Below are 56,248 nucleotides of genomic sequence, written 5' to 3' on the forward strand. Positions count from 1 at the left end.
TGGTGTTCGACAAGAACCCGGAAATCGGCGGTCTGCTGACCTTCGGTATCCCCGAGTTCAAGCTGGAAAAGACCGTGCTGAGCAATCGTCGCGAAGTCTTCAGCGGCATGGGCATCGAGTTCCGCCTCAACACCGAGGTGGGCAAGGACGTGACCATGGAGCAACTGCTCGCCGAATACGATGCGGTGTTCATGGGCATGGGCACCTACACCTACATGAAGGGCGGCTTTGCCGGTGAGGACCTGCCGGGCGTCTATGACGCGCTGGATTTCCTGATCGCCAACGTCAACCGCAACCTGGGCTTTGAAAAGTCGCCGGAAGACTTCGTCGACATGAAAGGCAAGAAGGTGGTGGTGCTGGGTGGTGGCGACACCGCGATGGACTGCAACCGCACCTCGATCCGCCAGGGCGCCAAGTCGGTGACCTGCGCCTATCGTCGTGACGAAGCCAACATGCCCGGCTCGCGCAAAGAGGTGAAGAACGCCAAGGAAGAAGGCGTGAAATTCCTCTACAACCGCCAGCCGATCGCCATTGTCGGTGAAGATCGCGTCGAAGGCGTGAAGGTGGTCGAGACCCGTCTCGGCGAGCCGGACGCCCGTGGCCGCCGCAGCCCCGAGCCGATCCCGGGTTCTGAAGAGATCATCCCGGCCGACGCCGTGGTCATCGCCTTCGGTTTCCGTCCAAGCCCGGCGCCATGGTTCGAGCAGTTCAGCATCCAGACCGACAGCCAGGGCCGTGTCGTGGCCCCGGAACAGGGCCAGTTCAAGCACCAGACCAGCAACCCGAAGATCTTTGCCGGTGGTGATATGGTGCGCGGTTCTGATCTTGTGGTGACGGCGATCTTCGAAGGGCGTAACGCCGCCGAAGGCATCCTCGACTACCTGGGCGTCTGACCCACCTTGCAGGAGCCGGCTGGCCGGCGAACAACGATAACGCGGTGCTGTTGAAGCACCGCGTCGATCGCTTCGCCAGCAAGCTGGCTCCTACGGGATCTGTGCCCGTCCCGTGACAAATTGCCCCCATAGACATAAAGAAACGGCTCTTGCCGTGCCTTTTGTGTCGCGCTCTGAGAAAATGCCCCCACTTTTTTTCCGGATGCCGACATGACTGCCCTGAAGAACGACCGTTTCCTTCGTGCCCTGCTCAAGCAACCCGTAGACGTCACCCCGGTGTGGATGATGCGTCAGGCTGGGCGCTACTTGCCTGAATACCGCGCCAGCCGTGCCAACGCCGGTGACTTCATGAGCCTGTGCATGAACCCGGCGTTCGCTTGCGAAGTCACGCTGCAGCCTCTGGACCGCTATCCACAGCTGGATGCGGCGATCCTCTTCTCCGACATCCTGACCATCCCCGATGCCATGGGCCAAGGCCTGTACTTTGAGACCGGTGAAGGCCCGCGCTTCAAGAAAGTGGTCAGCACCCTGGCCGACATCGAAGCTCTGCCGATCCCCGATCCGCACAAGGACCTGGGCTATGTAATGGATGCGGTCAGCACCATTCGTCGCGAACTCAACGGCCGTGTGCCGTTGATCGGTTTCTCCGGCAGCCCCTGGACCCTGGCCACCTACATGGTCGAAGGCGGCTCCTCCAAGGACTTCCGCAAGTCGAAGGCCATGCTCTACGACAACCCGCAAGCCATGCACCTGCTGCTGGACAAGCTGGCCCAGTCGGTCACCGCGTACCTGAACGGGCAGATCCGTGCCGGCGCGCAGGCGGTGCAGATCTTCGACAGCTGGGGCGGCAGCCTCTCGGCGGCGGCCTACCAGGAGTTCTCCCTGGCCTACATGCGCAAGATCGTCAGTGGCCTGATCCGCGAACACGACGGGCGCAAGGTTCCGGTGATCCTCTTCACCAAGGGCGGCGGCCTGTGGCTGGAAAGCATTGCCGATGCCGGCGCGGACAGCCTGGGCCTGGACTGGACCTGTGACATCGGCGAAGCCCGCCGCCGGGTCGGCAGCAAGGTATCGCTGCAAGGCAACATGGACCCTACCGTGCTCTACGCCAACCCGCAGGCGATCCGCAGCGAAGTTGCGCGCATCCTCGCCAGCTACGGCAAGGGCAGCGGCCACGTGTTCAACCTGGGCCACGGCATCACTCCGGAAGTGAAACCGGAGCACGCCGGAGCCTTCCTTGAAGCGGTGCACGAGTTGTCGGCGCAATACCACGAATAAGCGCCCCCATAAAAAAACGCCCGGCACCTGCCGGGCGTTTTCATTGGCGGACACTTTTGTAGGAGCCAGCTTGCTGGCGAAAGGGCCCTCAAGACCTGCGCCTGCCTGGCGGAGCACTTCGCCGGCAAGCCTGCTCCTACAAAGGGGGGAGTTTGGCGAGTTTCATGGCGATCAACAGGGCTCCGATCAGCAAGGCGCCGATAAACAGGCCGATGCCGTTCCAACCCGCCAGGTGCCAGAACACCCCGCCGGCGGTGCCGGCAATGCTCGAGCCGGCGTAGTAGCTGAACAGGTACAGCGACGACGCCTGGCCCTTGGCCTTGGTGGCGCGACGGCCGATCCAGCTGCTGGCCACCGAGTGGGCACCGAAGAAGCCGAAGGTGAACAGCAGCATGCCGATCAGCACCAGGGACAGCGGGGTCAGCAGAGTCAGGGCAATCCCTGCCAGCATCAGCACGATGGTGCCCCATAGCACCCGGCGCCGGCCCAGCTGGTCGGCCAGGGCGCCGATCTTCGCCGAGCTATAGATGCCCGAGAGGTACACCACCGACAGCATCCCGACCCAGGCCTGGCTCAGTTGATAGGGCCCGGCCAGCAGGCGGTAGCCGATGTAGTTGAACAGGGTGACGAAAGCCCCCATCAGCAGGAAACCTTCGAGGAACAGCCAGGGCAGGCCGGCATCGCGAAAGTGCATGGCAAAGCCGTCCAGCAGGCTGCGCGGGTGCAGCGAACGGGGGCGGAAATTGCGTGATTCGGGAAGGATGCGCCAGAACACCGCGGCAGCGATCAGTGCCAGGCCGCCGATCACCAGCATCGCCGTGTGCCAGCTGACGAAGTCGATCAGCACCCCGGTGATCAGTCGCCCGCTCATGCCGCCGATGGCGTTGCCACCAATGTACAGGCCCATGGCCAGGCCGATGTGCTGGGGGTGGATCTCCTCGCTCAGGTAGGTCATGGCCACTGCTGCCAGCCCGCTCAGGGACAGGCCCACCAGCGCGCGCATCAGCAGCACCCCGTGCCAGCTCGGCATCAGCGCACTGGCGATGGTGCACAAGGCGGCGGCCAGCAAGGCGGCAACCATCACCGGCTTGCGACCGATGCGGTCGGAAACCGGCCCGGTGATCAACAACCCGATGGCCAGCATGCCAGTGGCGACCGAGAGAATCAGGCTGCTCTGGGCGGCATTGATGGAGAAGTCCCGGGACAGCAGCGGCATCATCGGTTGTACGCAATACAGCAGGGCGAAGGTGGCAAAACCGCCGGAGAACAGCGCCAGCACGGTGCGCATGAACATCGGCGTGCCTTTTTCGATATAGGCCTCGTTGAGCTGGGCGACCACCTCGTCCAGGGGCGTGGCAGGGGGTTCGTGGGCGGAGGGGGCAACAGCGGCAACAGCGGATTTCACGGGGGACCTCGGGGGAACGCAGCCGGTCAGGCAATGGAAAAAGCATATAGCTGGCTAATGATTCTTTCCAATATATTGTTCGACCTGTTTGATAGGTTTTAAGACTTAATGAGGCCCTCATGGAACTGCGTCACCTGCGCTACTTCATCGCTGTCGCCGAAGAACTGCATTTTGGTCGTGCAGCCCAGGTGCTGGGCATCTCCCAACCGCCCCTGAGCCAGCAGATCCAGGCGCTGGAGCAGGAGGTGGGCGCGCGCCTGTTCGAACGCACCAATCGTCGGGTCGAGCTCAGCGAGGCCGGGCGCCTGTTCCTGGAAGAGGCGCGGCTGGTACTGGCCCAGGTGGACAAGGCCGCGGACGTGGCGCGGCGTGCGCAGTTGGGCGAGCTGGGGGAACTGAAGATCGGCTTCACCTCGTCGGCGCCCTTCAATTCGACCATTCCCCAGGCGATCTTCGCCTTTCGCCAGCGCTTTCCCGCGGTACACCTCAAGCTCAAGGAAATGAGCAGCACCCAGGTGGCCGAGGCCCTGGTGGACCAGGCGATCCAGGTCGGCATCATGCGGCCCTTGCCCCTGCCGGATTCGCTGTCGGTGGTGGAGTTGCTGCGCGAGCCGCTGGTGGCGGTGCTCAGTTCCAAGCACCCGCTGGCCAGTGGCAGTGAAGAGGGGCTGCACCTGGCGGAGCTGGCCTGTGAGCCCTTTGTGTTTTTCCCCCGCAGCTATGGCAGCGGCCTGTATGCGCAGTTGCTGAGCCTGTCCCGGGATGCCGGCTTTACCCCGCATTTCGCTCAGGAGGCGGCGGAAGCCATGACCATCATCGGCCTGGTGGCGGCGGGGTTGGGGGTGTCGGTGCTGCCGGCCTCCTACCAGCGCATGCGCATCGACGGCGTGGTCTATCGCCGCCTGCTGGACCCGGCGGCGATGTCGGCGGTGTGGCTGGTGCAGCGCAAGGATCAGGCTTCGCCCATGGCCAAGGCCTTTGTCGAGCTACTGACGCGCAAGACCGGGGCTACGCCCTGAGGGGCTGTTGGGCCGCACCGGGGCCTGCAGGTTCACCAGGTCGCCGCGCAGGGCCACTCCGGCCATCAGTACCCCGGCATGGCATTCGTAGGTGTTGAGGTCCTTGCGCACGTGGTGCTTGTAGTAGCTGACGATATTGATCACCGCGTTGGCGCCGACCCGCTTGGCCGCGGCTTGCAGGGTGATCAGGGCCGACTGCAGGGCCCATTCGCAGGCGGCGATATCGCTCTTGTTGAAAGCGTTGGTCTTCTTGTTGGTGGTGACTTCGGTGAGCCGCACCTGGAGCACCGGCGCAAGCGGGTTGCCGGCCAGATGGAAGCTCACGCTGCCATCCAGGCGCCCGGCGCGCTCGGCGTCGGCCACGACTTTCTCGAAGGGCATGTACATCAGGTTGGTGGCCTGGCTGGCGGGGCTCAGGGCCGTTAGCAGGGCCAGGGCAATCAGTGCTTTCACTTGCATGGTCGGCTCCTTGACGGACGTGAAAGGGGCGCCACTGTCACGCCGGCCGATGCCCGATCGCGCCACTTGGCTCCCGCAGGCGGCGGTGACCCGGCCTGCTGTTGCGAGTGTAGACGGCGATTGGCGCGCTTCCGGAAAAATCCCGGAAACGAAAAGGGCGCCCCAGGCGCCCTTTTCGTTGTCAGCCGCAGCTCACTGGACCTTGGACAGGTCTGCGCGCAGCGCTACGCCAGCCATGATGGCGCCGGCATGGCACTCATAGGTGGTGGCGTCCTTGCGCTCGTGGCTCTTGTAGAAGCTGGCAATGTCGGTCACGGCGTTGGCGCCGACTTTCTTCGCCGCTTCATGCAGGGTGATCAGTGCCGACTGCAAGGCCCACTCGCAGGCCACCTGGTCGGCCTTGCCGAAGGCATTGGTCTTCTTGTTGGTCACGGCGCCGGGGCTCAGCACGCTGACCTTGCCGGCCGGCTTGTTGCCCGCCAGGTAGAACTTCACGCTGCCGTCGATCTTGCCGGTGCTGATGGCCTCGGCCACGACCTTGTCGAAGGGCAGGTACAAGGTGGTATCGCGGGCCTGGCTGACGCCGGGCAGGGTGCACAGCAGCAGGGTGGCGGTGGCCGCCAGTGTCTTCAAACGCATCGCATTCTCCATGACATCTAAGGGGGTGAAGCAGCCCTGTGACCAGGGTCACAGGGAAGGGCTCATTGTGCGGCCGGGAAGCTCTTGGCCGCGGCATCCGAAAGCTGTTGCGCGGCCCGCTCGTTCTGGTTGTCCCGCAGTTCGCGCAGGATTCCCTTGTCCAGCAGGCGCACCCAGCGGATGTAGTTCTTGTGGATCTTGCCGTCCTTGTAGTCCATGTCGCGGCTGTCGCGGTAGACGATCTTGTAGTAGCTGGCGGAGTACTGGATATCGATCTCCGCGTGGAACTGTTGACGCACGGTGATCTCGGCCTGGATCAGCTCCGGGCTGATGCGCTGCACGGTCCACTTGCGGGCTACGAGGTTCTTCAGGATCGCCTGCTTGACCTGCTCCTGGTCGGCCTGGATGGTGGCCGGGAGCACCCGGTTGGGGGTGTACATGCGCTTGCTGGTACAGGCGGTGACGCTCAGCAGGGCAAGGACGATGAGGGTGGCGCGAAACAGGGAAGACATTCCATTTCTCCAGTGAGGTGGGGCATCAGGACCAGCGGCGGAAGATCAACGAGGTGTTGACGCCGCCAAAGGCAAAGTTGTTGTTCATCACGTATTCGTGGCTCATGGCGCGAAAGCCTCCCTGCAGGTAGTCCAGCTCGCCGCAGCGGGGGTCGACCTGATCCAGGTTGCAGGTGTGCACATAGAGGTCGCGGTTGAGCATCTCGATGCTGAACCAGGATTCCAGCGCGCCGCAGGCGCCCAGGGTGTGGCCGAGGAAACTCTTCTGCGAACTGATGGGCATGCGGCTGCCGAACAGGCTGCTGGTGGCCAGGGTCTCGGCGATGTCGCCCTGCTCGGTGGCGGTGCCATGGCCGTTGACGTAGCCGATGGCCTCCGGGGCCAGGGCCCCATCCTCCAGCGCCAGCTCCATGGCCCGGCGCATGGTGCTCTGTTCGGGGCGGGTGGTGTGCTGGCCGTCGGCGTTGCTGCCGAAGCCGACGATTTCCGCGTGGATGTGCGCGCCACGGGCCAGGGCGTGCTCCAGCTCCTCAAGCACCAGCATGCCGCCACCTTCGCCGATCACCAGGCCGTCACGGCCGCTGTCGTAGGGGCGCGGGCTGGTGTGCGGCGCATCGTTCTTCAGGCTGGTGGCATACAGCGCGTCGAACACCATGGCTTCGGTGGGGCACAGTTCCTCGGCGCCGCCGGCGAGCATCAGCGGCAGGCGGCCGAACCTGATCGCCTCATAGGCGTAGCCGATGCCCTGGCTACCGCTGGTGCAGGCGCTGGAGGTAGGGATCAGGCGCCCGGTCAGGCCGAAGAAGATGCTGATATTGGCGGCGGTGGTGTGGGGCATCATGCGCACGTAGGAGTTGGCGTTGAGCCCTTCGGCCACCGAGTTGAGCAGCATGTTGCCGAAGGCCTTGATCTCGTCGGTGCTGCCGGTGGAAGAACCACAGGCCACGCCCATGCGCCCGTCCTTGATCGACGGGTCGCCCAGCAGCCCGGCGTCGGCCAGGGCCTGCTCGGCGGCGCCCACGGCCAGGCGCGAAACCCGGCCCATGCTGCGCAGTTGCTTGCGGGTCCAGTGCCCGGGCACCTGGAAGTCATCGATGGGGCCGGCCAGGCGGGTGTTGAGTTCGCTGAACCTGTCCCACTCGTCCATGCGCCGGATGCCGCTGCGGTTGGCGGCAAAGCGCTCGGCGATGCTGGCCCAGTCGCTGCCCAGGGAGGTGATGCCGGCCATGCCGGTGACGACCACACGTTTCATCAGCACAGGCCCCCGTTCACCGACAGCACCTGGCGAGTGATGTAGGACGCTTCGGCGGACATCAGGAAATTCACCGCGCCGGCCACCTCTTCCGGGGTGCCCATGCGCTGCGCGGGAATCATTTTCAGCAGTTCTTCCACCGGCACGTTTTCATCCAGCATGGCGGTGTCGATCAGCCCCGGGGCCACGCAGTTGACGGTGATCTTGCGCTTGCCCAGCTCGATGGCCAGGGCCTTGGCGGCGCCGATCACGCCGGCCTTGGAGGCGCTGTAGTTGACCTGGCCACGGTTGCCGATCAGCCCCGAGACCGAGGTGATGCAGACGATGCGCCCGGCTGCACGGCGGCGGATCATGGGCATCATCACCGGGTGCAGGACATTGTAGAAACCGTCGAGGTTGGTGCGCAGCACCTGGTCCCAGTCCTCTTCGCTGAGGGCCGGGAAGGCGCCGTCGCGGGTCAGGCCGGCGTTGAGCACCACGCCATAATAGGCGCCATGGGCTTCGACATCGGCCTCCAGGGCAGCCCGGCAGGCCTCCCGGTCCGATACATCGAATTGCAGGACGCGGGCGCTGCGGCCCAGGGCCTGGACTTCGCCCCTGACGGCTTCTGCTTCGGTGCGGCCGCTGCGGCAGTGCAGCACCAGGTCATACCCGGCCCGGGCCAGACGCAGGGCGATGGCACGGCCGATGCCACGGCTGGAGCCGGTGACCAGTACGGAGTCAGTCATGACGGTGTTCCTGTAGAAGAGGCAGGTGTTTCATGCAGGTAGTCGGCGGCCTGGGGCGGACGGAACACGTTCAGGCGCGCGCTGGCGGTGATGCCGGGGCCACTGAGGTGGCACTCGAACACGCCCATGCCGTTGTCGTCTTCCAGAGAGCGCAGGGCATGGATTTCCAGGGTGCTGCCGAGGGGGAAGTGCTCGACATTGCATTCGAATTTGCGGGTGCCCAGAAGAAAGCCCAGCTCCACCGGCAAGCCTTGCTGGCGGGCGCGGCAACCGGCGTAGGCGGCCACGCTCTGGGCCATCAGCTCGACGCCGACCCAGGCCGGCAGGCTGCCGTCGGGGCGGTTGAACAGGCCACCGGGGCGAACTTCGAGGCGGGTACGGATCTGTTCTTCATCAAAGGCCAGGACCTGATCGATGAGGATCATGTCCCCGGCGTGGGGCAGCAACTCGGCGAGCGGCCAGTCAATCATGGGGCGTCTCCGATAATCAGGCTGACGTTGTTGCCGCCGAAGGCGAAGGAGTTGCTCATCAGGCGGCGCGGTGCGTGGGGGGCCAGGCGATCGTCCGGGGTGACCCAGCGCAGTGGCGGCAAGGCCGGGTCGGCCTGGGCATCCCAGACATGGGGCGGCAGCGCCAGGCCTGGGTTGTCGGTACTCAGGGCCAGCCAGCAGAACGCCGCCTCCAGGGCCCCGGCGGCCCCCAGGGTATGGCCGCTCATGGGTTTGGTCGAAGAGCAGGGCACGCCTTCGGGGAACAGCTGGGCCACGGCCAGGCTTTCCATGGCGTCGTTGTGCTGGGTGGCGGTGCCGTGCAGGTTCAGGTAGTCGATCTGCTGCGGCTGCAGGCCGGCGCCGCGCAAGGCCAGGCTCATGGCCTGCAGGGCGCCGCGGCCATCGGGGGCCGGGGCGGAAATATGGTAGGCGTCGGAGCTGGCGCCACCGCCCAGTAGGGCAACAGGAGCGTCGCCGGCAGGCTCCCGGCTCATGAGGAACAGCACCGCCGCTTCACCGATGTTGATCCCGTCGCGGTTGCGGGAAAACGGGTTGCAGCGTTGCCCGGAGACCGCCTCCAGGGCTGTGAAACCATTGAGGGTCAGCTTGCACAGGCTGTCGACCCCGCCGCACAGCACGGCGTCGCACAGGCCCAGGTCGAGCAGGCGCCGAGCACTGATCAGGGCCCGGGCGCTGGAGGTACAGGCGGTGGAAATCACATAGGCCGGGCCGCAGAGTTGCAGCCATTGGGCAAGGAAGTTCGCCGGGGCGCTGAGCTCCTGCTGACGGTAGTCGTAGCCCGCCGGGAATTGCCGGTCCTGCAGGTAACGGGCGATGCCCCGGCTGGCCTCGTCGATGCCCGACGTGCTGGTGCCCAGGACGATGCCGATGCGGCCATGGCCGTAGCGCTGGATGGCCTGCTGGATGTCGCCTTCGATCTGCCGGGTGGCCTCCAGCAGCAGCTGGTTGTTGCGGCTGTTCTGGGCTTCGAGGCCCGCCGGCATGCCCGCCAGCGGGCTGCGCACTGCCGCCACCGGCAAGGTGCGCTCGGGCACCCAGTGGCTTTCGTCGCGCATGCCCGAGCAGTCGCCGGCAAACAGGCTGCGGGCGACTTCCTGGCGATTGCGGCCCAGGGCGCAGATCACCCCGAGGGCGTTGAGGTAAGCCGTCATGGCGTGGCCTCGGTGCTCAGAGCCGTGATGTGGTAGTGCGGGCCTTGGGGCAGGTTCAACTCGAAATCCAGAAGTTGTTGATAGTCAATCCGCCAGCGTGGGCCGAGGGTACGTTGGGCGCCTTGCTGGTGGGCGCCCGGGTAGTTGGCGGCCAGTTCCGCCTCGGGTGTGAGGGCGAACAGCAGGGCCGCGAACAGCTCCCGGGCCTCCGGGTTGGGTGGCAGCAGGCCGTCGGCCTGCCAGTGTCCGCCCACCAGGCGCTGACGGGCCTGGGGAATGCCCAGCGGGTCCATCAGCGACCAGCGCAGGTCCGGGCCTTCGGCCTGGATCACCAGCAGCCAGTCCTGGCGCTGGTCCTGAAGCTGGCGCTGTACGTGGAGCTGCAACGGCAGCACCAGCGAGGGCGTGCGCTCGGGCAGCGGAGCCTGACTGACGCAAGCGCTCAGCAACAGGACACAACCGAGCAGCAGGGCACGGATCATTCGGACGGACCTTCCTCGGCAACAGGGGGAGCGAGCGGCTTGCGGGCCACCACATTGACCAGGGTTTCCTCGCGCTGGCCCACCGGCGGCGGCTGGCGCAGGCCGAAGCGCTCCAGCAGGCCGAAGTCCTTGGCGCGACTCCACCACAGGTAGGGATAAGACACGTTCTGCGGGCCGAATTCAAAGCCCTGCTGACGAATCATCTGCAGGTACTGGGCGGCGCTTTTCTGCACATGCATCGGATGGCGGAACAGCCAGCGGATCACCCAGGTGTCGATATAGGCCTCGGTGGATTCGGCAAACAGCAGGTAACCCCCGGGCTTGAGCACCCGGTAGAACTCGGCCAGGGCTTTTTCCTGTTCCACCAGGTGGTGGAAGGTCTGGTGGCAGAACAGCAGGTCGACGCTGGCGTCGGCCAGTTCCAGGGTCGCGCAGTCGCTGCCGATCAACTCCACCTGCATCTGCTGGCGCCGGGCTTCCTCGGCGCTGAGCTTGAGGCTGTGGGGGTCGGCGTCCAGGCCGATCAGGCGCTGCGGGGCGAACACCTGGCGCAGGTACTGGAACGACTTGCCCTGGCCGCAACCGGCGTCCAGCAACACCGGATGCCGGGGCAGCTCGCCATCGAACAGCGAGCGCAGGTCATTGATCGCCACCCGCAGCACATGGTGCTGCCAGGTGTGGCTGCGCAGGAACCAGAAGCCGAAGCGGGTTTCCTCGACGTAGCTATCACTCAGGTACTGGCTGGTTTGCTCACTCATGCGCGGTCCCTCGCACAGACTTCCGAGAGGGCCTTGAGCCGGCGCTTGGGCTCGCTGACGAAAGGGTTGCGTTCATCCCAGGCATAACCGGCGAGGATCGAGCTGATCATGCGGCGGATTTCCGGGGAACTGCCCGGATGGTAGATCACGTCCTGGAAAGTACCGGCGTACCAGCCCTCGACGTAGCAGCGGAAGGTGTCCACGCCGCGTTTCAGCGGTTCGGCGAACTCCGTCGCCCAGTCGACGCCCTGGCCCTGCAACTGCCGGTGCAACACGGCGGCGGCCATGCTCGCGGAACGCATGGCGATGGTCACCCCGGAAGAGAACACCGGGTCGAGGAATTCCGCGGCGTTGCCCAGCAGGGCGAAGCCCGGGCCATGCAGGGTGCTGACGTTGGCCGAGTAGCCGCCGATGGTCCGTGCCGGGGTGTCCCACTCGGCGTATTGCAGCACCTTGGCCAGGCTCGGGGTTTCGCTGATGAAGCCCCGCAGGCAGGCGTCCAGGTCGCCATCGCGCCCGGCGAAATGCTCTTGGGCGGCCACCACCCCTACCGAGCAGCGGCCGTTGCTGAAGGGGATGCTCCAGAACCAGATGTCGCGGTGCTCGGGGTGGGTGGTGATGAGGATCTTGTTGCGGTCGAAGTGCTCGCAGTCGATGCGGTCTTCGACATGAGTGAACACCGCTCGGCGTACCGGAAAGTTCGACGGCGCTTCCAGTTCCAGCAGGCGCGGCAGGACCCGGCCGTAACCGCTGGCGTCGAGGATGAAGTCGGCTTCGATGCGGTACTGGCTGCCGTCTTCACGGCGGCAGTCGAGCTGTGGCAAGGGCCGCTCCACCTCCACCGCGACAATCTCTTCGCCGTAGCGGATCTCCACCCCTTGCAGGGCGGCCTGGTCGGCCAGCAGCTTGTCGAAGTCGGCGCGCTGCACCTGGAAGGTGGTGGGCTTGCCATTGCTGAAGGTGTCGCCGAAATCGAAGGTACTGTAGTGCTCGCCCCAGGCGAAGGCCGCGCCGTTCTTGAGCTGGAAGCCGGCGGCTTGCACCGCCTCCAGCATCCCGGCTTCCTCGACGAAATCCAGGCAGTGGGACAGCAGGCTTTCACCGATGGAGAAACGCGGGAAATGTTGCCGCTCGACGATCAGCACGTCGTGGCCCTGGCGCTTGAGTAGCGCGGCCGCGATGGCCCCCGAGGGGCCGGCACCGATCACCACGACTTGGCGACGTTCCATTTCAACTGTTGGCACTGGGGCTCCTTGCCGGTTTGGCGATGTTCAGGTTCAAGGGGGCAGCGTGGGGCGCCGCCTGGGGAGTTCGGTGCATTCCGGCCAGGGCCGGCAGCAGGGTGGCGATCAGGCCCATGAGCATCAGCGCGAAGTACAGCGCCGGGCTGATCAACTGTTGTTGCAGCAGCAGGTTGAGAAAGACGATCTCGCTCAAGCCGCGAATGTTCAGCAGCAGGCTTTCCCGCCAGCGGCTGGCGCCGGTAAAGGAAGCGCCGGCCCAGCCCAGGCCCAGCCAGTTGCCCAGCAGCTTGCTGGCAATCGGCAACAGCAGCAGGGCCGTCAGTTGCACCCAGCCGAGGCTGCCCATGGCGCTGTGCACATCGATCTGCACGATGCCGAAGGTCAGGATCAGCGGGATGGCGATGTAGGTCTGCAAGCGGTTCATCCAGGCAGCCTGTAACGGCAGCACCAGCGCCAGCTTGAGGGCGGCCATGCACAGCAGGTAGCCGATGCCGAAGATCAGCGCATTGAGCCGGTAGTGCTCGGCCACCACCAGCAGGCCGAAAAAGCCCAGGCTGTAGAGCAGCGGCTGGCGCAGGCCCAGGCCGCGCAGCACCAGGGGCAGGCAGGCACCGGCCAGGGGTAGCAGCAGGCTGCTCAGGTGCAGGCTGCCCTGGGCTAGGGCGAACAGGCTCCAGCAGGTCAGGTCGATGAGGATCGCGGTCTGCACCAGGCGCCGGGTGGCGGCGGGCGGGTACTGGATGTGCCGCAGGTACAGGTAGAGCACCGGGATCGCGGTGATGGCGAACAGCAGGCCGACCGCCAGGGAGCTGATCCAGGGTTGCGCCGGCAGTAGCCAGAAGGCGGTGGCCAGGCCGCAGGCGAAGGGAATGCCAAAGCTCGGCACGGCGATCTTCAGGCTCTGGCGGTCCAGGCGCAGGTCGATCACGTCACTGAGGATATGCCCCAGCAGCAAGGCAAAGCTCAGGCTGTACAGATGCTTGAGCCACTGCGGCGAAACCAGCTGCGCACCACTTAGCTGCCAGTGCGGTTCGATCCACAGCAGCATCAGCAGCGGCAGGCCGAAGGTCGCCAGCAGCAGCTGGCTGACAATCGGGATCAGGCCCAGGCGCCGGCCGATGTGGGTGGCCAGGGCAAACAGCGCCAGGGCCAGTAGCCAGAACAGCAGGGTCAGCATGCTGCACGCTCTGCGTCGGGTGCCGGGTGCGGCCGGTGGCTGGCCCAGGGCGCGAGGATGAAGCTGAAGGCCAGCCCCAGGCTGACCGCCAGACCGAAGTTGCTCACCGCCGGGGTGCTGGAAATGGCCAGCAGGCCGAACGACAGCCAGGTGGTCAGGGCCGCCAGCAGCGTGCCCAGCAGGCTCACCGCGGCGCCGCCGATCTGCTCGCGCATGAGGATCGCGTAGTCGACGCTGATGGCCGTCACCAGCAGTAGGCCGAACAGGCTGAACAGGGTCAGGGGCTGGCCCAGCCAGCCGAGGCTGGCCAGGCTGCACAGGGCTGCCAGCAGGGGCAGGGCCACCAGGCGCAGGGCACCCCCGAAACCGAAGGGCAGGATCAGCAGCAGGACGATCAGCACGCAGGAGGCCAGCTTGAGTTCGGCGGCGCTGACCTGGGTGGCGGCGAATACCCGGTTCAGCTCACCCAGGCGGTCCACCAGTTGCACCCCTGGCAGATCATCGGCCTGGATTCGCAGCAGGGCGGCGTCGTTCAGCCCCTGCAGGCTGACCATGGCGGCCACGCCGTTGGCGTTGGCTCCCAGCCACAGCGGGCGATAGGGCTCGGCCAGCGGCCCGGAAAGCGCGGCGTCGAGGTCTTCCACCGGCAATTGCTGCAGCTGTTCCAGCTCCGCTTGCAGGGCGGCCAGGGGCACCCCCAGGTCCAGCAGCGGCTGCCAGAAACGCGGCAGCTGCTTGAGGGCTTCGCGCACCTGCTGTTGTTCGGTCGGTTGGCTGAGCAACTGGTTCAGAGACAGGTAGCCCTTGAGCTTGCCCAGGTTCACCAGCTGTTGCAGGCGCAGGTCCAGGGCCTCCAGGCGCTCCAGCAGTTGCTGCTGATCGGTGGCGCGCACCAGGAAGAACTGGCTGGTGGGCTGATAGCCGGTGATCTGCGCAATGGCCTGGGCTTCCTGCAGCAACTGCGGCGGTGCACCGACCCATTGGCGGATGTCGTTCTTGCTCTCGAGCTGCCACAGGCCGGCGGCGCAGAACAGCGCCAGCAATACCAGCAGCACCGGGCTGGGCACTCGCTTGAGCAAGGCCGCGCGGGCCTGCAGCAGGGCTTGGGCCACTTGCAGCGGCCATTGCGCCGGGCGCAGTTGCACCCCCTTGAGCAGTGCTGGCAGCAGGCACACCGCCGCCAGGTAGGCGCCCACCAGGCCGGCGGCGGAGAAGACGGCAATCTGGGTCAGGGCCGGGAACGGGGTCCAGGCCAGGGCCAGGTAGCCGATGCAACTGGTGGCCAGGCTCAGGCTCAGCCCCGGCAGGGTCAGGCGCAGGGCCGGCCAGCTGCGCCAGGGTTTCAGGCTCCAGCTCTTGGACAGGTAGTGCAGGGGGTAGTCGACGGCCACGCCGATCAGGCTCGACCCCAGCACCAGGGTCATGACGTGCATGCGGCCAAACAGCGCCACGCAGGCCACGGCGCCAAACAGCATGCCCACCAGCACCGGGACGAAGGCCAGCAGGGCGCGCCAGCGGCGGAAGGCCAGCAGCAACAGCAAAAGGATGCCCAGGGTGGCGCCGCCGCCGACCCAGGTGATTTCCCGGGTGGCCTGTTGCTGGCCGTTGGCGGCGTACAGCAAACCGCTGGCGGCCAACAGTTGTACCTGTTGCTGGCTGGCCTGCTCACGGCTGTGGCGCAGCAGGTCAGCCACTTGCAGAGGCAGTTGCATGTCGAAGGCGTTGCCGCCGGTGCGGGCCCGCAGCAATACCCAGTGCTGGCCGTCGGCCTCGGCCACCAGGGCGCCGCTGCCGATGTCCAGCTGCACCGCGCCATGTCGCGGCTGGCTGTTCTGGATGCGTCCGGTCAGGCCCAGCCAGTCATCCTGGCTGGGCACCAGGGTAAAGCCGCCGAACGGGTCGAACAGGCTCTGCACCCGTTGCTGGATAAACGCCTGGGGCTGCTGGGCCAGTTGCTCGCGATCCTTGGCCCCGAGCATCGCCAGGCGGCCCTGCAACAGTTGCTGGCGCAGCGCCGGCAGGTCGGCCTGGAGGTTCCACTGGACCTTCTCGAACAACCCGCTGGCCTGCCATTGCTCGGCCAGTTGCCGGGCCATGGCCACTGCCTGCTGACGTTCGGCATGCCCCACCAGCACCAGGATTTCCCGGTTCAGCGGTTCCTGCATGCGTTGCTCGGCCTGTTGCTCCAGGGCATCCGGGGCGGTGCCGGGTACCAGTTCCATGAGGTTGGCCGACAGCGGTGCGCCATGGCGCCATTGCCAGGCACCGAGGGCCAGGACCAGGGTCAGCAGAATCAGGAAAAACCGCGGCAGCCAGCGTTCACTCGGCAAAGTCATGTTGCTCCGTTTCACTGAGCGGCTGGGCGCTGCTGCTGTCCTGCATGATCAGCAAAGTGCGGTCGCCCTGGGCTTCCAGCAGTTCGATGCGTTGCACCAGCTCGCCGCCGTCGATGTTGATCTGGTTGAAGATTTGTTTGAGCAGCAGGGAGCGGGGGATCAGTTGCAACTGCCAGTTCTGCGCGCTGCCTTGCAGCTTGAGTTCGAAGTCCCGCTGCAGGCCGCTGCTGTCGCCTTGCAGCACAGCGAGAAACAGGCGGTTCTGCTCGGCCCCGGCACTCTTGCCGGGAAGCATCTGCCAGCCGCCGCCATCGCGCCGGGCGATGCCCTGGGCAGTGATGCGGTAGTCCTGTTGCAACGGGGTCTGCAGCAGCCACAGCAGGCCATGGTTTTTCGCCAGCACGAAGTGACCCTTGCTGGTCAATGGCTGGGGCAGGGCCCGCAGGTGTTTTTCCTGGATGAAACGACCGTGGATTACCTCCGGCCGCGACAGTTGATCGCTCAACTGTTGCAGGTCGAAGGCCTGGGCCATCCCCGGCACACACCAGAGCACCAAGAGCGTGGGCGCGAGCTTGCTCGCGAACCGCCGCACCACGGTACGCAGCCTCATGCAGCTGGCAGGCAGACCGACCCTCTTCGCGAGCAAGCTCGCTCCTACCTTCATGGCAAGGCCCTCGCGACGGCATCGGTGAAGACCTTGGGCGAGGCCAGTTGCATTTCCCGGCTGGCGATCTCCACGGCCACCTGCACCGAGCTGGCGCGGGTCATGCGCTCGCCCGTGGCCTGGTCGGTGATCAGGTAATTGATCTTCAGCCGGCTTTCCCACTCCACCAGGCTGGCGCGCACGTTCAGAGTCTGGCCGAACACCGCACCGCGCACGTAGCGCAGTTGCAGGTCGATCACTGGCCAGGCGTAGCCGGATTCGAGCATCTGGTTGTAGTTGTGGCCGAGCTTGTCCAGCAGGGCGCAGCGGGCGACCTCCAGGTATTTGACGTAATGCCCGTGCCAGACGACGTGCATGGTGTCGACGTCGAAGAAGGGCACCTGGATCTGGGTGTCGGCGTGGATCACTCCCTTGCTACGCATGCAGCCTCCAGTGTTGTTCGGCGATGCGTTGCAGGCACAGGCGCAGTTCGTGCTCCAGGGCGCGGTCTTCGATCACCGGTGCGAAGTCCTCGGCCAGTTGCCGGTGCATGGCATCCAGGGCTGGTGGCAAAGGCCGGGCATTGGCTTCCTGGCTGCGCAGCCAGACCCCCTGGTTGGCCGCCAGCAAGGTGGCGGCGGCCACTTGTTCGGTGAGCTCCAGCACGCGGATCGCGTCCCGTGCGGCGATGGTGCCCATGCTCACCTTGTCCTGGTTGTGGCACTCGGTGGAGCGCGAGAACACGCTGGCCGGCATGGTGTTTTTCAGGGCCTCGGCGCTCCAGGCGCTGGCGCCGATCTGCACCGCCTTGAAGCCGTGGTTGAGCATGGCGCGCTCGGCGCTGGCGCCGGAAAGGTTGCTCGGCAGGCCGTGGTTGTAGCGCACGTCCACCAGCAGGGCCAACTGCCGGTCCAGCAGGTCGGCGACGTTGGCCACCAGGTTCTTCAGGCTGTCCATGGCGAAGGCGATGTGCCCGCCATAGAAGTGCCCGCCGTGCAGCACGCGCTCGGCCTCGGCGTCGATGATGGGGTTGTCGTTGGCGCTGTTGAGCTCGGTCTCGATGAAACCGCGCAGCCAGTTCAGGCTGTCGGCCAGCACCCCCAGCACATGGGGGGCGCAGCGCAGCGAGTAGCGGTCCTGCAGGCGATGCAGGGGCGCGGTCGGCGCGTCGATCGCCAGGTCCTGGCGCAGCCAGGCGGCCACTTGCATCTGCCCCGGGTGCGGCTTGGCGGCGAACAGGCGTTCGTCGAAGTGTTCCGGATTGCCCTGCAGGGCCACCACGTTGAGGGCGGTGATGCGGGTTGCCAGGCGCAGCAGGTAGTCGGCCCGGGCAAAGGCCAGGCAGGCCAGCCCGGTCATTACCGCGGTGCCGTTCATCAGCGCCAGGGCTTCCTTGGGCCGCAGTACCAGGGGTTCCCAGCCCAGCTCGCGGTGCACGTCGGCGGACTCACGCCGTTCGCCGCGGAACATCACCTCGCGTTCCCCGGACAGGGTTGCCGCCACATAGGACAGCGGCGTCAGGTCGCCGCTGGCGCCCACCGAGCCCTCTTCCGGGATCAGCGGCAGGATGTCCTGGTCGAGGAAGGCCTGCAGGCGCTCCAGCAGTTCCACGCGGACCCCGGAAACCCCGTGGCACAGCGACTGCAAGCGCGCCGCCAGTACCGCGCGGGTAGCTTGGGCGTCCAGCAGCTTGCCCAGGCCGCAACCGTGGAAGGTGTACAGATGGCGCGGCAGCGCCTCGACATGCTGCAGCGGCACCGCCACCACGCAAGAATCGCCGTAGCCGGTGGTCACGCCGTAGATCACCCCTTCCTTGTCCAGCAGGGAATCGAGGAACTGCGCGCCCTTGGCGATCCGCTGGCGCCAGGCGGCGTCGCCTTGCAGGCGCGTCGGCACCTGGCGGTTGGCCAGGGCCAGCACGTCTTCGATGCGCAGGGGGTGTTCGCCGAAGGTTACCGGCTCATGGGTCGAGGTCGTCATCGGTCTTCCAGAATGGGTAAAAGTTGAACCATTGTTGCGGGGCTTGCAGGCAGTACTGGCCCAGGCGCTCGGCGTAGCGGGCGGTCCACTGGGCGATCACCTGCTGGCGGTCATTGCGTTTCCACTGCACGGCGTCGGCGAAGGGCTCGAGGATCACCTGGTAGCGGCCTTGCTGTTTCAGGCACAGCAGCAGGTTGACCGGGCACTTGAGCAGCCCGGCCAGCAGCCAGGGGCCCTGGGGGAAGGCGGCCGGGTGGCCGAGGAAATCCACCCGCACGTTGCGCCCGCCGTGCAGCGGCACGCGGTCCCCGGCAATCGCCAGCCATTCGCCGCGATCCAGGCGCTGGCTCAGTTGCAGCATGATCGCTGGGTCCAGCTCGCTGACCTGGATCAGCCGCAGGTTACTGGCCCCGGCTTCGCCCAGCAGGCGGTTGAAGCGTTCGGCGTGCTTGGTGTGCACCAGCACGTTCATGGTCACCTGCTCCCCCAGCTCGGCCAGGGCCCGGCAGACTTCCAGGTTGCCCAGGTGCGCGCCCACCAGCATCTGCCCGCGTTCGCCGCGCAGTTGGTGGCGCAGTTGCGCCGGGTCGAGGATCTCGATCTGTTCGATGCGCAGTTTGCCGTTCCACACGTCGAGCTTGTCCAGCAGGGCATCGGCAAAGGCCATGAACTGGCCGAACACCCGCCAGTGGCTGGGGCGCAACTCGTCGCGCCCGCTCCATTGGGCCAGGTGCTGCTGGTACTGCCAGATGCTGCGCCGGGCCCGGCGGCCGAACAGGAAGAAGTAGAACACGATGGCGTATAGCACCGGGCTCAGCAGCCGGCGCCCCAGCACCCGCACGCCCAGGGCGGTGAGCTTCATCAGCCAGAAACTGCCGCGCTCCTGATGGTCGGCCCAGTGTTCGTTGCCGGGCTCCTTGGGTTGCTCCTGGCTCATGGACGCCACCGGCGCCAGAGGATCAGCGGCAGGCGCGCCAACATGCCGAAGAACAGCTTGGCGTGCATCTTCGAGATCAGCGCGTTGTCATGGAACAGGCGAAAGTGCGAGAGGCCGTCCTGGGGATAGTGGACCCGGGTCGGCAGCCAGCGCATGGGCTGGTTGCGCCAGGCCAGGCGCACCAGGATCTCCGGATCGAAGTCCATGCGCCGGCCCAGTTGCACCGAGTCCAGCAGGGCCAGGGTCGCTGGCAAGGGGTAGACCCGGAAGCCGCACATGGAATCGGGAATCTGCAGTGACAGGCTGTTGATCCAGACCCACACGTGGGTCAGGTAGCGGGCATACAGGCGTCCCTTGGGCACGCTGGCGTCGTACTGTGGATAACCGCAGACCAGCGCCTCGGGGTGGGCCTGGGAGTGCTGGATGAAGTTATCCACATCCGTGAGGTCGTGCTGGCCATCGGCATCGACTTGCAGGGCATGGCTGAAGCCCAGCTGCGCGGCTTCGCGCAGGCCGGCCATGACCGCGCCGCCCTTGCCCTGGTTGATCGCCAGGCGGATCAGGAACACCTGGTCGAGGCCGGCCAGTTGCTCCAGCACCGCCGCGCATTGGGGGCTGCTGGCGTCGTCCACCAGGACACAGGGCAGGCCGCGGGCCAGGAGCGCCTCGACCACCGCCGGCACGGCGGTTTCATGGTTGTAGACCGGGATCACCGCGCAAGGCTTATGCATGGCAGCGGGCCCCTTCAGCGTAAGCGCTGGCTTGCCAGCGAATCCCGGGCGCAACGCCGTACAACTTATCCACAGCTGGCCTCCAGGACGATCCGCCCGCTGGAGCAGGGAGCCCCGTCATTGAGGTAGGCGAAATACAGTTTCTGGCGCTGGGCATCGAAACGCAGGTTCAGCTGGATGCGGTCGCCGGGGCGTACCAGTTGCTGGAACTTCAGCACTTCCATGCCGGCGAAGCGGCCCGGCAGCTCCAGCAGTTGCTGGCCCAGGGCCAGGGCCCAGTCCACCTGCACCACCCCCGGCAGCACCGGGGTCTGGGGGAAGTGCCCGCTGAAGTACGCCAGGTCCGGCGGAATGGCCAGTTGCAGCTGCCACTCCTCCTCGTGCTGCCGTTGCTCCAGCACTTCCGGGGCTTGCGGGCGTGGAGCCAGCAGCAGGGCCTGGACTTGCGCCTGGGGCAGCTTGCCCTGGCTGTTCAGCGGCAGTTGCCGCACCAGACGCCAGCGCCGGGGCAGGGCCAGGGCTTCGCAATGCCCGGCCAGGTGCTGGCGCAGGGCCTGGGTCAGGTGGCGCCGGCCCTGGTTGCGCAGGGCATGCAGGCCGGGCTCGCTGAGCACCAGCAGGGCGCCGAGGTAGGCGCGGTTGTCTTCGATCACCCCGAGTCGCGCTTCCGCCACCCATTCGTGGCTGGCCAGGGCCTGCTCAAGCATGGGCAGGGAAATGCGTTTTTCTTCCAGCTTGACGATGCGATCCAGGCGCCCCAGCAGTTCGAAGCGCCCGTCGGCGGCGATCCGCGCGGCGTCGGCCGTGTGTTCCACATGCCCGGCCGGCAGGTAGGGCGAGGCGATCAACAGCGCGCCGTCGGCATCCTGGCTCAGCCGTACATCGGCGAAGGGCTGCCACAGGCCTGGCCCCTGGCGCCAGGCGATGCCGCCGGTTTCCGAGCTGCCGAGGATTTCCGTCGGCCATTGCTGCAGGCGCTGGTGCAGGCCGTTGGCCGCTTCGGCGGGCAAGGCGCCGCCGGAGGAAAATACCCGCCGTACCTGGCTCAGGGCCGGCCAGTCGAGGTTGTCGCCCATGCGCTTGAGCAGGGCCGGGCTCGCCACCCAGGCAAACGCCGGGCACTCGCGGCTGGCCCGTTGCAGGTCTTCGGGAAATGGCAGCTGGCGGCGTACAAAAGGCCGCCCGGCGCACAGTGGCCAGAGCACGCGGAACAGCAGGCCGTAGATGTGCTGGGTGGCGACGCTGCCGATGATCCAGGCCTGGCCCAGGTCGGCGCCCCACAGGTGTTCCAGGGCGACGACCTCGTTGGCCAGTTGCCGCAGGTTCTTCTCGATGCGCTTGGGTTCGCCGCTGGAGCCGGAGGTGCACAGGCTCAACTGGCAGGTGTCCAGGTCCAGCACGGCCGGGGCCAGGGGGCTGGCCTGCAACTGGTGCAGGGGCGTGTCCTGGTCGGTCAGCCACAGGTCGACTTCGCTCGACCAGCGCTGGCGGGTCTGGGCTTGCAGGTCAGCGGGCAGCAGCACGCTGGCCCCGGCACGCCAGGCGCCGAGCAGGGCCACCGCCAGTTCCACGGCGTCTTCCAGGTGCACCGCCAGGCGCCGTACGCCACAGGCTTGCAGGGCAGCGGCCAGGCTCAGGGCCTGTTCCTGCACGGCCCCCAGGTCGATGGCCGGCGCGGCGCTGACCGCTCGCGGCGTATGTAGCTTGAGCAACAGCTGCTCAAGGGGAATCCAGTTCATCTACGGCCTCTTACCCGTTGTCGTAACAGCCATTCAATGGCAAACAGCAGGCCCATCAGCCCGTAGGCGATCAGGCCGTTGTACAACGTCCACCAGCTCAGCGGCGCCCACAGGGTCAGGGCCGCGGCGAGCATTCCGTTACAGAGGAAAAACACGCTCCAGGCGACGGTCACCTGGCGCGTATAACGTATGGCCTTTTCCGGCAATTGCGGCTCGCTGATGCGGGCCAGGCGCTCTGCCACCGGGGGGCCGTATTTCAGGCTCAGGCCGAACAGGCCGAGCATGAAGGCGCTGATCAGCACCGGGTACCAGCGCAGCAGCGCCGGGTTGTCGAACCAGGCCAGCAGCAGGCAGAACGCGATCGCCGCAATGGCCATCCACAGGCTGCCGGGGCGGCGTTCGCCGGTCAGCGCCCGGGCCAGCCACAGGCCGCCCAGCAGCAGGCCGAACTGCCACGGAGCGAAATGCTCCATGCCGAAGTACACCGCGAAGGGGTAGAGCAGGCCGGCCAGCAACAAGCCCAGGCCGATCAGCCGGCTCATGCGGCCGGCTGGACCAGACGGTAGACCGCCTCGACCACGTCGTTGACGGTGCGCACCGACTTGAATTCCTCGGCGGCGATTTTCTTGCCGGTCTGGCGCTTGATGTGGTCGATCAGGTCGACCGCATCGATGCTGTCGATTTCCAGGTCTTCGTACAGGTTGGACTCGAGGCTGACGCGCTCGGGCTCCAGTTCGAAGAGCTCGACCAGGGCATCGCGCAGGGTGTTGAAGATATCGTCACGGGTTTGCATGGTCGGTTCTCAAGCTGCCTGTTTTGCAGTGACGAACGCCGCAAGGCTCGCCACGTTGCTGAAGTGGTTGCGGGTGTCCTTGGCGTCGGCGTCGATCTTGATGCCGTATTTCTTCTGGATCGCCAGGCCCAGCTCCAGGGCATCCACCGAGTCCAGGCCCAGGCCTTCGCCGAACAGCGTCTGGTCGTTGCCGATGTCCTGGGCACTGATGTCTTCGAGGCCCAGGGCGTCGATGATCAGCAGTTTGATTTCAAGCATCAGGTCCGGGTGTGTATCGCTCATCTCTGGCGAGCTCCTTAATGAAAAAATGGTGCAAGTGCTCATTGAGCTTGCGCGAAGCCTGGGGCGCCGGGCCCTGGGCTGCAAAGGTCTGTGGGTCTATATCGGCACCGACGTGAAAACTGAAGTGCACACGGCGTTGCGGGATGCGGTACCAGGGTTCGGCCTTGGTCAGGGTGCTAGGGCTGACCCGGATCACCACCGGGGTGATGATCTTCGCACCGCGCAGGGCAATGGCCGCCGCTCCCCGATGAAAGGCCGGAGCGGCACCCGGCTGGGTGCGGGTGCCCTCGGGAAAGACGATCAGGGTCTGGCCTGCTTGCAGCGCCCCGCAGGCACTGTCGAGCATGTCCATGCTGCCGTCGTTGCTGATGTACTGGGTGGCGCGCACCGGGCCGCGGGTGAAGGGGTTGTTCCACAGGCTCTGCTTCACCACGCAGTTGGCGTCGCGGACCAGGCCGATGAGGAACACCACGTCGATCAGCGAGGGGTGGTTGGCGATGATCATCTGCCCCGGTCGCCCGAGCCGCTCGGCGCCCTGGACCTCATAGGTGAGCACGCCGCTCCTGGCCATGAAGCGGATAAACAGCCAGAACAGCCGGCTGACGGTCTTGCGCGCCCGCTGGCGCTGGCGCTGGGCGTCGCCGGGCAGGCAGGCGAGCAGGGGGAAAATCACCAGGCGCAGGCACAAACCACCTATTCCGAACAGTGCAAAGCTCAGCGCCGTGGCCGTCAGGCGCCAGTAGTAGGCATTGCGGCCCTTGGCGCTCAGTGGTTGCGTTGCCAGGTCCATACACGATTCATCCAGGCATGTTGGCAAAAGGTCTGCGCGCCCAGCAGGGTACGCAGCAGATTCAGGGCGTGGGGCCATTGGGCCCTGGGCGTTTGACCGTCATGGCTGCCCAGGGACAACTGCCAGTCGTCGCCGGGGGTCAGCAGCAGGCCCAGGGCATAGGGGAACGGCACGTCGTCGATCCAGCTGGCATAGGCCTCGGGCGGTTGTTCCTCGGTGATCACCAGCAGTACATGGGGGGCGCCGTCGGCCAGCAGCGTGGCCGCCTCCAGCAGGCCATGCTCAAGGCCATCGCCGGCAGCGGCCAGGGCCGTCATTTCGCTGGTTTCGCCGCGCATGATCGACCACAGGCCGATCACTGCGTTGTGTACCGAGAGGCTGAACTGGGTGGGCGACAACGGCTGCTCGGCGGCCAGGTCGCTGAGAATCTCGAAGGTGCGCGGGGTTTCGCCATGTCGGGAGATGAACACCAGCGGCAGTTGTTCCAGGCCCTCGGCCAGGGGCCAGCCGACGCTGAACGCCATGCGCGCCAGGCGGCTGAGACGGCGCCGCTGCATGGCGGGGAGAAAGGACACATCGGGGGCGGCATCGCTGTTTTCAGGCAGGGCCGGTTGACGGCTCCAGGCCTGCCAGGCGTCCACGCTTTCGAGCCCAGGGGCCCACGCACGCCATTGAGCGATGTTGAACTTGATCACTTGATTTCATCCCGCCCCTGCGGGCTTCCTTGACGCGGCATATCGCTTCGATCGGCGATTGGCCTGAGTGACGCGAAGGCGTCAGTGGCGCGCATTATCCCGGTGCGACTGGCTTGTAGCAAATGCTCCTTGGCCTGTTGGTCGCAAAAGCGAAAAATCCGACGCGATGCGAGGTGTCTTTTTGCCACTATCTGAAGTCTTTCAGTCCCAGGTCGGCCTCGGGGCCGACATTGCCCGGTGTTTGTGCCAGGGCTGCGGGCAAGGAAAATCTGTGTGACAGCAAGGTAGCTAAGGGGCCGCGTGGCCTACTACACTCGGTGATCTTTGATACAGGGAGGTCTAGACATGCGGCGTGTGGTGTTCAATCAGAAAGGTGGCGTGGGCAAATCCAGTATTGCCTGCAATCTGGCGGCGGTCAGCGCCAGCGAGGGCTATCGCACCTTGCTGGTGGACCTGGATGCCCAGGCCAACTCGACCCAGTACCTCACCGGCCTGACCGGCGAGGACATTCCCATGGGCATTGCCGATTTTTTCAAGCAAACCCTGTCGTCCGGACCGTTCGCCAAGAAAAACCAGGTGGATATCTACGAGACCCCCTTCGACAACCTGCACGTGATCACGGCCACCGCCGAGCTGGCGGACCTGCAGCCCAAGCTTGAGGCCAAGCACAAGATCAACAAGCTGCGCAAATTGCTGGACGAGCTGGCCGAGGATTACGACCGGATCTACCTCGATACCCCGCCTGCCCTGAATTTCTACGCGGTATCGGCGCTGATCGCCGCTGATCGTGTGCTGATCCCCTTCGACTGCGACAGTTTTTCCCGTCAGGCCCTGTACGGCCTGCTGGCGGAGATCGAAGAGCTGAAGGAAGACCACAATGAGGGGCTGGAGGTCGAGGGCATCGTGGTCAATCAGTTCCAGGCCCGGGCCAGCCTGCCGCAGCAGATGCTCGACAAACTGATCAGCGAGGGCCTGCCAGTGCTGCCGGTGTACCTGGGCAGCTCGGTGCGCATGCGTGAATCCCACCAGGCCAGCATGCCGCTGATCCACCTGGACCCACGACACAAGCTGACCCAGCAATTCGTCGACCTGCACAACCTGCTGGAAAACGCCTGACCCTCAAGAGGCCATGAGCGCAGGGTTTGGCCTGCGGCTCTTGGCGCTGCGTCAAATCCCCTGGCTGCGCAGCCAGCTCAACAGTTGCGGCAGTGGCAAGGCGCCGCTTTGCCGGGCTACTTCCCGACCGTTCTTGAACAGAATCAGGCTGGGGATCGAGCGAATCCCCAATTGCCCCGCCAGCTGCGGGTTGGCTTCACTGTCCAGCTTGGCCAGGCGGCACTTGCCGCTGAGCTGCGCGGCGGCTTGCTGGAAGACCGGCGCAAAGGATTTGCACGGCCCGCACCAGTCTGCCCATACATCCACCAGCAACGGCAGGTCGCCCTTGATCTGGCTGGCGTAGTCGCCCTGTTTCAAGTCAAAGGGTTTGCTCAGCAAGACCTCGGCCTTGCAGCGCCCGCACTTGGGGTGGTCCCCCAGGCGCTCGGCGGGAATGCGGTTGAGGCCGTTGCAGTGCGGGCAGGGGATCAGCAGTGGGTCGGACATGGTCGGGCTCCGCAAACAGGGTAGAGCGCCTTAGATGGCGGCGCCCGGGGGCAATATCAAGTCGCAGCGGTCGGCCTGGAGCCGTTGCGTCTCCAGGGCTCATGCGCTGGGCGGGGCCAGTTCGACGCTGATCAGGCGGTCCATGGAGCGGCCGATGTAGAAGGTAAAGGGCCGCCCCAGCGCCATGGCCATGCCCTCGCACCTGCCCATGAAACCAATGTGTTGCAACGGGGAAATCTCCCCGTCCTCGTGGTACTGCAGGCCCAGGGAGCCGACGCTGAAACCGACGCGGTCGGCCCGGCGGTCCGCTCGCGTGCCCCAGGAGGTCTTGATCGCGGACAGCTGGATGCGGTTGTCGAACAGCATCTGGTTGAGCGTGGGGTTGGCGAAAGTGATGTTGCCGAACAAGTATTGCGCCGGTTCGCGCTTGCTGTCTTTCCACTCCAGATACACGTTGTAATCCCCTGTGCCGCTACCGGCCTTGCTGCCCATCTGGCTGAACGGCATGCCCGGCGCCTGGAGGGTGGCCTGGTATTGGCAGAACGCCTCGTTGGGCGTGCCGGTGGCCGCGAGCTTGCCGCTGATCAACTCCTCCATCGAGTAATGAAACAGCACATCGGCGTATTTCACCGGCTCCAGCGCCAGGGAGAAGCGTCGCGGCAAGGCCATGGCCCTTTTGCGGTACTCGGGGGTGGTGTATCTCCCGGTTTGCGGGGCGATCTCCAGAACGGCTTCGAAGGTGGCGGCTGCGCGTGCCTCGACAATTTCGCTGAACAGCGCTTGCAGGCGCTGGCGCTGGGGTTCGGGCACGCTGCTGTCCAGGCTGATATGCAGGGTCTTGTCGTCCATGCGGTCCATTTCCAGGCCGATGGCGTCGGGTTCGATGCCGATCCCGGCGGCCATCTGAGTGATGGCCTCTGCGAAGTACGGCACTATCCGGGCCTGCTGGGGGTTGCCCACTTCTTCCTGGAAATGCAGGGTGAGGTAGGTCTGCTTGCAGCCGGTCAGCAGCATCAGCAACAGGGCGGCAGTGGAGAGGCGTCGGTTCAATGGAAATCCTGGTCGCATAGTGGCTGTTAGCGGAAATCGACGCTGGTCAGGCGATCCAGGGTCCGGCCCATGTGAAAGGTGAACGGCCGGCCCAGGGTCTGCATCTTCTGGTCGCACAGCGCTTGCAGCTCGTCCTTGCGGGTGTCGAAGGCCAGGGCCGAGGTCAGGGTCTGGACGCCGATGGAGCCGATGACGATGGCGAATTCGTCAAGGGGCACCGGGGCGGGCCGGGTGATCTTCGAGCTGGATGGCCAGGCCTGGACGGTTTTGTGCTGCAGGAGCCGGTTCAGGTCCGGGTCATCGAAATGCACCTTGAGTGGCACCTTGGCAATGCTGCCGCCGCGGGCCAGCAAGGAGATCAGGCCGCGCTCGCTGTTGTCCTGTTCAAGGGCTTCGTAGGCGATCAGTTCCAAGGGCCTGGGCATCGCCAGGCGCGCGGTGATCTTGCAACTGACCGGGCCTTCGATTTCGCTCGCGTTGACGATGGCCTGCATGCTGTCTTCGTAGCTGCGGTCCAGCAGCATGCCGAACTCCGGCTCGAACGCCAGGGTGGCGTCGATGTTGTCCGGCAGGTCGCTGGTGCCGGAAGGGGTGAGCTTGGCATGGGCGTTGTCCAGCTCCAGGCGCAGGTTCATCGAGCTGGCATTTCGCGCGCTGACGACCTGTTCGAGGATGGCCTTGAGGCTGCCCCGTTGTTCCGGGCTCAGGGAGTAGTCCACCAGGCGCAGGTGAATGACCTTGTCGTCCTCCTGGTCCCGCTCCAGGGCGATGGCATCCGGGTCCAGGCTCTGGGTGCCGAGCGCGGTGTAAATGCTCTGTTTGTACGCCTCGTGCACCAACTGGTCGGAGTATTGCGGGCCGGCCTTGGGGTCGGAGCGCACCGACTCCTGAAAGTGCAGGGTGGCGAAGTCTTCCTTGCACCCGGCCAGCGACAGCAGCAGGGGCAACAGCAGCAGGTAGCGACGTTTCATGGCGGACTCTTGCAGGGCAACGATGGTGGCAGGGCTCGGGGCATGGGCGAGCGGTGAAGGTGGCAGCCAGGCCGCCAGTGCGTCATTGGGCCAGGCGATGCCCGTTGAGGCCGATGACCGCGGCGAACTTCTTGGCGATCGCCAGTTCGGCCTCGGTAATGCTGCGGTGCGCCTTACCGTGCAGGTTCATGCGGTACTTGGCGCGGCGGCTCAGGTAGATGACGACCGACACCAGGCTGAAGACGGCCAGGGCGAGGGTGGCCAGGGTGAAGAACAGGTTCATGTGCATCCTTGCAGGTACTGGAAATCAGGGCGCGCATTATCCCTGCCCGTCAGTGGCGGGTCCATGCGCAATCCCAGGTTGAGCCAGTGCTGGACGGCAAGCGCCTGCTCAACCTGCGGCAGGTCCGCAGGTTGGCCTAGGGCTTGAAGGTATCGATGGACAGCTTCGCCCGACTCAGGACGAACAGCTGATTTCCAGGTGCTTGCCCCACTCCGGCGGGCGTTCGGCGTAGCTGTCCATGCCGGGCTGTTCCTCGAAAGGCCGGCTCAGCACCTGATGCAGGCGGCGCACTTCGCTGTAATCCCCGGCTTCTGCGGCGTCGATGGCTTTCTGCGCTAAATAGTTGCGCAGGATGTACAGCGGGTTGACCGCGTGCATGCGCGCGCGGCGCAGGTCCTGGCCCTGGATCGGATCGCGGGCGACCCGTTCCCGGTACAGCCCGGCCCAGGCGTCGAAGCCGTTGCGGTCGACGAAGTCGTCCCGCAGCCGTGCCAGCGCCTGCTCCGGGGCGTGCTCCCCCAGCCGGCGGAAGAACAGGCTGTAGTCGGCGCCGCTGTTCTGCATCAGTTGCAGCAGGCGCTCCACCAGCTGCTGGTCGTCGTCCTCGGCCTGGGTGAAGCCCAGGCGTCGGCGCATCAGGTCCAGGTAGTGGGCCTGGTACAGCGGCAGGAACAGGCCCAGGCTTTCGCGCAGCGCCTCGACACTGATGAACGGGGTCAGGGCCTGGGCCAGGGCGCTGAGGTTCCACTGGCCGATGGGTACCTGGTTGCTGAAGGAGTAGCGCCCCTGATCGTCCGAGTGGTTGCAGATGAAGTGGGCGTCGAAATCGTCGAGGAAGGCGAAGGGGCCGAAGTCGAAGGTGATGCCCAGGATCGACATGTTGTCGGTGTTCATCACCCCGTGGCAGAAGCCATAGGCCTGCCATTTGGCAATCAGCTCGGCATTGCGCTCGACGATCTCGCGGAACATCGCCAGGTAGGGTTCAGGCAGCTCTTGGCACTCGGGGAAATGCAGGGCCAGTACATGCTCCCCCAACTGCTTCTGCTGCTCGGGTTTCTTGGTGTAGTAGAAATACTCGAAATGGCCGAAGCGGATATGGCTCGGTGCCAGGCGCAGGACCATGGCCCCGCGCTCCTGCTTCTCGCGCCATACCGGAGTGTCCGAGCCGATCACGCACAGTGCGCGGCTGCTGGGAATGCCCAGGGCATGCAGGGCCTCGGAGGCAAGGAATTCGCGGATCGACGAGCGCAGCACCGCGCGGCCATCGCCCATGCGCGAATAGGGCGTCTGGCCGGCGCCCTTCAGGTGCAGGTCCCAGTGTTCTCCCGCCTGGTTGTAGACCTCGCCCAGCAGCAGCCCGCGGCCGTCCCCCAATTGCGGGTTGTAGGAGCCGAACTGATGCCCGGAATAGACCATCGCCCGGGGCTCGGCCTCGGCCCACAGCTTGTGCCCGCCGAACAGTTCGGCGAACACCGGGGTTTCGGCCACGGCCGGGTCCAGGTCCAGCAGCGCCATGGCGCCAGGGCTGGCGGCCACCAGCCGCGGGTTGTCGAGGGGTTCGGGCAGTACGTGGGTCGAGAAGGCGTCGCCCAGGCGGGCGAAGCGGTTGTCGAAGGTCAGTTCGTCGAGGGCTTTCAACGGCCATCTCCCAGCAGAATGTCCGAGTATTCTGCTGGGGAAAGAGGCCTTAGTCGAGTTTGCTGGCCGGCGGTTCCTGCAGCGGCTTGCCCTCGGCCACCGGGACTATGGTCTTGGCCTCGGGTTCGATGGGCACCATCTTGTATTCCTGGCCGTGGAGGTTCTTCAGGTAGACCTCCATCTGCCGGAACGAGATGTTGATGTGCTGTTTCTTGAACTCGCGGTTGATGAAGCGGTTGACCTCGTCGACCACCGGGTTGCGGTCCCCCAGCTCGCGCACGTGCATGCGCAGCTCATGGTCCAGGGTGCTTTCACCGAAGTTCAGGAAGTACACATGGGGTTCCGGCTCCTTGAGGACCCGCGGGTTCTCCCGGGCAGCCTTGAGCAGCAGTTCCTTGACCAGGTCCAGGTCCGAACCGTAGTCCACGCCGAGCTTGAGGGTCACCCGGGTGATGGTGTCGGTCAGCGACCAGTTGATCAACTGCCCGGTGATGAAGGTCTGGTTGGGGACGATGATGTCCTTGCGGTCGAAGTCGGTGATGGTGGTGGCGCGGATGCGGATCTTGCTCACGGTGCCCGACAGGTTGCCGATGGTGATGGTGTCGCCGATCCGTACCGGGCGCTCGAACAGGATGATGATGCCGGAGATGAAGTTGGCGAAGATCGCCTGCATGCCGAAGCCCAGGCCCACGGACAAGGCGGCCACCAGCCATTGCAGCTTGTCCCAACTGACCCCCAGGGTCGACAGGGTGGCGACGAAACCTATCCCGGCGATGGCGTAGGACAGCAGGGTGGTGGTGGCATAGGCGCTGCCCTGGGCCAGGTCCAGCTTGGACAGCACCAGTACCTCCAGCAGGCCAGGCAGGTTGCGCGCCAGGGCGAAGGTGATGCCGACGATGATCAGCGCGCCGATGACGTCGCCGATGCTGATGGGCACCATGCTCATGTTGGCGCCGGTGCCGCTGGTGTATTCGTAGAGGGTGACGTTGTCCAGGTAGGAGAACACCGTGATCAGGTCTGCCCATACCCAGTACAGCGCCGCCATGAAGCCGCCCAGCAGGGCCAGGCGGATCAGGCGCAGGGATTGCTCGTTGACCTTCTCGATATCCAGGGTCGGCTCTTCCACCACCGCCTCGCCGCTTTCCCCGGCTTCCTTGGCGGCCTGGCGCTTGCTCAGCGCGCGCTGGTAGGCCAGGCGCCGGGCCGCCACGCTCAGGCCGCGGACGAAGGTGGCCTCGATCACCAGCCAGAACATCAGCAGGTACAGGGTGTTGATCAGCCGGTCGCTGAGTTTCAGGGCGGTGTAGTAGTAGCCGAAGCACACGGCGATGAACAGGGCGATCGGCAGCAGGGTGAAGAGCACGCCCACGGCCTTGCGGAACAGCGAGGTGTTCTGGTGGGTCGGGCTGCTCAGCAGCAGGCGGCTCAGCAGCCAGGCCATCAGTGCATAGCAGGTCAGCACCACGGCGATGCCCAGCACGTCCTCGGCCAGGGCCGCAGGCTGGTGCTCGGCCACCGCCACCACGGCCACCAGTGCCAGGACCACCAGCCCCAGGCGGCGGACCCAGCCCTGGAGGAATTCCACCTGGGGTTTTTCCCAGCGGAAATGCAGTTCCGCCACGCCGCCGGGGGCGAGGATCCGATAGGCGGTATAGAACACCAGCCAGGCCTGGGCGATCTGCAGCAGCGCGGCGCCGAGGTTGGCGTTCTGCCCACGGGCGTCGATCTGCAGGGCGTAGCCGCACAGGGCCAGGACCAGGGTCACCGGCATCGCCAGGAGGATGTTCACCAGGATCGCCAGCGGTGTGTGCCACTGGCTGTCGCGTTTGAAATGGCCGATGTCCTTGTGCACCTTGTTCAGGCGCGCATACAGGGCCTTGCGCCGCCACAGCAGGGCGCCGAACAGCAACGCCAGGGGCAGGAACAGCAGTGGCCGCTGGGCCAGGCCGTCAGTCAGTTCGCTGAGGCTGGAGGCCCAGGGCAGGGTAGTGACCTGGCGCTCCAGGCGCACGGGGACGCTTTGCAGCCACTCGGCGTCCAGCGGCTTGTTGCTGGGGATCCAGAACATCTGCTCGTCGAGGGTCGCTCGCAGGCTCTGGGAAGTGCTGAGCAGCTGCTTCTGGTTCAACTGCAGGGTGATGGATTCATTGAGCAGCGCGCTCAGCTCGCGGTTCAGGCGTTCCAGCAGGTCGGCGCGGGTGATGGCGAGATCGATCAGGGTCCGGCGCAGTTGTGGCGTGACCTGTTCCGGGGGTTGGTTCTTGAGCAGGTTGTCGACGTAGGTGCTGGGGCTGCCCAGCAGCTCGCGCTGTTGATTGACTTCGAACTGATAGAGGCGGATGTCGGCGATTTCGTCCGCCAGGTCGCGGTCCAGTTTCAGGCGCGGCAGGGCCTGCTTCTGTTTATAGAGGATCTTCGACAGCAGCAGGCTGCCCTTGAGCACGTTGATCTGCTCGTCCAGGGCCGCATCGCTCTGGGTCACGCTGTCCAGCTGCTGCTTGGTCAGCAGGTTCTGCTGGGTCAGTTCGTTGAGGCGGTCGGTGCTTTTGAGCAGGTAGTCGGAGAGCCTGAGGTTGCTGGCGCTCTCGGTGGCCAGCAGGCTGCTGCTCCCGGCCTTCTGCGCCTCGATGGACTGCTGGGTCACGGTTTCCTGGGACTGGGCCAGGCGCTTCTGGTTGATCAGGGTCTGCAGGTCCTGGATTTCCTGCTCCAGGCGCGCGGTCTTTTCCATCAGCAGGTCATGCTGGCTACTGCCCAGATCCTGCAATTGGCTGTTGCCGGCCAGTTCCTGGCGGCGCAGGGGGATCAGCGCGTTGATCGCTGCCAGCTCGGCGTTGAGCAGGTTGCGCTGGTCGGCGCTGAGCAGCTTGCCGCCGTCCTTGCCGGATTTGAGTGCGGCGTTGATCTGCAGGATGCGCGTCTGGCTGCTGCTGATCTCCGCCTGGGCGCGCTCGGGGCGGGTCTGGGCGGTGATGTCCAGGGTATTGGCGTCGGCCAGGGCCTTTTGCAGGTCGCCCTGCAGGCTGGTGCGCTCGGTCAGCAGCTGTTCGAGCTGCGATACCGGCAACGAGCCGTAGCGCTGGATCACCGGGACCACTTTGCTGGCTTTCAGGCGGGCCAGTTCGCGCTGGTTTTCCGATGTCTGGCGCGGGGCATTGCTCAATTGCTGCTTGAGATCGCTCAGGCGCTGCTCATAGTTCTGCTTGTTGGCCAGCTGATTCAGGGTGTTCTGCAGCAGGGTCTGCAGGGCCTTCTGGTCGGCCTCCGGCAGTTTGCGCTCGGCGATCTTGTCCAGGCTCTGCTGGACCGCCTCGGCGCTGGGCGGGTCACCGCCCTGTACCGCGCCGACAGAGAGGCTCAGGCCCAGCAGGGCAACAGCGAAAAATTTACGCAGGATAGGCATAGAGGTCGGTCAAGCAATTAGGAATAGGGGGCGCCATGCCGGGGGCTGACGCGTTCCGCAGTTTAGAGGAAGAGTCCGGGGCCGGGGCGACTTCCTTCGGGGAATCTGACGCCGACCTTGCCGATCTTGTTCCCGTCCATCACGGCCACGGTCCAGATGGTGTTGTTCCATTCCACCTGGTCGCCGACCACCGGTGCACCACCGACCTTCTGGGCGATGAAGGCGCCCAGCGGCATGTCTGCGTCCTGGCCGTCGAGCTTGAGCCCGTAGAGCGCCGAGACCGCGCCCAGCTGGGCATCGCCCTCGAGCACGAAGTCACCGAAGAAGCGCAGGTCCAGGCCGCGTTCCGGAGCCTGGCTGAAGAGTTTGCCCAGGGCCGGGAGGTTGTGTTCATGGCCGATCACGCACAGCAGATCGTCGGCTTCGAGCACCGTACTACCCGACGGATGGAGCAGTTGCTGGCCACGAAACAGTGCGGCGATGCGCGTGCCCTCGGGCATTTTCAGCTCCCGCAGGGCGGCGCCGATGCACCATTTCTCCGCCCCCAGGCGGTAGACGAACAGCTCCCACTCGCTGGTGACGTGGACCTCCAGGGCCGCCCGGGAGATCGGTGCCGGCTCCGGTGGAACCGTCACCTTCAGCCACTTGGCCACCCACGGCAGGCTGGTGCCCTGCACCAGCAGCGAGATCAGGACGATGAAGAACGCCAGGTTGAAGTACAGCTGGGCATTGGGCAGCCCGGCCATCAGCGGGAACACCGCGAGAATGATCGGTACCGCACCGCGCAGCCCGACCCAGGAAATGAAGGCCTTTTCCCGGCCATGGAAGGCCTTGAACGGCGCCAGGCCCACCAGCACCGACAGCGGTCGGGCGAACAGGATCATCCACAGCGCCAGGCCCAGGGCCGGCAGGGCGATGGGCAGCAAGTCGTGGGGGGTGACCAGCAGCCCCAGCACCAGGAACATGCCGATCTGTGCCAGCCAGGCCATGCCGTCGAGCATGTGCAGGATGCCGTGGCGGCTGCGTACCGGGCGGTTGCCGATTACCAGGCCGCACAGGTACACGGCGAGGAAGCCGCTGCCGTGCAGGGCGTTGGTCAGGGCGAACACCACCAGGCCGCCGGCCACCACCAGGATCGGGTACAGGCCGGTGGCCAGGTGGATGCGGTTGACCAGTTGCAACATCAGCCAGCCACCGCCCAGGCCGATCACCGCGCCGATGCCGAACTCGCGGATCAGGTCCGTCAGCAGGCTCCAGTGCAGGCCGGTGTGGCCGCTGGCGAGCATGTCGATCAGGGTCACGGTGAGGAACACCGCCATCGGGTCGTTGCTGCCGGATTCGATCTCCAGGCTGGCGGTGACCCGCTCGTTGAGGCCCTTGCCCCCCAGCAGCGAGAACACCGCGGCGGCGTCGGTGGAGCCGACGATGGCGCCGATCAGCAGGCCCTGGATCAGGTTGAGGTCGAACAGCCAGGCGGCTGCCATGCCGGTCAGGCCAGTGGTGATCAGCACCCCCACCGTGGCCAGGGACAGCGCCGGCCACAGGGCCACGCGGAAGCTCGCGACCCGGGTACGCAGGCCGCCGTCCAGCAGGATCACGGCCAGGGCCAGGTTGCCCACCAGGTAGGCGGTCGGGTAGTTGTCGAAGATGATGCCGCCGCCGTCCACCCCGGCGGTCATGCCCACGGCCAGGATGATCACCAGGATCGGGATGCCCAGGCGCGATGAAAGTGAACTCACCAGAATGCTCGCACCTACCAGCAACGCGCCGATCAAGAACAGGCTGTTGATGGTCGTCGCATTCAAAGGCAGTACTCCAGGGCGAAAAAGGCGGGCGCAGGCTGACCATGCAGTCTGCGTGCCAGCGATTCTAACCTGTTGAAATACGCCACTGTCAAAAAGCTTTTGGCGACAGTGGCGGATTCCCCAGGTGCGAATTCCGGCGCCGTTTTACCGGCGCCATCCAGGGCTGGCGGGGTGTTTCAGAGGCGGAAGCGGGCAACCATGCCGTTGAGGTCCACGGCCAGGCGCGACAGCTCGTTGCTGGCTGCACTGGTCTGGTTGGCACCGGTGGAGGACTGCACCGACAAGTCGCGGATGTTCACCAGGTTGCGGTCCACTTCCCGGGCCACCTGGGCCTGTTCTTCAGCGGCGCTGGCGATCACCAGGTTGCGTTCGTTGATCTCGATGATGGCGCTGTTGATGGTGTCCAGGGACAGGCCGGCACCCCGGGCGATATTCAGGGTCGATTCGGCGCGTTCGGTGCTGTTGCGCATGGAATCCACGGCGTGCTCGGTGCCGCTCTGGATGCTGCCGATCATGCGTTCGATTTCGCTGGTGGACTGCTGGGTGCGGTGGGCCAGGGCGCGGACTTCGTCGGCGACCACGGCAAAACCGCGACCGGCCTCACCGGCACGGGCGGCCTCGATGGCGGCATTGAGGGCCAGCAGGTTGGTCTGGTCGGCCAGGCCGCGAATCACGTCCAGCACCTTGCCGATGTCCCGGGACTCGTTGGCCAGGTCGCCGATCAGGCTGGCGGTGCCCTGCACATCGGAACTCATGCGCTCGATGGCCGACACGGTTTCCTGCACCAGGTCGCGGCCGTCGCCGGCGGAGGCGGTGGCATTCTTCGAGGCTTCGGAGGTGCTCACCGCGTTGCGCGCCACTTCTTCCACGGCGCTGGTCATTTCATTGACCGCGGTGGCGGCCTGTTCGATCTCGTTGTTCTGCTGGGTCAGGCCGCGGGCGCTTTCCTCGGTGACGCTGTTGAGCTCTTCGGCCGCCGAAGCCAACTGGGTGGCGGAACCGGAGATGCGCTGCAGGGTGTCGCGCAGTTTTTCCTGCATCTTGGCCATGGCCTGCAACAGGCGCCCGGCCTCGTCACTGCCATCGACCTTGATCGGCCGGGTCAGGTTGCCCTCGGCGATTTCCTCGGCGGCGCCCAGGGCGTTGGCGATGGGCTGGGTGATGCTGCGGGTCAGCAGCCAGGCGAAGAGGAAGGTCAGGCCAGTAGCCAGCACCAGCAGCGCCACCACCAGGTTGAAGGCCGAGGAGTACTGCTCGGCGGCTTGCTGGTTGGTGTCCACGGTCTGCTGGGTGTTGATCTCCAGCAAGCGGTTGAGCACGGTGTTCATGGCTTCGGAGTTGTTCAGCAGTTCGGTATTGAGCAAGTTGCGCAGCTCATCCACCTGATTGTTGCGCGACAGGCTCTTCATCCGCTCTTCGATCTGCCGGTACTGGCCCAGCAGTTGGAGGTACTGCTCGTAGGCGGATTTTTCTTCCGGGCTGGTGATGAATTTTTCGTAGATGACCTGGGCGGCGCGGATCTGCTGGTTGCGCATTTCCAGCAGTTCGATGGTCTTTTGCTGCACGTCCGGCTCACGGTTCACCAGCAAGCGGTAGGACAGCACCCGCAGGCGCAGGGTCAACTGGGTGAATTCGTCGAGGCTCTTGATGCTTGGCACGCTGCTCGACGTGATGTCTTCGGCGGCGCCGCGGATCTTGCTCATCTGGTTCAGGGCGAACACCCCGAGGATCAGCATCAAGCCGCCGATCATGGCGAAGCCGAGGAAGGCCCGCGGAGCGATATTCATATTACGAAGGGACATGGTAGGTACCAAAAAGGGCGCATCCGTGCGGGGCTTGAGACTGACTCTACCGTGACTTATCGGTCGTACGACTAAAGTCTTGAGTCTCGCCGTGGATTAAGCCTGTCCGGTACCTGCCTGCTGGGGTGCCTTGAACGCCACCCTCACCAGCCCCCACCGCTCAACGGCGGGAGCTGGAGCAGGGCGCAAGGGCTTCAGAGCTTGAATCGGGTTACCAGGTTGTTCAGGTCGACCGCCAGGCGTGACAGCTCGCTGCTGGCGGCCTGGGTCTGGTTGGCACCGGTGGTGGACTGTACCGACAGGTCGCGGATGTTCACCAGGTTGCGGTCCACTTCACGGGCAACCTGGGCCTGTTCTTCAGCGGCGCTGGCGATCACCAGGTTGCGTTCGTTGATTTCGCTGATGGCGCTGTTGATGGTGTCCAGGGACTGGCCGGCCCCCCGGGCGATGCTCAGGGTCGATTCGGCGCGTTCGGTGCTGTTGCGCATGGAGTCCACGGCGTGCTCGGTGCCGCTCTGGATGCTGCCGATCATGCGTTCGATTTCGCTGGTGGACTGCTGGGTGCGGTGGGCCAGGGCGCGGACTTCGTCGGCGACCACGGCAAAACCGCGACCGGCCTCACCGGCACGGGCAGCCTCGATGGCGGCATTGAGGGCCAGCAGGTTGGTCTGGTCGGCCAGGCCGCGAATCACGTCCAGCACCTTGCCGATGTCCCGGGACTCGTTGGCCAGGTCGCCGATCAGGCTGGCGGTGCCTTGCACGTCGGAGCTCATGCGCTCGATGGCCGACACGGTTTCGCGCACCAGGTCGCGGCCGTCGCCGGCGGAAGTGGTGGCGCTCTTCGAGGCTTCGGAGGTGCTCACCGCATTGCGCGCCACTTCCTCCACGGCGCTGGTCATTTCATTGACCGCGGTGGCGGCCTGTTCGATCTCGTTGTTCTGCTGGGTCAGGCCGCGGGCGCCTTCCTCGGTGACGCTGTTGAGCTCTTCGGCCGCCGACGCCAACTGATGGGCGGAGCCGGAAATACTCTGCAGGGTGTCGCGCAGCTTTTCCTGCATCGTGACCATGGCTTGCAGCAGGCGCCCGGCTTCGTCGCTGCCATCGACCGTGATGGGGCGGGTCAGGTTGCCTTCGGCGATCTCTTCGGCGGCCCTCAGGGCATTGGCGATGGGCTGGGTGATGCTGCGGATCAGGCGCCAGGCGAACAGCAGGGTCAGGGCGCTGGCCAGCACCAGCAGCCCTACCACCAGATTGAAGGCTCTGCGGTACTGAGCGGCAGCATCATCGTCGGCGACGGTGGCGTAATGGCTGTTGATCTCCACCAGTTGGTTGAGGACCGCGTTGATCTTTTCGGCGCTGTCCATCAGTTCGGTATTGAGCAGTTGTTGCATGGCCTCAAGCTGGTTGTTGTGCGACAGCTCGATCAGTTGGCTCTCCAACTGCCGGTGGTGGCTCAGCAGCGTGCCGTATTGCTCGTAGGCAAGGCGCTCCTCGGGGCTGCTGATGAGCTTCAGGTACTGGGCCCGGGCTTCTTCGATCTTCTGGTTGCGCTGGTCGATGGCATCCAGGGTCTGCTGCTGGGCCTGGGGTTCGCGGTTGAGCAGCAGTCGGTAGGCCTGGACCCGTTGGCGCAGGCTGAGCTGGGTGAATTCATCGACGCTCTTGATGCTCGGGATGGTGTCCTGGCTCATGCGCTCGGTGGCTGAGCGGATCTTGCCCATCTGATTCAGGGCGAACACCCCGAGAAACAGCATCAGGCAGCCGATCAGGGCAAATCCGAGGAAGGCCCTCGGGGCAATATTCAGGGAGCGCAGGGACATGGACATTACCTCGGGTGAGCGCTTTATTGCGCTGGCAGGATCAGGGACGTACCTGTCTATCGCGTTGAACAATGGCTTCTTGAACCGGCGGATGCAGTTTCAGAAATTTCTTATGCGTAACTGGGAAAGTTCATAAAAGTCCGAGACTCCGACGAGGCGTCAGGAACCGGAGCGCAGAATGACAGTCTCTAACAGCTCTCGCGGAAGGGTCATCGCCAGTAAAATCAAGGCTTTGCGCCTGGATAACCCTGGCATCCAGGGTGACTTTTCTTTATCGTACGCGCCCTTTGCAAAAAGCCCGGAAGATCAAAATGTTGGAAGCATCCCTCAGCCAATTGGAACAGCTGGTCAGCGACCTGGTGGTACAGAACCAGGAACTGCTCGGTACGAACGCAGCCCTCAAGGAACAACTGGACCAGGCCAAGGATGAAAACGAAAGCCTGCAACTGAGCCTGATGGAGCAGGAAGAAAAGCAAGGCGCCACCGCTGCCCGCATCCAGGCGCTGGTTGAGCGTGTCAGCGCGAGCCCGGCCAATCCATGAGACATCACATCGATGGAGTGAAGGTCGTTTCGATCCTGGGGGAGGATTACTCGATCAAGGCGCCGGCCGGGGAAGAACAGACCCTGATGGACGCTGCGCTGATGCTCAAGGCGGCCCTGGCCGACACCAAGAAGAAGTACCCGACGCTGATCGGCGAGCGCCTGCTGGTGCTGGCGGCGATGAACCTGTGCTCGCAGCAGATCGAGATGCAGAAGCGCCATGCCCAGGAACTGGAGCGCTATCAGGAGCAAGTGAGCGCCACCGTCGAGGTCATTGCCAAGACCATTCAACAGAACTGACGGAACTGCACACAGCCGCAGGGTTATAGGTTGGACAAACATAACTAATGTTTGTATACAACCTTCCGCGGCTGGCGCGACATTTCAGCCTCTTATACCAATAAGAAAGAGGTGTTCCATGCAATTCTGGCGACGCAGTATTCAATGGCAACTGGTCCTCAGCATGGGCTCGGCCCTGCTGGTCAGCCTGCTGGTGGTGGTGGCGGTCTACACCGTGGTGATCAACCACCTGACCCAGAACTACCTGGTGGACAAGGCGCTGCCTTCGAGCATCGAAGCCATGCGCAACGATATCGAACGCATCCTCGCCCAGCCGCTGACGGTCGCCCGGGACATTGCCAGCAACGGCATGCTGCGCGATTGGCTGGCAGGCGGCGAGGATCCGGCCCAGGCCCAGGTGTTCGTCGACTACCTGGAAGGCATCCGCGCCGAAAATCAGGCCTTCACCACCTTGATGGTGGGCACCGCGACCAACCACTACTACAACGAGAAGGGGCTGGATCGCACCCTCAGCCGTTCCAATCCCAAGGACGCCTGGTTCTACAGCTTCATCGACAGCGACAAGCCGCGGCTGCTCAACATCGACACCGATGTGGCCACCGGCGAGTTGGCGATGTTCATCGACATGCGGGTCAAGAAGGACGGCAAGCTGGTGGGGGTGGCCGGGCTCGGGCTGAAGATGCAGGCGCTGTCGCAATTGATCCATGACTTCAGCTTCGGCGAGCACGGCAAGGTCTATCTGGTGCGCGCCGACGGCTTGATCCAGGTTCACCCCGAGGCGCAGTTCAGCGGCAAGCGGCACCTGTCCGAGCAGATCGGCGAGTCGGCCGCCCAGGCGGTCATGGGGCACGAGGGGTTGGCCAGCAGCCGGTTCGTGCGCGACGGCGAAGACTTTGTGGCCCTGAGCCTGCCACTGCGAGGCATGGGGTGGTCGCTGGTGGCCGAGGTGCCCGAAGCGCAGATCTACGCCGATGCCCGGCAAACCTTGTGGCTGACCACCGGCATCGGCCTGGCTATCGCCCTGGTCTGCCTGTTGCTGGTGATCTGGCTGGCTCGCGGCCTGGTGCGGCCTGTGCGCCAGGTGACCGCCGGGCTGGTAGCCATCGGCAGCGGTGGTGGCGACCTGACCCTGCGCCTGGATGCCAGCCGGGCCGACGAGCTGGGGGACCTGGCCCGGGGCTTCAATCGTTTTCTCGACAGCCAGCACGGCATGATCGGCGAAGTGCTGGCCACCACCGAGCGTCTGCGCTCATCCGTGGGGCAGGTGGCGGCGGTGGTGGAGAACACTGCCGAGCGCTCGGGGCGGCAGCAGGAAATGACCGACATGGTGGCCACGGCCGTGCACCAGATGGGGCTGACCGTCCAGGACATCGCGCGCAATGCCGGGCAGGCGGCCGATGCGTCCCAGGCGGCCCGGGATGAGGCCCAACTGGCCCAGGGGGTGGTGGACGGCTCGATCCGGCACATCGAAAGCATGTCCGGGGAAATTGCCCTGGCCGCCAGAGCTGTCAGTGAGCTGGCGCATCAGGTGGCCTCCATCGATCAGGTATTGGCGGTGATCCGCGGGGTCTCCGAGCAGACCAACCTGCTGGCCCTCAATGCGGCTATCGAGGCAGCCCGTGCCGGGGAAATGGGCCGAGGCTTTGCTGTGGTGGCGGACGAAGTGCGGACCCTGGCCCAGCGCACCCAGGCGTCCACCGACGAGATCCAGCAGATGATCCAGAGCCTCAAGCAAGGCGCGGAGAATGCCGTGGCCTCCATGCATGCGGGGCAGTCGGCCACGGGTACCGGGGTGCAGTCCAGCCAGCAGACCGGGGCTTCGCTGACAGCGATTACCGGGCAGGTTGAGCACATCAGCGACATGAACCAGCAAGTGGCCACCGCCACCGAGGAGCAATCGGCGGTGACCGAAGAGATCAACCGCAATGTCCAGGGCATCTCCGATCTGGCCCGTGCCACCGCGGCCGAAGTCCAGGCCTGCCGTGAAGACTGCCGGACCCTGCAGCGCCTCTCCGAGGACCTGGCCCGACAGGTGGGCGGCTTCAAGCTGCACTGACCACCCGCCGCGGTGCGTCAGGCCGGGCGCCTTCGTCGGCAGCCCGCTCCTGGGTGGCCTCAGAACCAGGCGTCCTGCATGCTCAGGCAGGTATCGTCCCGCGCTTCCAGCAGTGCCAGCTCGTGCTGGCAGCCTGGCACTTCCCAGGTCAGGAAGTAGCGCGCGGCCTGCAACTTGCCCAGGTAGAAATCCCGATCCGCCGCCACTGCCCGCGCCAGTCCTTCCTCGGCCCGGATGGCCTGTTCCAGCCAGCGCCAGCCGATCACCGCATGGCCGAAGGCTTTCAGATACAGCGCCGAGTTGGCCAGGGTGCCGGTGACCTTGCCGCTGGCCAGGTCACCCAGCAACCCCAGCGTCACGTTTTGCAGGCGCGTTACCAGTTGTTCCAGGGGCAGGCGCAGGGCGTCCAGTGATTGATGGGCGCGGGCCCGCTCGCCGGTCTCGGCAATCAGCCGTACCAGGCGCTTGAGCCCGGCGCCGCCGTTCTGCGCCAGCTTGCGTCCCAGCAGGTCCAGGGACTGGATGCCGTGGGTGCCTTCGTGAATCGGGTTCAGGCGGTTGTCGCGGTAGTACTGCTCCACCGGGTACTCCCGGGTATAGCCGTGGCCGCCGAGAATCTGGATCGCCAGTTCGTTGGCCTTCAGGCAGAACTCTGAAGGCCAGGATTTGACGATCGGGGTCAGCAGGTCCAGCAGTTCGTGGGCCTGCTGGCGCTCGGCCGCATCGGCCAGGGTGGTGGTGTCGTCGAACAGCCGCGCCGCGTACAGCCCCAGGTCGAAGGCGCCTTCGACGTAGGCCTTCTGGGTCAGCAGCATGCGCCGCACATCGGCGTGCTGGATGATTGCCACCGGCGCGGTGCTCGGGTCCTTGCTGTCCGGCAGGCGACCTTGCGGGCGTTGACGGGCGTATTCCAGGGAGTACAGGTAGCCGGCGTAGCCGAGCATCACCGCACCCATGCCGACGCCGATCCGTGCCTCGTTCATCATCTGGAACATGTAGCTCAGGCCGTGATGGGGCTTGCCCACCAGATACCCCACGCACTGGCCGTTATCGCCGAAGTTCAGCGCGGTGGAGGTGGTGCCGCGCCAGCCCATCTTGTGGAACAGCCCGGCCAGCAGCACATCGTTGCGCGGCCCCAGGCTGCCGTCGTTGTTGACCAGGAACTTGGGCACGATAAACAGCGAAATGCCCTTCACCCCGGGCGGCGCGTCCGGCAGCTTGGCCAGGACCATGTGCACGATGTTTTCCGACAGCGGGTGGTCGCCGCCGGAAATGAAGATCTTGTTGCCCTTGAGCCGGTAGCTGCCGTCGGCGGCCGGTTCGGCACGGGTGCGGATATCCGATAGCGACGAGCCGGCATGGGGCTCGGTCAGGGCCATGGTGCCGAAGAAGCGACCGTCGATCATCGGCTGCAGGAAGCGTTGTTTCTGTTCTTCGGTGCCGAAGCTCTCGATCAGGTTGGCGGCGCCCATGGTCAGGAACGGGTAGGAGGTCGAGGCCGCGTTGGCCGCCTGGAAGTGGGCGAAGCAGGCCTGGGACAGCAGGGTTGGCAGTTGCATGCCGCCGGCCTCGAAACTGCGGGCGGCATTCAGGAAGCCGGCTTCGAGGAACGCATCCACCGCCGGTTTCACTTCGGGGATCAGCACCGCCTGGCCGTCTTCGTAGCGTGGCTCGTGCTCATCGCCCTTGCGGTTGTGTGGGGCGAAGAACTTCTCGGCGATGCTGCGGGCGGTGCCCAGGGCGGCGTCGAAGGTTTGCCGGTTGTGCTCGGCAAACCGCTCGCGCTGGGTCAGGCCCTCGGCGTCGAGTACCTCATACAGTTCGAAGGCCAGATTGCGGGAACTGAGCAGCGTCTCGGACATGGCGGCATACCTGTGGGATAGGGAATGGGCCGAGTCTAGGTGCGTGAATGAAGGTTGGATAGCAAGATTGATTTCGGTGATGCAAAGCCCAAAAAACCTCAATAGGCGTCGGCTTCTGCAGGAGCGGGCTCGCCCGCGAAGGCGTCATGGGAGGGTGATGCAGGGCTCAAGGGCCTCTTCGCCGGCAAGCCGGCTCCTACAGAGGACGGGCAAAAAAAATGGGCGCCGGTCAGGGCGCCCATCGATGCAGCAGAACCTTCGGCGATCAGCCGATGGTCATCAGGCTGGCGTTGCCGCCGGCGGCTGCGGTGTTGACGCTCAAAGCGCGCTCGATCACCAGGCGCTCCAGGGCAATCGCAGTCTCGCCCTGAGACAGGCCCTGGACGCCGACGATGGCACCGGCACGCTGGGCCACCTGCTGGCAGACGCTGCGCAGCTGGTCGGAATCACCGTGGTGCAGGACGGCGTCGAATACCACTTCGTCCTTGCTCCAGTCGGCCACGCGCTGGATGCGTGCCTGGACTTCCTTCGGCAAGCGGGCGAACAGCGCCTTGCTGATCTCGCTTTCCGGCCACACCGCCGAGCCACCGACGGCCAGCACGGCTGCCAGTTGGGTCAGCAGGTCACCCTCGACTTCCGCCAGGCACAGGACGTGCTCGCGGGGCAGGATGGCGTAGCTGTTGCGCTCGCCGGTAGGGCCGGTCAACTGCCGGGTGATGCCGCTCTGGGACTGGCCGGCGAACTGTTTGCACAGGATCGCCAGTTCCGCCAGCTTGCTGCTCTCGGCCCAGGCTTGCAGGGCGTTCAACGGCTTGCTGAGGGCTTCGCGCAGGCGCAGGTCCGGGGCGTTCTCGGCGTCGCCACGGGCAAAGGACTGCTCGATGGCATCCACCGGGCGGGTCGACAGCAGGCGGTACAGGTACAGCGGGCCGCCGGCTTTCGGGCCGGTGCCCGACAGGCCTTCGCCGCCGAACGGCTGCACGCCGACCACGGCACCGACGATGTTGCGGTTGACGTAGACGTTACCGGCGTGGACGTTGTCCACCACCTTGGCGATGGTCTCGTCGATCCGGGTGTGCACGCCCAGGGTCAGGCCGTAGCCGGAAGCGTTGATCTGGGCGATCAGCTGGTCGATTTCCTTGCGCTTGTAGCGCACCACGTGCAGCACCGGACCGAAGATCTCGCGCTGCAGCTCGTCGAAGCTTTCCAGCTCGATCAGGGTCGGCATGACAAAGGTGCCGCGCTTGCATTCTTCGCCGTCGGCGATGGCCATCTGGTACACGTTGCGACCTTTGTCGCGCATGGCCTGGATGTGCTTCTCGATGCCGGCCTTGGCTTCGGCGTCGATCACCGGGCCGATGTCCACCGACAGGCGCTCAGGGTTGCCCAGGCGGTTTTCGGCCATGGCGCCCTTGAGCATTTCGATCACACGGTCGGCGGAATCTTCCTGCAGGCACAGCACGCGCAGGGCCGAGCAACGCTGGCCGGCACTGTCGAAGGCCGAGGACACCACGTCGATGACCACCTGTTCGGTCAGGGCCGAGGAATCGACGATCATGGCGTTCTGGCCACCGGTTTCGGCGATCAGCGGGATCGGCCGGCCCTGGTTGTCCAGGCGCCCGGCGATGTTGCGTTGCAGCAGGCGCGCAACTTCAGTGGAGCCGGTGAACATCACGCCCTTGACGCGCTCGTCACCCACCAGGCGGGCACCGACGCTTTCGCCCTGGCCCGGCAGCAGTTGCAGCACGCCTTCGGGAATCCCGGCTTCGAGCAGCAGGCGCACGGCCTGGGCCGCCACCAGCGGGGTCTGTTCGGCCGGCTTGGCCAGTACCGGGTTACCGGCGGCGAGGGCCGCGGCGACCTGGCCACTGAAGATGGCCAGCGGGAAGTTCCACGGGCTGATGCACACCACCGGGCCCAGTGGGCGGTGGGCGTCGTTGCTGAAGTCGTTGCGGGCCTGCACCGCGTAGTAGCGCAGGAAGTCCACGGCTTCACGCACTTCGGCGATAGCGTTGGCGAAGGTCTTGCCGGCTTCCCGGGCCAGCAGGCCCATCAGCGGCTGGATCTCGCCTTCCATCAGGTCGGCGGCGCGTTCCAGGATCGCCGCGCGTTCGGCCGGCGGTGTGGCCTGCCAGATCGGTGCGGCGTTGAGGGCGCACTGGATGGCGTTGTCGACGTCTTCGACCGTGGCTTCCTGGACGTGGCCCACCACATCGCGATGGTCCGACGGGTTGAGTACCGGCGCCGGGGTTTCGCTGCTGGCGGCGCAACCGAGCATCGGTGCGGCTTTCCAGTTGTTGTGGGCGGTGGCCAGCAGTGCGCAGGACAGTGACGCCAGGCGGTGTTCGTTGGCCATGTCGATGCCGGCGGAGTTGGCCCGCTCGGCGCCATACAGGTCACGCGGCAATGGAATGCGCGGGTGCGGCAGGCCGAAACCGCCTTCCAGGGTGGCCATCTGTTCGATCTGGGTCACCGGATCGGCCACCAGTTCCTGGATCGAGATCGACTGGTCGGCGATACGGTTGACGAACGAGGTGTTGGCGCCGTTTTCCAGCAGCCGGCGTACCAGGTAGGCCAGCAGGGTTTCGTGGGTGCCCACCGGTGCATAGACGCGGCATGGACGGTTCAGCTTGCCCTCGGCAACCTTGCCCACCACTTGCTCGTACAGCGGTTCGCCCATGCCGTGCAGGCACTGGAACTCGTACTGGCCGGGGTAATAGTTCTGACCGGCAATGTGGTAGATCGCCGACAGAGTGTGGGCGTTGTGGGTGGCGAACTGCGGGTAGATGACTTCCGGCACCGACAGCAGCTTGCGTGCGCAGGCGATGTAGGAAACGTCGGTGTACACCTTGCGGGTGTAGACCGGATAGCCTTCCAGGCCTTCGACCTGGGCGCGCTTGATCTCGCTGTCCCAGTAGGCGCCTTTCACCAGGCGGATCATCAGGCGGTGACGGCTGCGACGGGCCAGATCGATGACATAGTCGATCACGTACGGGCAGCGCTTCTGGTAGGCCTGGATCACGAAGCCGATACCGTTCCAGCCGGTCAGTTGCGGCTCGAAGCACAGGCGCTCCAGCAGGTCCAGGGACAGCTCCAGGCGGTCGGCTTCCTCGGCGTCGATGTTCAGGCCGATGTCGTACTGCTTGGCCAGCAGGGTCAGGGACAGCAGGCGCGGGTACAGCTCTTCCATCACGCGCTCGTACTGGGCGCGGCTGTAGCGCGGGTGCAGGGCCGAGAGCTTGATGGAGATGCCCGGGCCTTCATAGATGCCGCGACCGTGGGAGGCCTTGCCGATGGAGTGGATGGCCTGCTCGTAGGACGCGAGGTACTTCTGTGCGTCGTGCTCGGTCAGTGCGGCTTCGCCGAGCATGTCGTAGGAATAGCGGAAGCCCTTGGCTTCGAACTTGCTGGCGTTGGCCAAAGCTTCGGCGATGGTTTCGCCGGTGACGAACTGTTCGCCCATCAAGCGCATGGCCATGTCCACGCCCTTGCGGATCATCGGCTCGCCGCTCTTGCCGATGATGCGGCTCAGGGAGGAGGTCAGGCCGGCCTCGTTGTGGGTCGACACCAGCTTGCCGGTCAGCAGCAGGCCCCAGGTGGCGGCGTTGACGAACAGCGATGGGCTGTTGCCCAGGTGCGGCTGCCAGTTGCCGGTGCTGATCTTGTCGCGGATCAGCGCGTCACGGGTGCCCTTGTCGGGGATGCGCAGCAGGGCTTCGGCCAGGCACATCAGCGCCACGCCTTCCTGGGACGACAGGGAGAACTCCTGCAGCAGGCCCTGGACGATACCGGCACGGCCGCCGGCGCTCTTCTGGTTGCGCAGCTTCTCGGCGATCGAGGCGGCCAGCTTGTTCGCGGCTTCGGCGGTGGCGGCCGGCAAGCGCGCCTGCTCCAGCAGCATCGGTACCACTTCCGGTTCCGGGCGGCGGTAGGCGGCGGTGATCGAGGCGCGCAGCACCGACTGCGGGAGAATGCTTTCGGCGAACTCCAGGAAGCATTGGTGGGCGTGATCGGTCTGTACCTCGCCGGCATCCTCGCCGTCTTTGGCGGTGGCACTGCTCAGCTCGGTCAGGGTTGCACCACCCTCGAGTTTTTCCAGGTAATTGAAAATCGCCTGCTTGATCAGCCAGTGCGGCGTACGATCGATCGAGGCCGCGGCGGCCTTGAGGCGCTCGCGGGTAGGGTCGTCGAGTTTGACCCCGAGGGTGGTGGTAGCCATATTTTTATCCTCATGTTTGCCACGCACGTGTGGCATCAGCTGGCGGCAAGATTATCCGCGCACTGCAATAGGTGCAACCGGGTGCAACCCATTTTTAGCTGGAAAAAGAAGCAGCTTGTCAGGAATAAAATTCCTGCACGGAGTGGCTTGCCTCCTACTGGTGCCTTTACTTCTGAAAACGCCATTTTTTGCTCCAAAAAGGAGCAAAAGCGTCGTCAACGACCAGTTTTTGGACAAGGTGCAACTGATTCGGTGCAAATTGGTTGCACCTTGTTCGTCTTGTTGCATAGGATTCGCGGCCAAGGTGCAACCGTCCTGCAGGACTGGTTCATCGGCTGATGGCTTTCCTGGGGAAACATCAGTCATAAATGCGCGGCCCGCCTGATCGTCTCCCAAACGTCATCGTTTGGCGGCGGGTGGCAGTGGCCGCCGCACCATAAAAACAAAGCCAGGGCGTAACTCAATGAGTGCAAGCAATCCAACCTTGATCACCTTCGTGATCTACATCGCGGCAATGGTGCTGATCGGCTTCATGGCCTATCGCTCCACCAACAACCTTTCCGACTACATTCTTGGCGGCCGCAGCCTCGGCAGCGTGGTCACCGCGCTTTCCGCCGGTGCTTCCGACATGAGTGGCTGGCTGCTGATGGGCCTGCCGGGCGCCATCTACATGTCCGGTCTTTCGGAAAGCTGGATCGCCATCGGCCTGATCGTCGGTGCCTACCTCAACTGGCTGTTCGTGGCCGGCCGCCTGCGGGTGCAGACCGAACACAACGGTGACGCGCTGACCCTGCCGGACTACTTCTCCAGCCGCTTTGAAGACAAGAGCGGCCTGCTGCGGATCATCTCTGCGGTGGTGATCCTGGTGTTCTTCACCATCTACTGCGCCTCCGGCATCGTCGCCGGTGCCCGCCTGTTCGAAAGCACTTTCGGCATGCCCTACGAGACAGCGCTGTGGGCCGGTGCGGCGGCAACCATTGCCTACACCTTCGTTGGTGGTTTCCTGGCAGTGAGCTGGACCGATACCGTCCAGGCCACGCTGATGATCTTCGCACTGATCCTGACGCCGATCATCGTGCTGCTGGCGACCGGTGGCGTGGACACCACCTTCCTGGCCATCGAAGCCAAGGACCCGACCAACTTCGACATGCTCAAGAACACCACCTTCATCGGTGTCATCTCGCTGATGGGCTGGGGCCTGGGCTACTTCGGCCAGCCGCATATCCTGGCGCGCTTCATGGCCGCCGATTCGGTGAAGTCGATCGCCAAGGCCCGTCGCATCTCCATGACCTGGATGATCCTGTGCCTGGGCGGCACCGTGGCGGTGGGCTTCTTTGGTATCGCCTATTTCTCGGCGCACCCTGAGGTGGCCGGCCCTGTGACCGAAAACCCTGAGCGGGTGTTCATCGAACTGGCCAAGCTGCTGTTCAACCCGTGGATCGCGGGTGTGCTGCTGTCGGCCATCCTGGCGGCAGTCATGAGTACCCTGAGCTGCCAGTTGCTGGTGTGCTCCAGTGCCCTGACCGAAGACTTCTACAAAGCCTTCCTGCGCAAGCACGCTTCCCAGTTGGAACTGGTGTGGGTCGGCCGCGCCATGGTGCTGGTGGTGGCGCTGATCGCCATTGCCATGGCCGCCAACCCGGAAAACCGCGTGCTGGGCCTGGTGAGCTATGCCTGGGCCGGGTTCGGCGCGGCCTTCGGCCCCGTGGTACTGATTTCGGTGATCTGGAAAGGCATGACCCGTGACGGCGCGCTGGCCGGCATCATCGTCGGTGCCGTCACCGTGATCCTGTGGAAGCATTTCGCTCTGCTGGGCCTGTACGAAATCATCCCGGGCTTCATCTTCGCCAGCCTGGCGATCCTGCTGGTGAGCAAGATGGGCACGCCGAGCGCCGGCATGGTCCAGCGCTTCGAAGCGGCCGAGAAGGATTTCAAGCTCAACCACTGAGTGCGCAAATCCTGCCCTGATTCCCCGGGGCGCTGAAGAACGGCCCGCTGCGTCACCGCAGCGGGCCGTTTTTTTTTGCGTCCCGTAGCCGCTGCCGCAGGCTGTTAACGAGGGGCGCTCGGAGGGACCGCAAGGCCCTGCAGGCCTTTGCGCAGCCTCGCCATGGCTCGGCTGCGGCTACAGGGTCAGTGCAGCTCGGTGTCGGGCTGGTTGAGGAATATCAGTACGCCAAGGATCGCCATGTAGAACTTGAACGCCGCGTCCTGGCCGTTCCAGGCCTTGGACTGCCACATCATGAACCACTCGCCGCCGACCACCATGAAGCCGAAGAACCAGACGCAGAAGCCCAGGCAGAAGCCGGCAATGGCCCAGCGCTTGGCGCGGTTGAAGTCGCTGGCGACACCGTGCCGGGCCAGCCACAGGCGCAGGGCGCCAAATACCAGCAGCGCGCCGGTCAGGGCTTCGCCGGCGATGATCAGCCAGTAACCGGCATTCCACAGCAGCGGCAAGGTCAGGGCGCGGTCGGTGGCGCTGTTGCCGGGGAAGACGCTGTCCATGCTCAGCACGTGCTGGACAAAGGCGAAGTTGGAACCGTAGTCGCTGATGTTGTTGTAGGCCACCAGCAGGGCGAAGGCCGCCACTGCCAGGGTCATGGTGATCTTGACGTAACGCACAATCATGTCGGGTTCCTTTGCGGGTGATCAAGGGGCCTGGGGGCTGGAGAGGGGAGAGGCGTGGGTGCCAACGCGCTAGGCAATGGCCCTGGCGCAGAACGCCAGGGCCGGGGATCAGGCTTGTTGCAGTGCCTGGTCCAGGTCTTCGAGCAGGTCTTCGATGGCCTCGATGCCCACCGAGAGACGGATCATCTCCGACTTGACCCCGGCCTTGGCCTGCTCTTCTTCGTTCATCTGCCGGTGGGTGGTGGACGCCGGGTGGCAAGCCAGGGACTTGGCGTCGCCGATGTTCACCAGGCGCTTGAAGATCTGCAGCGCATCGTAGAAGCGCACGCCCGCGGCATAGCCGCCCTTGAGGCCGAAGGAGAGGATCGCCGATGGCTTGCCCTGCATGTATTTGCGCGCCAGTTCATGGTGCGGGTGGTCGGGCAGGCCGGCGTAGCTGACCCAGGCCACCAGGGGATGGTTCTGGAGGAACTGCGCCACCTTGAGGGCGTTGTCGGTGTGGCGTTCCATGCGCAGGGCCAGGGTTTCCAGGCCTTGCAGCAACAGGAAGGCGTTCATCGGCGCCAATGCCGCGCCGGTGTTGCGCAGCGGCACGGTGCGGGCCCGGGCGATAAAGGCGGCGGGGCCGAACTTCTCGGTGTAGACCACGCCGTGGTAGGCCGGCTCCGGGGTGTTGAGGCTGGCGAACTTCTGCGGGTGGTCGGCCCAGGGGAAGTTGCCGCTGTCGACGATCACCCCGCCCAGGGAGTTGCCATGGCCACCGACGTACTTGGTCACCGAGTGCACCACGATGTCGGCGCCGAACTGGATCGGCTTGCACAGGATCGGCGTGGCCACGGTGTTGTCCACCATCAGTGGCACGTTACGGGCGTGGGCGGCCTGGGCCAGGCCCTCGATATCGACGATGTTGCCCGCGGGGTTGCCGATGCTCTCGCAGTACACCAGCTTGGTCTTGTCGTCGATCAGCTCGGCAATGGCCTCGGGGGAGTCGTCCCGGGCGAAGCGTACTTCGACCCCGAAGCTGGGCAGCAGGTGGGCGAACAGGGTGTAGGTGCCGCCGTACAGCTGGGGCGTGGAGACGATATTGTCCCCAGCCTGGGTCAGGGTCTGGATCGCGTAGTGGATGGCGGCACTGCCGGCGGCCACCGCCAGCCCGGCGATCCCGCCTTCCAGGGCGGCCATGCGCTGTTCCAGCACATCGTTGGTGGGGTTCATGATGCGGGTGTAGATGTTGCCGGGCACATCGAGGTTGAACAGGTCAGCGCCGTGTTGGGCGTTGTCGAACTCGAAGGCGACGTTCTGGTAGATGGGCACGGCCACGGCCTTGGTGGTCGGGTCCGACTTGAATCCATGGTGCAGCGCAATCGTTGCGTCTTTCATAAATCCTCGACTAAGGGCTTGTCACCAAGCGGTAACAGACCCTGGCTAATCCATTAATGAGCACAGCCAGGCAGGTCGTGTGCCCGCGCAGCAGTCAGTGGTCCCGTGTGTCTGAGTCGCCAGCAACCGTTTGATGTGCCCGCCGCTTGGCCGCGGGCAGGCGCGTCAGTGTCCAATAGGCGCGGCGGATGGGCAAGGGCCCCGAGGTGCGGCAGGAAAGGGCCGGCCATCCATGGCCGGCGGGCGGTTTCAGCGCGGCTGGGACCAGCCCTGGGAGCGCTTGACCGCGGTGCTGAAGGTGCAGCGCCAGGCGTCTGCCGTGGCCCGGTCGATACGCGGCCGGTAGTCGGTGCGGGTGTTGTCCAGCTCTGGCAACTCCAGCCCCAGGCCGCGGGCGGCGAGGGCGGCGCAGCCCAGGGCGGTGAGTTCGTCGAAGCGCTGGGTGACGATGGTGCGTTGCAGGATATCGGCCAGGAACTGGGCGAAATACGGGCTGCGGGCCAGGCCGCCGTCAATCGACAACTGGTCGGTGACGTTAAGGTGATCGTCCATCGCCGTGATCACTTCGGCGCTGCGCAGGGCCACGCCTTCCAGTACCGCCTGGCACAGGTCCTGGCGAGTGGTGGCGGCGTTCATGCCGATCCATACCGCCCCGGCACTGCGGTCCCAGTGCGGGCAGGCAAGCCCGGACAAGGCCGGGACAAACGCCAGCTCGCGGGAAATCGCCGGTGGCTGATCGAAGGCTGCCAGTTCCGAGAAGTCGCTGAACAGGCCCAGGCGCCCGGCCCATTCCACTGCGGCGCTGGCGTCGTACACGCCACCGTCCATGGCATACACCGGTTTGCCGTCGGCCTGCCAGGCGACGGTGGCCAGCAGGCCTTTCTCCGGGGCGCGAATGATCTGTTCGCCTGTGACTGTCAGGGCGAAGGCGCCGGTGCCGAAGGTGATCTTGGCGTCCCCCGGCTCCCGGCAGCCGTGACCGTACAGCGAGGCTTGCTGGTCGACCACCGAGGCGCTGATGGGGGTCTGGCCGATGCGTCCGAAGTCGCCGACCGTGGCGCGGATTTCCGGCAGGGCCTGCAGGGGCACGCCGAACAGTTGGCACAACTGCGGGTCCCACTGGCCGGTGGCGAGATTCATCAGCGAGGTGCGCGAGGCGGTGGTGATGTCAGTGGCGTAGACCCCGGTCAGGCGATCGAGAAAGTAGGCATCGGTGGTGCCCAGGCGCAGTCGGCCGGCACTCAGGGCGGCCTGTGCCGCCGGCAGGTTGTCGACGATCCAGGCCAGCTTGCTGGCGGAGAAGTAGGCATCCAGGGGCAGCCCGGCCCGTTCCAGGGTCAGGGCCTCGGCGCCGCTGGCGCGCAGTTCTTCGATGCGCGCGGCGCTGCGGTTGTCCTGCCAGACGATCACCGGCGACAGCGGCGCGCCACTGACGGCGTCCCAGGCCAGGCAGCTTTCACCCTGGTTGGCCAGGCCGATGGCGTCGACCCGGCCGGTGGCTTCCAGGCAGCGTTGCAGGTTGGCCAGCAGCTCCAGCGGGTCGTGTTCGACCCAGCCCGGGCGCGGGTGATGCTGCTGGTGGCGCAGCGCCAGTTGGATATCGGCACGGCCTTGCATGTCCACGACCAGTACGCGGGTGCTGGTGGTGCCCTGGTCAAGTGCGGCTATTCGCATGGTCATTTCTCTTGTTGTGGGACGGCCTGGTCGATGCAGATGTCCAGTTGGTCGAAATGTTCCGGCAGGTGCAGGTCCTTGATGGGGATCAGCAGGCGCCGTTCCGGCAGTGCCGAGACCGGTCGGCTCCAGAGCTCCAGGCCCTGGGCGCGGACCCGCAGGGTGCCACTGACCGCCTGGCTGACCCGCAACTGGATGTGCGCCAGGCCCGCCAGCTCGCCGCGCACCAGGCGGCCCGGCACGCCGAGCTTGATCGGGGCGGCGTACTTCAGGGTCAGGGCGTCATTGGCATCGGGTAGCTGGCCGCTCAGGGCCAGGGCCATCAGGCTGCCGATGCGCCGCCCTTCGCGGTAGGACCAGCCGGCCGTCTCGATTGGCCGCAGCAGGTTGCCGGCGGCAAAGTAGGCCGGGTCCGAACAGCGGCCGTACTGGTCGATCTTCGGCCCCCCGCTGCCATTGTCCAGTTGCAGGTGGCTCAGGCGCACCAGGCTCGACTCCGGGGTGAACTGGCCGGTGAGCAGCACGCCGTCGCAGGAAATGTCGCGAACCTGGCCGTCGGCCAGGCGCACCCGGGCCGACTCCACCCGGCCACACCCATTGATCGCCAGCAGATCGGCGCCAAAGTGCATGGGGATGCCCAGCAACCTTGGGAACACCGACAGCGGCCAGCGGGCGGTGGCTCGTTTATTGGCTTCCAGCACCGCCACCGGACGGATACCGGCGCGTCGGCAACTGAGCACGGCAGACAGGCTGACCAGTTCGGTGCCGATGATCAGCGGCCGCTCGAAAGGCTTGAGGTGCTGCACATAGAGGAAGTTCTGCAAGGCCCCGGTGTTGATCACCCCCACCGGGCGGTCGCCGGACAGCAGGCGTGCCGAGCGCGGGGTTTCCCGGGCGCCGGTGGCGATCAGCACCTTCTGTGCCTGGATCTGCCGTGGCCCGTCTGGAGTGGCCAGGCGCAACAGGCCGCCGGGTTCCAGGCTGACCACCGTGTGTCGCAGCAGCAGGATCACGCCGGCTTTCAGCGCGGCTTCGACATTGCGCCGGGCATAGGCCGGGCCGCTGAGAAGGCGCTGGTACTCGCGCATGCCGAAGGGCGGGTGGGCACAGTGCCGGGGAATGCCGCCGGCTTCGCTTTCACGTTCGATGACAATCACCGGGCCGATACCCTGGCGCCGCAGTTCGATAGCCGCGGCCAGGCCCGCCGGGCCGCTGCCGATAATGGCCGCTTCGGCCTGAAGAAGTTCAGTGCTGTTCATGGCAACGACCTGTGGCAAGAGGGACGGCCAGTTGGCTGGCGCTGAGTTCGGCGACCTGGGCCGAGCAATAGAAACCCTGGCAGCGGCCCATGCAGGCGCGGGTGCGGCGCTTGAGCCCGCCCAGGTCGCCAGGTGGCAGGGGGCTGTGCAGGGCGCTTTCTATTTCGCGCCGGGTCACCAGTTCGCAATGGCAGACGATTTCGCCATAGCCGGGGCGCTGCCAGTCGCGGGGCAAGTGCTCCGCCAGATTGGGCATCTGTGGCCAGACCGGTTCGCGCACCGGCTGGTGCTGGCGGCGCTGGCTGTACAGGCCGTAGACATGCCGGGCAATACCCAGGGCGGCGGTGAGCCCGGTGGAGCGGATGCCGCCGACGGTGATCCAGTGCCGGGCGTGGTCGGCCTGGATCCGGTATTCCTTCTTTTCGCTGGCGGGGCGCAGCCCGGCGTAGGTGGCGGTGACCGGCATCCCGGCGAGGGCGGGAATCCGCTCCACGGCGGCATCGATCAGGCTTTGCAGGGTCGGGCCGTCGAGCCCCGCATGCACGCGGTCCTCCTGCTCTTCGGCGGTGGGGCCCACCAGCAGGTTGCCGTACACCGTGCGGGTCAGGACTATGCCCTTGGTGCGCTCGTTGGGTACCGGCAGGACGATGCGTTCCAGCAGTGTGGCCGCGGCCTTGTCGAAGACCACGAACTGGCCCTTGCGCGGCATGATGCGAAATTCGCTGTGGCCCAGCAGGTTGTGTTCCAGGGTGTCGCCGAACAGCCCGGCGCAGTTGATCACCTGGGCGCTGCGCAGGGTGCCCCGGTTGGTGTGCAGGGTCCAGGCGTCGCCATCGAACTGGCCTTGCTGCACCTCGCATTGCAACTGTACGCGGGCGCCATGGGCCATGGCCTGCTGCAGGTAACCCAGGGGTGCGGACCAGGGGTCGATCAGGTGCTCGTCGGGGACCAGTACCGCGCCCACGGCGTGATTGGCCAGGTGCGGCTCCAGGGCGAGGATCTCGCTGCGTTCCAGCAGGCGAACGTTGTCTACCCCATTGGCCTGGGCCTGGGCGAGGATCCCCGGCAGCCTGGCCTGGTCCTCGGCGTTCCAGGCCACTACCAGCGCGCCACTCTTGAGCAGTGGCAGGTTCATGGCCGAGTGGATTTCCAGGTATTCCTGGTAGCCGGCCTGCATGCACTGCAGTTCCAGGCTGCCACTGGGGGCGTCGAAGCCGGTGTGCAGGATGGCGCTGTTGGCCTTGCTGGCGCCGGAGAGAATGTCGCTGCCCTTTTCCAGCAGCACCACCCGTGCGCCTTCGAGGGCGAAGCGCCGGGCCATGGCGCAACCGACGACCCCGCCACCGACGATGGCCACATCGAAAGTCACATTGTTCGGATAAAGTTCGGTCATATAAATGCCTGTTTCCTGCGGTAACACCCAAGGATCTGTGCAGGAATCAAAGCATAATGCGGGCCATGATTGTTGTTTTTATTTTCTATTCGGTCATATATCGGTCATTTGGTTGTGGTTTTCGGTG

General features: G+C 65.4%; 49 protein-coding genes (1 of these 49 cut by a window edge). 9 read left to right on the top strand and 40 right to left on the bottom strand.

Annotated elements, in window-relative coordinates:
* Nucleotides 1-893: the 3' portion of an FAD-dependent oxidoreductase gene (locus tag ABCR88_RS02350; protein ID WP_011058828.1), read on the top strand. Its footprint begins 526 nt before the window's first position; only the last 893 of its 1,419 coding nucleotides appear in the window; its start codon lies beyond the left edge, outside the window; it ends in the stop codon at nucleotides 891-893.
* A 210-nt stretch (nucleotides 894-1,103) separates the two neighbouring features.
* Nucleotides 1,104-2,171 carry a uroporphyrinogen decarboxylase gene (gene hemE, locus ABCR88_RS02355; protein ID WP_041115348.1) on the top strand — a complete coding sequence of 356 codons (1,068 nt, stop codon included), beginning with the start codon at nucleotides 1,104-1,106 and terminating at the stop codon, nucleotides 2,169-2,171.
* Nucleotides 2,172-2,307: 136 nt separating this feature from the next.
* Here hemE and ABCR88_RS02360 read toward each other — a convergent pair whose 3' ends face one another.
* On the bottom strand, nucleotides 2,308-3,519 hold the full coding sequence (locus ABCR88_RS02360) for an MFS transporter (RefSeq protein ID WP_228102294.1): 1,212 nt from the start codon (nucleotides 3,517-3,519) through the stop codon (nucleotides 2,308-2,310).
* A gap of 176 nt (nucleotides 3,520-3,695) precedes the next feature.
* Between ABCR88_RS02360 and ABCR88_RS02365 the strand changes: the two genes are divergently transcribed.
* The gene (locus ABCR88_RS02365) at nucleotides 3,696-4,595 is read left to right on the top strand and encodes a LysR substrate-binding domain-containing protein (protein WP_325985460.1); all 900 of its coding nucleotides are present in this window, start codon (nucleotides 3,696-3,698) and stop codon (nucleotides 4,593-4,595) included.
* On the opposite strand, the gene ABCR88_RS02370 is transcribed toward ABCR88_RS02365, so the two are convergent.
* From ABCR88_RS02370 to ABCR88_RS02480, 23 genes are all read right to left on the bottom strand, one after another.
* Nucleotides 4,563-5,054 carry a hypothetical protein gene (locus tag ABCR88_RS02370; RefSeq protein ID WP_041115352.1) on the bottom strand — a complete coding sequence of 164 codons (492 nt, stop codon included), beginning with the start codon at nucleotides 5,052-5,054 and terminating at the stop codon, nucleotides 4,563-4,565. The two genes, ABCR88_RS02365 and ABCR88_RS02370, sit on opposite strands and share 33 nt — an antisense overlap.
* A gap of 192 nt (nucleotides 5,055-5,246) precedes the next feature.
* Entirely contained in the window at nucleotides 5,247-5,693 is a 447-nt protein-coding gene (locus ABCR88_RS02375) for a hypothetical protein (protein WP_041115354.1), read from the bottom strand.
* Between the two features lie 62 nt (nucleotides 5,694-5,755).
* Nucleotides 5,756-6,205 (bottom strand): hypothetical protein, encoded by a 450-nt coding sequence (locus ABCR88_RS02380; protein WP_011058834.1) that lies wholly within the window; start codon nucleotides 6,203-6,205, stop codon nucleotides 5,756-5,758.
* A gap of 25 nt (nucleotides 6,206-6,230) precedes the next feature.
* Nucleotides 6,231-7,457 (bottom strand): beta-ketoacyl-ACP synthase, encoded by a 1,227-nt coding sequence (locus ABCR88_RS02385; RefSeq protein WP_350404069.1) that lies wholly within the window; start codon nucleotides 7,455-7,457, stop codon nucleotides 6,231-6,233.
* On the bottom strand, nucleotides 7,457-8,185 hold the full coding sequence (gene fabG / locus ABCR88_RS02390; RefSeq protein WP_011058836.1) for a 3-oxoacyl-ACP reductase FabG: 729 nt from the start codon (nucleotides 8,183-8,185) through the stop codon (nucleotides 7,457-7,459). The genes ABCR88_RS02385 and fabG overlap by 1 nt, the downstream gene beginning before the upstream one ends.
* Nucleotides 8,182-8,655 carry a hotdog family protein gene (locus ABCR88_RS02395; RefSeq protein ID WP_011058837.1) on the bottom strand — a complete coding sequence of 158 codons (474 nt, stop codon included), beginning with the start codon at nucleotides 8,653-8,655 and terminating at the stop codon, nucleotides 8,182-8,184. Before ABCR88_RS02395 ends, fabG begins: the two co-directional genes overlap by 4 nt.
* A complete protein-coding gene (locus tag ABCR88_RS02400) occupies nucleotides 8,652-9,848 on the bottom strand; it encodes a beta-ketoacyl-[acyl-carrier-protein] synthase family protein (RefSeq protein ID WP_041115358.1) in 1,197 nt (398 codons plus the stop codon). The genes ABCR88_RS02395 and ABCR88_RS02400 overlap by 4 nt, the downstream gene beginning before the upstream one ends.
* Nucleotides 9,845-10,330 carry a hypothetical protein gene (locus ABCR88_RS02405; protein ID WP_041115360.1) on the bottom strand — a complete coding sequence of 162 codons (486 nt, stop codon included), beginning with the start codon at nucleotides 10,328-10,330 and terminating at the stop codon, nucleotides 9,845-9,847. Before ABCR88_RS02405 ends, ABCR88_RS02400 begins: the two co-directional genes overlap by 4 nt.
* The gene (locus ABCR88_RS02410; protein WP_019095190.1) at nucleotides 10,327-11,088 is read right to left on the bottom strand and encodes a class I SAM-dependent methyltransferase; all 762 of its coding nucleotides are present in this window, start codon (nucleotides 11,086-11,088) and stop codon (nucleotides 10,327-10,329) included. The genes ABCR88_RS02405 and ABCR88_RS02410 overlap by 4 nt, the downstream gene beginning before the upstream one ends.
* Nucleotides 11,085-12,332, bottom strand: a complete 1,248-nt coding sequence (locus ABCR88_RS02415) for an NAD(P)/FAD-dependent oxidoreductase (protein WP_015633880.1) — start codon at nucleotides 12,330-12,332, stop codon at nucleotides 11,085-11,087. The genes ABCR88_RS02410 and ABCR88_RS02415 overlap by 4 nt, the downstream gene beginning before the upstream one ends.
* A complete protein-coding gene (locus ABCR88_RS02420; protein ID WP_041115363.1) occupies nucleotides 12,319-13,509 on the bottom strand; it encodes a hypothetical protein in 1,191 nt (396 codons plus the stop codon). The genes ABCR88_RS02415 and ABCR88_RS02420 overlap by 14 nt, the downstream gene beginning before the upstream one ends.
* Entirely contained in the window at nucleotides 13,503-15,845 is a 2,343-nt protein-coding gene (locus ABCR88_RS02425; protein ID WP_350404071.1) for a hypothetical protein, read from the bottom strand. The genes ABCR88_RS02420 and ABCR88_RS02425 overlap by 7 nt, the downstream gene beginning before the upstream one ends.
* On the bottom strand, nucleotides 15,829-16,455 hold the full coding sequence (locus ABCR88_RS02430; protein ID WP_325985463.1) for an outer membrane lipoprotein carrier protein LolA: 627 nt from the start codon (nucleotides 16,453-16,455) through the stop codon (nucleotides 15,829-15,831). Before ABCR88_RS02430 ends, ABCR88_RS02425 begins: the two co-directional genes overlap by 17 nt.
* 50 nt (nucleotides 16,456-16,505) lie before the next feature.
* Nucleotides 16,506-16,931: an acyl-CoA thioesterase gene (locus tag ABCR88_RS02435; protein ID WP_232643990.1), complete on the bottom strand. Its 426-nt coding sequence runs from the start codon at nucleotides 16,929-16,931 to the stop codon at nucleotides 16,506-16,508.
* Entirely contained in the window at nucleotides 16,924-18,468 is a 1,545-nt protein-coding gene (locus tag ABCR88_RS02440) for an aromatic amino acid ammonia-lyase (protein WP_350023526.1), read from the bottom strand. The genes ABCR88_RS02435 and ABCR88_RS02440 overlap by 8 nt, the downstream gene beginning before the upstream one ends.
* Entirely contained in the window at nucleotides 18,449-19,405 is a 957-nt protein-coding gene (locus ABCR88_RS02445; RefSeq protein ID WP_232643992.1) for a glycosyl transferase, read from the bottom strand. The genes ABCR88_RS02440 and ABCR88_RS02445 overlap by 20 nt, the downstream gene beginning before the upstream one ends.
* Nucleotides 19,402-20,136 carry a glycosyltransferase family 2 protein gene (locus ABCR88_RS02450; RefSeq protein WP_350404072.1) on the bottom strand — a complete coding sequence of 245 codons (735 nt, stop codon included), beginning with the start codon at nucleotides 20,134-20,136 and terminating at the stop codon, nucleotides 19,402-19,404. Before ABCR88_RS02450 ends, ABCR88_RS02445 begins: the two co-directional genes overlap by 4 nt.
* A 65-nt stretch (nucleotides 20,137-20,201) precedes the next feature.
* The gene (locus ABCR88_RS02455) at nucleotides 20,202-21,875 is read right to left on the bottom strand and encodes an AMP-binding protein (RefSeq protein ID WP_350404073.1); all 1,674 of its coding nucleotides are present in this window, start codon (nucleotides 21,873-21,875) and stop codon (nucleotides 20,202-20,204) included.
* Nucleotides 21,872-22,417 carry a membrane protein gene (locus ABCR88_RS02460; protein ID WP_011058849.1) on the bottom strand — a complete coding sequence of 182 codons (546 nt, stop codon included), beginning with the start codon at nucleotides 22,415-22,417 and terminating at the stop codon, nucleotides 21,872-21,874. The genes ABCR88_RS02455 and ABCR88_RS02460 overlap by 4 nt, the downstream gene beginning before the upstream one ends.
* Nucleotides 22,414-22,668 (bottom strand): acyl carrier protein, encoded by a 255-nt coding sequence (locus ABCR88_RS02465; protein ID WP_011058850.1) that lies wholly within the window; start codon nucleotides 22,666-22,668, stop codon nucleotides 22,414-22,416. The genes ABCR88_RS02460 and ABCR88_RS02465 overlap by 4 nt, the downstream gene beginning before the upstream one ends.
* Before the next feature lie 9 nt (nucleotides 22,669-22,677).
* Nucleotides 22,678-22,950, bottom strand: a complete 273-nt coding sequence (locus ABCR88_RS02470) for a phosphopantetheine-binding protein (RefSeq protein ID WP_011058851.1) — start codon at nucleotides 22,948-22,950, stop codon at nucleotides 22,678-22,680.
* Nucleotides 22,919-23,740 carry a lysophospholipid acyltransferase family protein gene (locus ABCR88_RS02475; RefSeq protein ID WP_011058852.1) on the bottom strand — a complete coding sequence of 274 codons (822 nt, stop codon included), beginning with the start codon at nucleotides 23,738-23,740 and terminating at the stop codon, nucleotides 22,919-22,921. Before ABCR88_RS02475 ends, ABCR88_RS02470 begins: the two co-directional genes overlap by 32 nt.
* Nucleotides 23,716-24,435: a beta-ketoacyl synthase chain length factor gene (locus tag ABCR88_RS02480; protein WP_011058853.1), complete on the bottom strand. Its 720-nt coding sequence runs from the start codon at nucleotides 24,433-24,435 to the stop codon at nucleotides 23,716-23,718. The genes ABCR88_RS02475 and ABCR88_RS02480 overlap by 25 nt, the downstream gene beginning before the upstream one ends.
* Before the next feature lie 345 nt (nucleotides 24,436-24,780).
* Between ABCR88_RS02480 and ABCR88_RS02485 the strand changes: the two genes are divergently transcribed.
* The gene (locus ABCR88_RS02485) at nucleotides 24,781-25,551 is read left to right on the top strand and encodes a ParA family protein (protein WP_350404074.1); all 771 of its coding nucleotides are present in this window, start codon (nucleotides 24,781-24,783) and stop codon (nucleotides 25,549-25,551) included.
* A 51-nt stretch (nucleotides 25,552-25,602) separates the two neighbouring features.
* Here ABCR88_RS02485 and trxC read toward each other — a convergent pair whose 3' ends face one another.
* From trxC to ABCR88_RS02530, 9 genes are all read right to left on the bottom strand, one after another.
* Nucleotides 25,603-26,037 (bottom strand): thioredoxin TrxC, encoded by a 435-nt coding sequence (gene trxC, locus ABCR88_RS02490; RefSeq protein WP_015633888.1) that lies wholly within the window; start codon nucleotides 26,035-26,037, stop codon nucleotides 25,603-25,605.
* A 99-nt stretch (nucleotides 26,038-26,136) separates the two neighbouring features.
* Complete coding sequence (locus ABCR88_RS02495) at nucleotides 26,137-27,087, bottom strand: hypothetical protein (RefSeq protein ID WP_350404075.1); 951 nt, start codon at nucleotides 27,085-27,087, stop codon at nucleotides 26,137-26,139.
* Between the two features lie 26 nt (nucleotides 27,088-27,113).
* The gene (locus ABCR88_RS02500) at nucleotides 27,114-28,058 is read right to left on the bottom strand and encodes a hypothetical protein (RefSeq protein ID WP_350404076.1); all 945 of its coding nucleotides are present in this window, start codon (nucleotides 28,056-28,058) and stop codon (nucleotides 27,114-27,116) included.
* 82 nt (nucleotides 28,059-28,140) lie between these two features.
* Nucleotides 28,141-28,341: a hypothetical protein gene (locus tag ABCR88_RS02505; RefSeq protein ID WP_325985469.1), complete on the bottom strand. Its 201-nt coding sequence runs from the start codon at nucleotides 28,339-28,341 to the stop codon at nucleotides 28,141-28,143.
* A gap of 174 nt (nucleotides 28,342-28,515) precedes the next feature.
* Nucleotides 28,516-29,979 carry a protein adenylyltransferase SelO gene (gene selO, locus ABCR88_RS02510; RefSeq protein WP_350404078.1) on the bottom strand — a complete coding sequence of 488 codons (1,464 nt, stop codon included), beginning with the start codon at nucleotides 29,977-29,979 and terminating at the stop codon, nucleotides 28,516-28,518.
* Nucleotides 29,980-30,028: 49 nt separating this feature from the next.
* Nucleotides 30,029-33,382, bottom strand: coding sequence for a mechanosensitive channel MscK (mscK, locus tag ABCR88_RS02515; protein ID WP_011058860.1), 3,354 nt, complete (start codon nucleotides 33,380-33,382; stop codon nucleotides 30,029-30,031).
* Nucleotides 33,383-33,444: 62 nt separating this feature from the next.
* Complete coding sequence (locus tag ABCR88_RS02520; RefSeq protein ID WP_011058861.1) at nucleotides 33,445-35,187, bottom strand: potassium/proton antiporter; 1,743 nt, start codon at nucleotides 35,185-35,187, stop codon at nucleotides 33,445-33,447.
* 176 nt (nucleotides 35,188-35,363) lie between these two features.
* On the bottom strand, nucleotides 35,364-36,989 hold the full coding sequence (locus tag ABCR88_RS02525) for a methyl-accepting chemotaxis protein (protein WP_015633894.1): 1,626 nt from the start codon (nucleotides 36,987-36,989) through the stop codon (nucleotides 35,364-35,366).
* 194 nt (nucleotides 36,990-37,183) lie between these two features.
* On the bottom strand, nucleotides 37,184-38,809 hold the full coding sequence (locus ABCR88_RS02530) for a methyl-accepting chemotaxis protein (RefSeq protein ID WP_015633895.1): 1,626 nt from the start codon (nucleotides 38,807-38,809) through the stop codon (nucleotides 37,184-37,186).
* Between the two features lie 311 nt (nucleotides 38,810-39,120).
* On the opposite strand from ABCR88_RS02530, the gene ABCR88_RS02535 reads away from it, so the two are divergent.
* From ABCR88_RS02535 to ABCR88_RS02545, 3 genes are all read left to right on the top strand, one after another.
* Entirely contained in the window at nucleotides 39,121-39,351 is a 231-nt protein-coding gene (locus tag ABCR88_RS02535; RefSeq protein ID WP_015633896.1) for a hypothetical protein, read from the top strand.
* Entirely contained in the window at nucleotides 39,348-39,650 is a 303-nt protein-coding gene (locus ABCR88_RS02540; protein ID WP_011058865.1) for a cell division protein ZapA, read from the top strand. The genes ABCR88_RS02535 and ABCR88_RS02540 overlap by 4 nt, the downstream gene beginning before the upstream one ends.
* Nucleotides 39,651-39,768: 118 nt before the next feature.
* Nucleotides 39,769-41,706, top strand: coding sequence for a methyl-accepting chemotaxis protein (locus tag ABCR88_RS02545; protein ID WP_350404080.1), 1,938 nt, complete (start codon nucleotides 39,769-39,771; stop codon nucleotides 41,704-41,706).
* A 59-nt stretch (nucleotides 41,707-41,765) separates the two neighbouring features.
* Here ABCR88_RS02545 and ABCR88_RS02550 read toward each other — a convergent pair whose 3' ends face one another.
* Nucleotides 41,766-43,568 (bottom strand): acyl-CoA dehydrogenase, encoded by a 1,803-nt coding sequence (locus tag ABCR88_RS02550; protein ID WP_350404081.1) that lies wholly within the window; start codon nucleotides 43,566-43,568, stop codon nucleotides 41,766-41,768.
* A 265-nt stretch (nucleotides 43,569-43,833) separates the two neighbouring features.
* Nucleotides 43,834-47,787: a trifunctional transcriptional regulator/proline dehydrogenase/L-glutamate gamma-semialdehyde dehydrogenase gene (gene putA / locus ABCR88_RS02555; RefSeq protein ID WP_041115386.1), complete on the bottom strand. Its 3,954-nt coding sequence runs from the start codon at nucleotides 47,785-47,787 to the stop codon at nucleotides 43,834-43,836.
* 81 nt (nucleotides 47,788-47,868) lie between these two features.
* On the opposite strand from putA, the gene ABCR88_RS02560 reads away from it, so the two are divergent.
* Together ABCR88_RS02560 and putP are read left to right on the top strand one after the other, a co-directional pair.
* Entirely contained in the window at nucleotides 47,869-48,126 is a 258-nt protein-coding gene (locus ABCR88_RS02560; RefSeq protein WP_350404084.1) for a hypothetical protein, read from the top strand.
* A gap of 124 nt (nucleotides 48,127-48,250) precedes the next feature.
* On the top strand, nucleotides 48,251-49,735 hold the full coding sequence (gene putP / locus ABCR88_RS02565; protein ID WP_011058869.1) for a sodium/proline symporter PutP: 1,485 nt from the start codon (nucleotides 48,251-48,253) through the stop codon (nucleotides 49,733-49,735).
* A gap of 185 nt (nucleotides 49,736-49,920) precedes the next feature.
* Here putP and ABCR88_RS02570 read toward each other — a convergent pair whose 3' ends face one another.
* The 5 genes from ABCR88_RS02570 to ABCR88_RS02590 form a co-directional block, all read right to left on the bottom strand.
* A complete protein-coding gene (locus ABCR88_RS02570; protein ID WP_011058870.1) occupies nucleotides 49,921-50,415 on the bottom strand; it encodes a DUF2165 domain-containing protein in 495 nt (164 codons plus the stop codon).
* Nucleotides 50,416-50,523: 108 nt separating this feature from the next.
* On the bottom strand, nucleotides 50,524-51,795 hold the full coding sequence (locus tag ABCR88_RS02575; protein WP_350404085.1) for an aminotransferase class V-fold PLP-dependent enzyme: 1,272 nt from the start codon (nucleotides 51,793-51,795) through the stop codon (nucleotides 50,524-50,526).
* Between the two features lie 249 nt (nucleotides 51,796-52,044).
* The gene (locus tag ABCR88_RS02580) at nucleotides 52,045-53,469 is read right to left on the bottom strand and encodes a glycerol kinase (RefSeq protein ID WP_350404086.1); all 1,425 of its coding nucleotides are present in this window, start codon (nucleotides 53,467-53,469) and stop codon (nucleotides 52,045-52,047) included.
* 2 nt (nucleotides 53,470-53,471) lie between these two features.
* Nucleotides 53,472-54,728: an FAD-dependent oxidoreductase gene (locus tag ABCR88_RS02585; protein WP_236203958.1), complete on the bottom strand. Its 1,257-nt coding sequence runs from the start codon at nucleotides 54,726-54,728 to the stop codon at nucleotides 53,472-53,474.
* Nucleotides 54,715-56,121, bottom strand: a complete 1,407-nt coding sequence (locus ABCR88_RS02590; protein ID WP_015633904.1) for an NAD(P)/FAD-dependent oxidoreductase — start codon at nucleotides 56,119-56,121, stop codon at nucleotides 54,715-54,717. Before ABCR88_RS02590 ends, ABCR88_RS02585 begins: the two co-directional genes overlap by 14 nt.
* Between the last annotated feature and the right edge of the window lie 127 nt (nucleotides 56,122-56,248).

The sequence above is a fragment of the Pseudomonas sp. W17 genome, assembly GCF_040268305.1.
In the GTDB taxonomy this organism is placed as follows: domain Bacteria; phylum Pseudomonadota; class Gammaproteobacteria; order Pseudomonadales; family Pseudomonadaceae; genus Aquipseudomonas; species Aquipseudomonas protegens.

Excerpts from the sequence above, each read along its gene's own strand:
- hemE (WP_041115348.1), top strand. The coding sequence starts at position 1,104 with ATGACTGCCCTGAAGAACGACCGTTTCCTTCGTGCCCTGCTCAAGCAA.
- ABCR88_RS02365 (WP_325985460.1), top strand. The coding sequence starts at position 3,696 with ATGGAACTGCGTCACCTGCGCTACTTCATCGCTGTCGCCGAAGAACTG.
- ABCR88_RS02370 (WP_041115352.1), bottom strand. The coding sequence starts at position 5,054 with ATGCAAGTGAAAGCACTGATTGCCCTGGCCCTGCTAACGGCCCTGAGC.
- ABCR88_RS02375 (WP_041115354.1), bottom strand. The coding sequence starts at position 5,693 with ATGCGTTTGAAGACACTGGCGGCCACCGCCACCCTGCTGCTGTGCACC.
- ABCR88_RS02380 (WP_011058834.1), bottom strand. The coding sequence starts at position 6,205 with ATGTCTTCCCTGTTTCGCGCCACCCTCATCGTCCTTGCCCTGCTGAGC.
- ABCR88_RS02385 (WP_350404069.1), bottom strand. The coding sequence starts at position 7,457 with ATGAAACGTGTGGTCGTCACCGGCATGGCCGGCATCACCTCCCTGGGC.
- fabG (WP_011058836.1), bottom strand. The coding sequence starts at position 8,185 with ATGACTGACTCCGTACTGGTCACCGGCTCCAGCCGTGGCATCGGCCGT.
- ABCR88_RS02395 (WP_011058837.1), bottom strand. The coding sequence starts at position 8,655 with ATGATTGACTGGCCGCTCGCCGAGTTGCTGCCCCACGCCGGGGACATG.
- ABCR88_RS02400 (WP_041115358.1), bottom strand. The coding sequence starts at position 9,848 with ATGACGGCTTACCTCAACGCCCTCGGGGTGATCTGCGCCCTGGGCCGC.
- ABCR88_RS02405 (WP_041115360.1), bottom strand. The coding sequence starts at position 10,330 with ATGATCCGTGCCCTGCTGCTCGGTTGTGTCCTGTTGCTGAGCGCTTGC.
- ABCR88_RS02410 (WP_019095190.1), bottom strand. The coding sequence starts at position 11,088 with ATGAGTGAGCAAACCAGCCAGTACCTGAGTGATAGCTACGTCGAGGAA.
- ABCR88_RS02420 (WP_041115363.1), bottom strand. The coding sequence starts at position 13,509 with ATGCTGACCCTGCTGTTCTGGCTACTGGCCCTGGCGCTGTTTGCCCTG.
- ABCR88_RS02425 (WP_350404071.1), bottom strand. The coding sequence starts at position 15,845 with ATGACTTTGCCGAGTGAACGCTGGCTGCCGCGGTTTTTCCTGATTCTG.
- ABCR88_RS02430 (WP_325985463.1), bottom strand. The coding sequence starts at position 16,455 with ATGAGGCTGCGTACCGTGGTGCGGCGGTTCGCGAGCAAGCTCGCGCCC.
- ABCR88_RS02435 (WP_232643990.1), bottom strand. The coding sequence starts at position 16,931 with ATGCGTAGCAAGGGAGTGATCCACGCCGACACCCAGATCCAGGTGCCC.
- ABCR88_RS02440 (WP_350023526.1), bottom strand. The coding sequence starts at position 18,468 with ATGACGACCTCGACCCATGAGCCGGTAACCTTCGGCGAACACCCCCTG.
- ABCR88_RS02445 (WP_232643992.1), bottom strand. The coding sequence starts at position 19,405 with ATGAGCCAGGAGCAACCCAAGGAGCCCGGCAACGAACACTGGGCCGAC.
- ABCR88_RS02450 (WP_350404072.1), bottom strand. The coding sequence starts at position 20,136 with ATGCATAAGCCTTGCGCGGTGATCCCGGTCTACAACCATGAAACCGCC.
- ABCR88_RS02455 (WP_350404073.1), bottom strand. The coding sequence starts at position 21,875 with ATGAACTGGATTCCCCTTGAGCAGCTGTTGCTCAAGCTACATACGCCG.
- ABCR88_RS02460 (WP_011058849.1), bottom strand. The coding sequence starts at position 22,417 with ATGAGCCGGCTGATCGGCCTGGGCTTGTTGCTGGCCGGCCTGCTCTAC.
- ABCR88_RS02465 (WP_011058850.1), bottom strand. The coding sequence starts at position 22,668 with ATGCAAACCCGTGACGATATCTTCAACACCCTGCGCGATGCCCTGGTC.
- ABCR88_RS02470 (WP_011058851.1), bottom strand. The coding sequence starts at position 22,950 with ATGAGCGATACACACCCGGACCTGATGCTTGAAATCAAACTGCTGATC.
- ABCR88_RS02475 (WP_011058852.1), bottom strand. The coding sequence starts at position 23,740 with ATGGACCTGGCAACGCAACCACTGAGCGCCAAGGGCCGCAATGCCTAC.
- ABCR88_RS02485 (WP_350404074.1), top strand. The coding sequence starts at position 24,781 with ATGCGGCGTGTGGTGTTCAATCAGAAAGGTGGCGTGGGCAAATCCAGT.
- trxC (WP_015633888.1), bottom strand. The coding sequence starts at position 26,037 with ATGTCCGACCCACTGCTGATCCCCTGCCCGCACTGCAACGGCCTCAAC.
- ABCR88_RS02500 (WP_350404076.1), bottom strand. The coding sequence starts at position 28,058 with ATGAAACGTCGCTACCTGCTGCTGTTGCCCCTGCTGCTGTCGCTGGCC.
- ABCR88_RS02505 (WP_325985469.1), bottom strand. The coding sequence starts at position 28,341 with ATGAACCTGTTCTTCACCCTGGCCACCCTCGCCCTGGCCGTCTTCAGC.
- mscK (WP_011058860.1), bottom strand. The coding sequence starts at position 33,382 with ATGCCTATCCTGCGTAAATTTTTCGCTGTTGCCCTGCTGGGCCTGAGC.
- ABCR88_RS02525 (WP_015633894.1), bottom strand. The coding sequence starts at position 36,989 with ATGTCCCTTCGTAATATGAATATCGCTCCGCGGGCCTTCCTCGGCTTC.
- ABCR88_RS02530 (WP_015633895.1), bottom strand. The coding sequence starts at position 38,809 with ATGTCCCTGCGCTCCCTGAATATTGCCCCGAGGGCCTTCCTCGGATTT.
- ABCR88_RS02535 (WP_015633896.1), top strand. The coding sequence starts at position 39,121 with ATGTTGGAAGCATCCCTCAGCCAATTGGAACAGCTGGTCAGCGACCTG.
- ABCR88_RS02540 (WP_011058865.1), top strand. The coding sequence starts at position 39,348 with ATGAGACATCACATCGATGGAGTGAAGGTCGTTTCGATCCTGGGGGAG.
- ABCR88_RS02545 (WP_350404080.1), top strand. The coding sequence starts at position 39,769 with ATGCAATTCTGGCGACGCAGTATTCAATGGCAACTGGTCCTCAGCATG.
- ABCR88_RS02550 (WP_350404081.1), bottom strand. The coding sequence starts at position 43,568 with ATGTCCGAGACGCTGCTCAGTTCCCGCAATCTGGCCTTCGAACTGTAT.
- putA (WP_041115386.1), bottom strand. The coding sequence starts at position 47,787 with ATGGCTACCACCACCCTCGGGGTCAAACTCGACGACCCTACCCGCGAG.
- putP (WP_011058869.1), top strand. The coding sequence starts at position 48,251 with ATGAGTGCAAGCAATCCAACCTTGATCACCTTCGTGATCTACATCGCG.
- ABCR88_RS02570 (WP_011058870.1), bottom strand. The coding sequence starts at position 50,415 with ATGATTGTGCGTTACGTCAAGATCACCATGACCCTGGCAGTGGCGGCC.
- ABCR88_RS02575 (WP_350404085.1), bottom strand. The coding sequence starts at position 51,795 with ATGAAAGACGCAACGATTGCGCTGCACCATGGATTCAAGTCGGACCCG.
- ABCR88_RS02580 (WP_350404086.1), bottom strand. The coding sequence starts at position 53,469 with ATGCGAATAGCCGCACTTGACCAGGGCACCACCAGCACCCGCGTACTG.
- ABCR88_RS02585 (WP_236203958.1), bottom strand. The coding sequence starts at position 54,728 with ATGAACAGCACTGAACTTCTTCAGGCCGAAGCGGCCATTATCGGCAGC.
- ABCR88_RS02590 (WP_015633904.1), bottom strand. The coding sequence starts at position 56,121 with ATGACCGAACTTTATCCGAACAATGTGACTTTCGATGTGGCCATCGTC.